Genomic DNA, 57,671 nt, shown 5'->3' with positions numbered 1-57,671 from the left:
TAGCGCTTCCCTGGAAGTCGATGCAAATTTGCGCAACCATCCACGAGTGGGAACCGCTTCGATCTTGCGTGCCAATTTACGCGCAATATCGAGATCTTCCTGGTGAGCATGCAACACCGAAAACCACTCCACTACTTTTTCCCGCTGCAAATGCAAGCGCTTTTCGTCGTCCGTAGGCTCCTCATGCCCATCACTTTTATACTCTTTAGAAAACATTTTGATCTGGCGGTCATTCAACAGCTCTTTATAGGTACCTTGCTTGATCGCTTCAGACACTCGATAGAAGGTTTGCAACGACATATCAGATGAAATCCCAAGACAAAGGTTATATTCGTCAATCGTCACAATCTTCGCATCAGGATACTGCTCCATCAGCCATCTAATCAGTCCGCCGCGGTGATGGGAAAAACCGTAAACGGCATTGATAGCCGGATTGACCCCGTCGGGCTCATCGCCCCCAGCAACACGCCGACACGACAGACTCCTTACGACGTTGCGTATGGTTTTTAGAGCACCTTTGAACTTTCCAACAATCTTGTTAGCACCTGAAGAAGGTACTGCTGTAGGAACACTTGATTCAATCTTAAAAAAAACAGGCATAACGTCTCTAATGATAGTGCCTATCTTACTCGACCGAGTTCCATCAAACAGCAACCCATCACACCTTGGGCCAAGCTCCCTGACCCAAGGTGGCACTCCGTCCACGGTTATTGCGCGACTTCCACGTCGAACGCCACGTTCCCCCAGTCCCCCGGCTGCAGCGAGCCCTTGAAGGTCCAGCGGATGAGATCGGGTTCATCGTTATCCTCGGACTCTGGCGTTTGCGCCACGCTGCAGATCAGGGGCGTTGCCTGTGCCGGCATCTTGCCGCACTTCGCGCTCTTGAAGCGGGTATAGGTCGGCACGTGCTGGAGGATTTCCAGGTCCTCCAGCGGTTCCGGAGAACGGTTGTAGAACTTGATGGTGTAGGTCATCGCCTCGCCCGGCTTGATCGTTTCCGGCGCCTGCATCTGCAACAACAACGAGCTGCCGGTATCAGGCCTGTCCTTTACATCAATATAACTGGTCGCCTGTTTTTTCCCCGCGACATTCTTGGCCTGGGCCGTGACTTTAGTGATCAGTTGCCCGGGGCCTGCCTGCTCGCTGACTCTCACCGGCACGCGGATCTTGATGCTGCCATTGGGAGACAATAGACAACCGGCCTCCAGCAAATTGCCCCGACCGTCCCAGGTCTTGTTCAACTTGGCCGACGAAGAAGTCAGCAAGGAAGGATTGCCGTTGCGCTCCAGCCCGACCGGCAGGTTGAACGTCAACCGTAGGTCCTGCAATTGCCACTCGCCGCCCTTGAGCTCGATCAGGTAGACGAACGCCGTGCCGATAGGCAATTGGCGGGTGGCGATGTCCGCCTCTTCGGTCGACAGCTTCAACGCCTCGAACGCCTCATTCGCGGGAAACCCGGCGGTCTGGATATCGATCGTATCGCTGACCGTTCGAGGCCCGGTGACGTTGCTGGCGTGTGCCTCGATGGTACTCGACAGCGCACCGGACGGCGCAGTGGAATCAATGGTCAGCACGATATCGAGCACCAACTGCTCACCGGCCTTGAGCACGGCGTTGGGTCCCAGTAACTCCGTTGTGCCGTTGGCTCCCGTCCATTTGGCGTTCAATTTCACGCCGGCGGGCAGGCTTCCCGAGGCCTTGGTCTCGCGCCATTTTTCCAGGCCTTCAGGCAACACATACTTCAGCTTCAGATCTTGCAGGTCGGCGGTTTTCGGCGCTTTCAAGGTCAATTGATAGGTCAGCGTATCTCCAGCGCTCTTACCGATCGAACCATCCAGGTCCTGCCAGTCGAGCAGTTTGAGCTGCAAACGCTCGAACGCCACCGTCGGCGGCAGTACCAAGGGTAAGGCCTGGCTTGAAGTGGAGTTGACCTCGCCCAGCAGCGATGCCTCTTTACTGTCTTTGGCCGTCACATACAACGCCGGGATCGGGCCCACGGCATCGGCTTTTACCGTGACCGGAACGCGTAGCGTAACGGCCTTGCCGGCCTCCATGTCGGCAGCGCTCACCAATAGATTGTTCGCCGCGCCGTTCCAGTCCTGCTGAAGCCGCAGCTTTACCGCACGGCTATTCGACTCGTCACTGACCGCAGTGATGTCCACTTTGTCATTACGCATCAGCTGTTTAGGTAGCGCCAGCTGCAGTTGCAGGCTCTTCGCTTCATACCGCGAATGCAGTGTCACCTCGTAGATAAAACTGTCCCCAGGGCTCAGGCCGCCGGAACGGTCCGCATCCGCCCAGTCCTTGGTCCCGGTCAATGCGCTCAGGGTGAAGGGATCGAAGGCCTGCTTGGCGGTGGGGATAACCACGATCGCCACCGTCTCCGACCACAGGCTTTCATATCCAGTACCGGGCTCATGCACTTGCACACTCAGTTCGTAGGTGCCGGTCTTCTGGCCTGGGATGTCGAAGGTGAACTCGCCGGTAGCGGTGATCACGGGTTTTTCTGCTTTAGTCGCGGTTTTGCTGTCCAACCGGTAGAGCAGTTCATAGTCGGTCGATTTGTCGAAAGTCAGCAAAGTGCCCTTGACGGTGATTTTCTGCTCGGGCCGGGCGGTCTGAATCGCGGCCAGCTTTACCGCCGCTCCCGCGGGCGTGGTGGCTTTCAGAGGGGCAGCAGCCGGCGCCACGGCCTGCATCTTGCCCCAATCTTCGCCAATCCACAGTTGGATGTCGTACTCGGTACCGTAGAGCAGATGCGCGTTACCGGACGGCTGGGTCAGCTCCACCGTGCGCTTGTCAGTATCCAGCTTGCCATAACGCTTGACCTTGGCATCTTTGTGGTACACGCCAACCCAAAGGGTTTCCGCGGCGGTTTTGCCCAGGCCTTTGATATCCAGGTCGAGCTTGAGTTTTTCGAGGGCGGTGAATTCGGCTTTTTTGGCCGTCACGCTCGGGCCACGCTTGAGCTTCACAGGTTCCGACACCTGTGCCTTGGCATCTTGCGCCTCGGCCTGTACCTCGGTACTGATCAGCTTGATCCCTTCGCCGACCACCTCGACGTCCACCGTCACTTGCAACTCGGTGTTGGCCGGCAGCGTCGTGTCGGCGTCCAGCAGGTTCTGCTTGCCGGTACTCCCATTCCAGTTACTGTTGGGCTTGACACTCGCAGGGGCGATCACCTTGGGTGCGCCTTTGGCCTTCAAGCCTTCGGGCAAGGTGAAGTTCAGCGCGAGATCTTCGAGCTTCGACCAGGTCTTGGGCAACGTCACCTGATAACTCAAGCCCGTTCCGACCGGCACCAAATCGGCGCCCGGCGTCTTGACCAGCTTCAACACGGGCTTGCCCAGTTCCGGGGTTTGCAAGGTCAACACGGCGCTCATGGTCGAATCGCGTTCGCCGTCCATGGTTTTACCTTGCGGGTTACGCGCCTTGGCTTGCAGCGCGGAAATGGCGGTCTTGGTAGCGGCCTTTACCCGCACGGGAATTTCCAGGGTCAGCTTGGCGCCTGCGGCCAGCTTGGCGCCCGTTTGGGTCAGCAGTTTTTGACTACCGCCATCCCATTTGGCGTTCAAGCCCAGCGAGTCAGAACCTTTGGCCAGGGTGACTTTACCGGCGACTTCCAACGAGGTCGGCAAGGCCAGCTCCAGTTCCAGAGGCGCTATCCCATAGACAGCCTCGAGCTCCAGGCGGTAGATGAATTCGTCCCCGGGGCTGAGGCCTTTGGAGTCATCGTTGTCCTTGAGCGCCTTATCCGTGTCGGCGACCAGGGTGAAGGTCTTGAGTGCCTGCCCGGCCGTTGGCACTAGGGTGACCGTGACGGGATCGCTACTGGCGGGCTTGCGCGCATTACTACCTTTGGCGGTGACAACGGCCTCTACTTCGCGGGCCTCGCCTTCCTGGACCTGGACCTCGATGTCCAGCTTGACCTCACTGTTGGCCGGAACGCTCGAACCCGAGGCCAGCAGGTTGCCTTTTTTACTGGTTTTCCAGTCGCTGTTCAGTTTGAGGCCGTGCTCTTTACCGGCGAACGCCAGGTTCTTGACCTCCAGGCCCTTGGGCAGCTGGAAATCCAGCTCGGCGTCTTTCAGCAGCTTGGTCATAACCGGCAGGGTGACCCGGTAGGTAAAGCTTGTACCCGCCGCCCGCACAGCCGTTTCGTCGGCCTCCAGCTTGGGTTTGGGCAGGTCTAGCTTAGCCGAGGTGATCTCGACGGTCTCTTCCGTCGACCAGTCGCTCGGAAGATCGAGGTCGATGCTTTTGACCTGCACACTGACCGTGGCCTCGCCCTCTGTGAGGTCATGCTTGACGTTGAACGAGAAGCGGCCATTTGCTTTCACCGACTGCTCACCCGCCGATATCGCTTCTCCACCGTTAAGCTTGTATTCGAACTCGAAATCATCGGCTGCATTGAAGTTGGCCAATGTCCCAGTGAGCGTCAGCTCTTCGTCTTCCTCCACACTGTCGATGGCACTCAGACTCAGGCTGAGCTTTTCAGGTGTACTCACGCTTGGCCCCTTGTCGAGCTCAATGTTGCTACTATGCCAATCATTGCCTCCGGTGAAGATTTTGATATGATCATACGTCTTACCATAAGGTAGACCAGAGAAACTGGCGCTCGCTGTTTTACTATCTATGTTGAGCTGCAAATTTGCGTAGTCTGTATACTTGTTGTCCGCATTATAAAGCCCGACAAAGACCTTATCCGTGCTGTTAAAGCCGTCGAGCTCGCCGAGCTCTAGTTTCAGATTTTTAATTGACTGAAATTCCGCTGTTTCCACTCTGAGATTTCCAGGTGTACGCACGCTCGGCCCCTTGTCGAGCCGAATATTGCTACTGTGCCAATCATTGCCGCCGGTGAAGATTTTGATATGGTCATACCTCTTACCATAAGGCAGACCAGAGAAACTGGCGGTCGCTGTTCTATTATTTACGTCGAGATCCAACTGTGCGTAGTCTGTATATTTATCGTCCGCATTATAAAGCCCGACAAAGACCTTATCCGAGCTAGTCAAATCCTTGAGCTCATTGAAGTTTAACTTCAAGATTTTAATCGACTGGAATGCCGCCGATTGAATGCTTGCGCTCATACTAGAAGCAACCACCAGATCTCGATACACTCTATCGGAACACACACTACGATTATTCTCATAACAGGCCTGCAAGCCCATTCGGTATTTTCCGGCCGAAAGACTATCACTCCTAACACTTAGGCTGGCTGAAAACTCTCCAGAAGAATTAACCGGCACTTCGTAACGAGTACCACCACCACTACCATCCACATCAAAATCCAAAACATATTTCTCGGAAAAATTTCCCGAGGAGAGCTTTCCTTTAACCGAAAAGTCCTTCAGCGGAGCTTTGAGATTGGATCCATCCACACTCCAACTCTCGAGAACGGGCTTCTCCCCCACGGTCATATATCCGAAACTCTCGACATGCTGGGCAGGTCCCCAGCTATTTTCGCTACCCGCCCAAACCTTCACAAAATATTTGCCCGTATCTAGATCTTTTATATTAGCCGACCCAGTCAGCAAGACCCCACTAGGGGAATCAAGATTAATAGGAAAATATTTATAGGCCGACTCTTGCGGATCCTTATAAAAAGCAACCCAGTAGTAGTTGGCCTGCATATCCCTTCTAGTAAAAGAGAAATCAAACATCATCACATCAGAGCCTTTAAATCTCGGATTGCTAATCACCGAGCTAGATGCAACCTTAAAGTACTTATCGGAACTATTGCTACCGCCCGAGCCCTGCCCATAAATACCGACCTTGTACTCCCCCCTTTCAAGAATTTCGAGCTCACGAGAAACTCACCTTTAAAAGTAGAAGCACTCTGACAATGCTTCCAAGTGTGACCAGCGTTGTCATCAATTGCTACAAGCTTGATACTTATATCGTTTGGACCGCTCACCCCCGCCGAGCAGAAGTCAATAGTTTCCCAAAACCCGCTAGTAGTCTGCGCAGAGAAGCGTACAGACTCACCTATCTTGTATTCTGGTTTGGGGGTATTGTTAAAAGACACCCCAGCGCAATGTCCAAAAATCGGCATGAACAATACAATCAGATAAATCAATACTCTTAACATGCGACCCATTCCATCAAAATTATTTAGAATGCACTGACATAGAAAACTAGAAGCTATTCTCATCAAACTTATAACGCATCCGCAGGTAAATCCCCTGCGCCGTCTCCGTCGTGTCGCTGAAGTCGCGATCGATAAACCCAAAAAAGTTGTAGCCCACGGACACCCACAAGTCGTCCTTGATCACGCGGCCAGCTTCCAGCCCCAGCGCGCTCTGACGGGCATTGGCACCGTCGAACATCACCGAGCCGGAGAGGCCGACATCCCACTTCTCGTTCAGGTCATGGGTCACCCGCCCGGACACCAGGTGGCCGGTGGTGCGACTGGCCAGGCCAGCGCCGCTTTCATTGACTTGCTTGAAGGCGTAGCGCCCGGAGAACGTCGTATCGGTCCAGGGCTGCACATTGGCGTGGGTGGACAGGATATGGGCATGGCGACGGTTGCTGTCGCCGGTGGCCAGATCGCCGGTTTCCAGCCGGTGTTCGTAGTAACCCAGGGCATCGAAGCCGTTGCTGGCGGTCGGCCGGTAAGCGGCGCCGAGTCGCTGGCGCATGCGCAGGCTGTCGCCGCGTGAGCGCTCGCCACGGCCATTGACCACATAGACCACGCTTTTGCCGAGCAGCGTCCAGTCCGGGTCGATCCTGTAGCCGAGGCTGAAGGTGTTGAGCACGCTCTCTTCATGGCGGGCACGGCGCAGCTCGAGGCTGGTGCTGCCCTTCCAGCGCTTGCTGCCGAGGTATTCCAACGTACCGGTCACGGCGGTGGACTCTTCGCCGGCCTTGCCGCCCAGGGCCTTGGTGCGCTCGAAGCTGGTGCTGGCGCGCAAGCCCTGATCCAGATCCCAGCCGTTACGCACCCCGTAGGCCGCTTCGGCGCCCCGGGTATCAAGACCGCCGCCCTCGCGGTATTCGCTGAAGGCGCTGCCGTCTTTCATGTATTGGCCTTCGGCACCGGCCAGCGTGCGGTAGTTGCCTTTCTGGCTGCCCAGGTCGTAGAGGCTGCCGAGGCTGGAGATCGCCTCATGACGACCATAGAGCCGACCGCCGGACTTCATCCGATAGTCGCCGCCGAACGCCAGCATGCGTTTTTCGCTGTCCCTGACGTCTTGCTCGTATTCGGTATAGGCGCTGGCACCACTCAGCTGGGGCACGGCCGTGGTGAGTTTGCCGCGGACGGTCTTGAGGTCGATCTCCTGCTTCTCGCCTTCGATGTTTTGTGCTGTGCCATGGGCAATGCGGGTGCCGACTTCGGCGCGCAGGTTTTCGTTGAGCAGACGTTCGACGCTGAGTGTGCCGCCACTACGGTCGCTGTTGAGGTCCTGTTGGCTGCTCTTGGAGTGAATCACTTCACTCTTGAGGGTGTGCTTCTGGTCGATGCGGTAGTCGGTGCGGGCACGCAGGTCGGTCTGGCCGGCGCCGACCGGGGCGCTGACGTTGTCGAAGCCGTCATCGGTCTTCACCGCGCTGACCTGCGCCTTGAGATCGCCGTCTTCGTGATTCAGTTCGACGCGGGCACCCTGCCCTTTACCGCCAATGCCACGGCTATTGCCGGTGTTATTGAGGGTGCCGGCGGTGGTCCTTTCCACTTCCGGGGCCTTGGTCTGGGCCAGCTCGGCGTTCAAGCGGGTGCCCTTGGCCAGGTCGACTTGCAGGGTCGCGCCCCGCAGTTGACGCTCGGCGTGGGGGTTGCGGTCGTCAACCGCGACGGCGCCGACCTTGACCTTCTCGGTGACTTGCACCTGGACATCGCCGCCGATCAACCAGAAGTTCTCACCCGTGCCTTTGGCTTCGTAAGTGACGCGGATCTTGCGCGGGTTGAGGGTGTCCCGATCGAGGCTGGATTGCTGCTGGGTAAAGAGCAGGTGACCGCTGACCGGCTCGATCTCGTAGTCGGCGCCACGGCTGAGGGTCTTGCTGTCGGCAATCAGCCCGGGCTGGTTGCGGTCATAGGTAATGACCTCGACCCGCTCGCTGTTCTCGATGTAGTCGCCCTCGATCACGCGGAACGGACCGGAAGTGCCGTTGGGCTGGATCCAGACCACGCGCTGGGTGAGGTTGTCGCGGCTGACGAACAGGTCGGTGCTGACCTTGCCGTGCTCCAGATGGTGCTGCAGGCCGGTGACCGAGCGGTTGTATTGGGTTAACTGGCGCAGGGTCGCGTTGGAAGAGGTCGAGAAGTCACCATAGACCAGGTACGAACGGTCTTTGTCCACGCGCAGGTAGAGCTTGCTGGTGGATTGGGCATCGAAACCACGCAACGAAGAGTCACCATAGACCGGGTAGTAACGGTCCGGCTGGATGTCGCGGAACATGCGGTCCTTGATGTCCTTGTCGCTGTCGTAGGCCGCGGTGAGCAGGTACTCGCCCTTGACCTTGCCTTTGAGGAAGAACGCGGCACGCCCGGCGGCGCTGCCTTTGCCGTCGTTCCAACTGCGGCTGAAACTGCGCAGTTCGCGCTCGAAGCCGTCCCGTGAACCGGCCGCCTGGATCGAGCCATTGCGCAGGTTGACGACGCCTTCGAGGATACCGTTGGCGATCATGTCGCGCAGTTCCGGTACCAGGCCCAGGCGCTCTTCGGTTTTCTGCTTGCCGCTGGACACGCGAATCAACACCTCGCCCGCCTCGCTGGGCGGTTGCAGGTCGAATTCGGCCACGCCGCCCTGGACCATGACTTGCGCGCCGGCGGTCAGTGTGTCGAGGTCCTCGGTCTGCCACAGGCCGGCACTGGCTTCGAGGGTCAGCGGCAGACGCGCGCCGACCGGCACGCCATCGCGATCCAGCAGGCGGACCTGGATGCGCACCGGGGTTTTGCCATCCGCCACGGCCTTTTCCGGCAGCGTCACTTCAATGCGATCGAGATCCCCCGGGGCAATCAGGGTGATGGTCTTTTCTTCGTCGCTGTCGGCCTGGCGCAAGGTCAGGACGTTCTTGCCCGGCAGCAGGTTGACGCCGATGTATTCCCAGGCCGCCAGGCCACGGGCGGCCACTTCGCTACGCTTGCCGACACGATCGAGACCCAGCACCTTGTCGTTGACCTGCAAGCGCAGGGCGCCACGGTTGCGACCCTTGACCTGGACGTTGGTCTGCCGCGACAGCAGGACATCGCCGTCCTTCAAGCCGAGAAACTCCAGTTCGTTGCTGGCCGTGGGCAGCAGTTGCTCGAACGACTGCGGCTTCTGCGCATTGGGTTTGCGCGGTTGATTACCTCCGACAGGCGTTGCATTGTTCTGACCTGCGGTGGCGCTGGAAGCCGCCACGGGCTGACCGCTGGCATTGATGATGCCGCTGGCCGGGCGACTCTTGAGGTTGCTGGTGCTGCTCAACTGGGTAATCGTCTGCTCGAGACGGATTTTCACCGCGTTTTCGAGTTCGTCCGGTAGCGCCGCATAACGCTTCTGGCGGCTTTGCACTTCACGCTTGACCGCGTCATCGACGCCGCAGGCCAGGGTGAAGTCGGCCCGACCCAGCTCACCGTTGCGCAGGTCGACGAAGCGGCTGTTGCCGTTACCGGCGTTGCGGTTGTTCAACACCAGTGGCGTGCTGCCCTTGGGCAAGGTGACGGGGTCGAGCTTGAACACGTGGGTCTGCGGCTTGAGGCCATAGAGGCTGTATTGACCGTCCACGTCGGTTTCGGCGAAGGTGCCGTCCTCCATATAAATGCGCACGCCCGGCACGCCCATTTCGCCCTCGCCCTGTTGGCCATCCTGGTCGCAGTCGAGGAACACCTTACCGACCACGAACGCATCGCTGCTGAACACCCCGGCGACGACATGCACCACCGCCGAGGCCTGGTTGGAGGTCAAGGCACCGGCGCTGGCCGAGGCCCGATTGATCGCCCGCGTGCCTTCCTTGACGGTCGCACCCACCCGCGCACGGTAGGTGATGACCGCTTCACTGTTGGCCGGCAGGGGGACGTCGCTGAAATCCAGCGTCATTGTCGACTTATCGATTACCGGGGCCTTCGCGGCCTTGGCCGGGGCGCCGGCAACGGCGATACGCAACGAGTTCGGCACATAGCTGAAGCCGCTCGGCAGGCTATCGGCGATTTTCAAGCCCGACAGCGAACCGCTGAGGCCATGCTTGACGAACAAGGTGTAGTTGACGAAATCGACCGCTTCGACCTCCGGGCGATCGACTTCCATGCGCAGGACCAGGCCTTTGCCGGCGGCCTCGTCAGGATCAAGTGCCAGGTGATTGTTGGCCAGGCGCAGGCTGCCCGGGCGACGGGCAAAGGCGTTGTAATAAATAGCCTCCGCGCCATCGGCGGCGCGCAAGCTCGAGGCGACCTTGTACACCCCGGCTTGCCCCGCTGGAATGTCCAGGTGTTTGTCCTGAGGCGGCAGCAAGCGCGAGAAACCCTGTTGATAACCGCTCGGCGCCTGTACGTCCAACTGGTAGACGCCTGCCGGTGCCTGCGGGTGGAAATCGAAGAAGTAGAAGCCGTTCTCGTCGGTCACCACCTCTTGCTCCCCTCCCGTCAGGAACTCCCGGGCCGTCAAGGCGTTCTCCACGCTCCGTAGCGTGACCTTGGCGCCGGCCACCGGCTCGCGAGTGACAGCGTTATAGAGGCGACCCGTGGGGGATACCGGCAGGTTCTGTTCAAGCAACGCCATCCCTGCCTGCAGCGCCGGGTACTCCACTACGCTTTCACTGTGCCGCAGTCGGCTCTTGGCGTCGCCATGGTCCTGTGCCAGGCCGTACCAGGCCCCCTGCGGAGAAAGGATGCGCAAGCCATAGACACGCCCCGGCACAACGCCGGTAATGCGGTAGGCGCCGTTACCATCGGTCTGCGCTTCGTTGACGATCTCATTGCCATAGAGGAGTTGGGCACGCCAGCCGGCCAGCAACGCCTCGCCACCGTCGAAGCGGCCATTGTGATCTTCGTCCAGCCAGACGCGACCGGCCACGGAGGCGCCCTGGAGAATGCGCACAGTATCGCGGACACTGTTGTTCGCCGTCAGCGTCGACGACTCACCGCCGCCCGAGACGTCGAGACGGGTTTCCAGTTCAAGCACCGCCTTGCCCTGGGGAATCGCACTGGCCGGAACCTTCACGGTCAATTGAACCGGGGTGGAATCGGCCCCCGGCGCCAGGGCCTGTTGGCTTTTGCAGCGCAGCTGCTGTCCTGCTTGACGGCACTCCCAGCCCTCCCCCTGGGAGCCCTGAACCTGCATGGCGCCGGGGAGCTGAGTGTTCATTTCCAGCACACCCTGGGTGGGCTGACCGCCCTCGTTGCGGGTCTTGAGGATGTAGGTGCCGTCCTGGTCAGCCGCGAAGTCGCCGACATGTTTGAGCAAGGGAAGCAGATCGGCACCGGCCAGTTGCCCCACGCTCAATTTCAGCGGCGCGCTGCTGATATGTCGCGGTCGGTCCGCCTGACCGTCACCGAAGTAGGCATCCAGGACACTGTTGAGGCTACCCGAGGCTTGCTCCGTGATATTCAGTTTGAATACCGCCAGTTCGGCGGGCATCTGCTTGGCCGGCAAACCTTGGGGCAAGGCAATCGCGACTTCGGCGACATTGGCTGCATCGGCGGCTGACAACTGCGTCCGGTACTCGAAAGCCGGAGCGCTGCGCAGGCGAAACAGTGTCTGCGCGCCTTGCCGTGCGCCCAACACGCGGAGGGAGCCGTCTATATAGCGCGTATGCGCCGGCAGTTGCTGACGCAGCAGGAACACCGAACGGGGTGCGCCATCGATGCGGATCGGGGTGCCGTTGGCACTGGCCACTTCACTGGCCTGGGTGGTAGCGCTCAGGTTGCCCGCGCGCAGCGTCAGGGTCACGCTGTCGCCCGGTTGAACCGCGGTTTTCGAGGCCAGCAGACTCACCTGGACATTGGCGCCCTGGGTCAGTTCGACAAAGCTTTGGGCGCTCTCCTGCACGCCGCCCTGGGTGGTGGCCTGCAGTTTGAGGTGAGCCCGGCCCGTGACCTTCTGTGCCGGCAGTCGACCGCTCAACCACAAGGTCGTCGGTGCCGGAGCATTGGCTTCCAACAGCAGCGGAAAGCCACCGCCGCTCAGCAAATCACGGCTATCGCCGTCCTGATGCAGTTGCATATCTTCCAAGGCGAAATCAGCGGCGAGGGACTCTGCACGAAAAGCGAAATTGGTCGCCACGTTGCCGGTGTTGTGCAACTGGAAGGCGATCCGCGCTTCACTGCCTGGCGTGATGTGGGTGAGTTCGGCCGCGGTCAGGGTCAGGGCTTCAACGGCCTGGACCTTGATAAAAACCGGAGCCGAAAAGACCCGGCTTGGCTTGAGCGGGTCAAGACCAATGTAGCTGGCTTCGGCATACGCCTTCAGCTCACCGGGCGGCGCCATGGCGGCTTCGACAGTGTTGCTGCAGAGCCCCGCGATACCCGCAAGACTCACCACACTCAAGATAAAGAGATGACGAACGATCGGTAAAAACATACTCACGAAACCCTGGCCCTGGAAGCGCTGCAAGTGGCCGCCCAGGAAAAATGGGCGGCACGTCAGCGGGCCGTGAGAATGCTATTTTGTCCTCCCGGGCTGTACCGGACAGGTCCGAAATTCCCGGTACAGCTAAACAATGGTTGCGAGGTAGTGAATAGTTATAACGGTAAAGGGGCCGATGGCCGGGCCAAGGGGGCGGGTCCGCCGTCGAGACACTACGGCAGACCCACCGACGGGGCTTGCGGGACTCAGCCCCGGCCGGTTAAACGCTCCGTACAATTCTTGAAGAGCCCTTGCGCCGCTTCTTCGAATTGGTCGTGGTTTCTGCGGGCATACGTTGTCGTTTCGATCAATCGCTCTTTCGTGCCCTCTGTATCCGGGGCATTCGGGTTGTAGGTAGCCGCAGCCGTCTGACGAGGGTATTTATAACCACAGTCATCCAATATTTTATCCGTCATCAATTCGATGACCCCCACCCCTAAAAACGGCTCCTCAGGAAGCTGACTGTCATAGGGGTAGATCTTCTGAAGCAAGGCCTGTATCAAGAGACGCTCCATCTCGATCGGCCTCAATCCGCTAGAGGTTTGGTAGAGGAGCGCAGGGTTTATGTAAATCCGATCACCTTGCACATCCACCGCGTAGCGCGAGGCGGGATCAAGGACAATTTTCCATTTCTGCCCATCCGAGCCCGATTGATCAAACCACTGGGTCGCTTGAGAATACAATATGGCCGAGACGATTGGATGTTCTGCAATGGAGCGATAAAAGTTCGCGATATTGGCAACGGACCATAGGCCAGTGCTCGACGGATTGAGCAAAGAAAGGTTCTGCTCAATATTTTCAAGCCAACGGGTGGGCCGAGTTGCCACCGCCTGAAGACCAGTTAACCGCTCCAGCAGCACTCTCATCGCTGCACTTTCCATCACCCGATCATATTGCTCTGGACTCAGCCCCGCCGGCCGGGCCTCACCCGCCTCTACTACCTTGGCGACAGAACGCTTACCCCAAAGTTCGAACTCATAATCCAAAAATTCCTTTTCTAACTCGGCCGCCCTTATTACTTCCTCCTTTTGACCAGCAGGAGTGTCGCTGTATGCAAATCTTGGCGGCCTTGGCTCTCCCAACAAATCCAGTATCCGCCTACTGGAAAAAACCACTGTTCCAAGGTTGTGTCCTGGCTTTTTATCGGGGTCATCTGCGCCTGCGCCGGCGTGAAGCAACTCGTGCAGGAAGATTTCTTCGGTCGTAGAATTTGCAACTCCCGTCGCAGTTGGATAGGTAATTGACGCAGACACGCTGTCTGAGGGTATGGTGATCGTCGTACCCTTGAGATCAAACTCCCCCGAGTTTCGCAACTTAGCTTGATTTTCCATTTCTGCTTGTGACCAAAACGCCCGATAAAACTACCCTCATCATTGATCAAACTTCGAAACCACAGGTTTTGCTTATAAATGCTCATCACAAAACTTGGAATGTTCAACCGGCTGAGTTCTTCGTTTTCAACGGCCAGGTTATCCGAGAACTTCCATGACGCTGAGAGATCCGGCTCAACAAGCATCCGCAGGAGCGTGTCTTTAACCGTGACTCTTTCCGTCAAGTTTTGCCCCATAACGACGACGCCCTCCGGATTGATTCCCGGCCCCCATTCGCTATACAATTTTTTTCCATCGTAAATAAGAGGCGCTGTACCAGGAAGGGCGGCTCCGGTTTCCCAGTCGGCCACGAAATAGTAATCGCCGTCCTTTACTACCGCCACCGCTCGCCCTCCTTCATTGCCTAGCAGCATGACGTCATACTCTTGCGTCGATCCCTGGCATTTGACCTCATAGCCCGCGCGCGACATGAGCGTTAAAATCTTAAACTTTGGGGGGACATTGGAATCGGTCTTTATCCAGGCGGCGTCTGGTGCAACGCGTGGCTGGAGCACGTTATCCAGCGTTGCTCCGAGCGGCCGAACTGCCACCAACAGGTCGTCCCTGTCCTCTTCGGTCCGGGGCTTTATATAAGACTTGATGGCAGACTCCAACTCTTCGGCACTTGCCGCCAAGAGGGTCTCACCAGTATCAACAAGGACAGTCCCTAAACGCTCATTAGCGTAATCGAGCAACGCTGCCGCGGTCTCTTGCGCATCCTGACCGCCGAGGATTTTTCGATCGAAGTACTGATCGACTAAACGGCGGATAAAGCTTGTCAGCGCATCCTCTTGATCCCGACCGTTCAACCATGCTCGTGCCGCTTTCTCCAGGTCGCTAGCCGTTTTCTCGCCGCCCTCTGACACCTCTATTTTATTCAGCTCCAACCACAAATTCATACGCCCATGCGCCTGCTTATCCGCTTTGGCCAGTTGAGAAAGCTCATCGCTGACCCTTCTCATTATCCAGTCAGCCCGAGGCCCTGCGACAATCTCGGCACTGTCACTGCGGACAAGATGCAGCGCGAACCAGAGGCCACTCTCAGGCTGGGACTTCAACAGCGCTTGGAAGTCCGCAATCAATTGCGCTCGATGACTGTCATCCGCGGGTAAGCTGGTGCCGGTGAATTGGTTGAGTGTCACCACCATCGAGTGCTCTGGACTGCCGATGGGATAATCGCTGTTCTCCCGCAACTGGGATATCGCCAGCTGCAGCGCTTGCCGACGATGCTCCTCATCCAACAAGGTAAAGCCTGGCACCTGTGAAAACTGCGATAATTTCAGCAATTGCTCGACAGTCATCCCGGCGGCGTTGCGCAGGGTAAAGCCATCGAATATGACGGGCTTATCGGTTTTGTTCTGATAGCATTCGCTGGCAAACAGGTTTTCAGCTATTTTTTTTACGGCCAGCTCAGTGCCCAGGGCCTTGATGAAATTCCCCTTCAAAGCCTCGAGCGAGACCTTTCCTTGATCCATCGCGGCATGCAGCATATCCCCATGGTGCACCTGGTTGTGGATCAACGCCGCTGAAATCAACAGCGCATCCTGGTTAAGTGCCGCCTGCCCGTCGATGTCGGAGCGTTTAGGCAAATCGTTCGGATTCAGAGAACGGTAGAACTCCGCCGAAACGGATAAGTCGTAATGCTGGCTCACGCGGTTCAACGCGTTGCTCGGGTGTTGCAGCTCTCTCTGCGCCTGCGGCCAGTCGACCCAATCGCGTAAGCTGCCTTTCAATTTGTAGAGGTATGCATCAACCAGATGAATGGGCGCGGGCACCTCTTGCTGATAGACCGCGAGTGCATGCACCAGCACTTCGCTGTCACTGGACGAAGGATGCGCATCGAGAAACCTGTCCACTGCCAACACAAGCCCGAGCAAACGTCGATCCTCACTGTCGATAGCTGCAAAGAATGATGTTTGATCGGTGCCCTCCTTCTCTAACAGCGAGCTCAGTTGATTCTCGAGCTTATTTAACGAAAAGGTGGCTGCCGCGCGATCAATAGTAGGCTTAACCCGCATCAAACCGTCCTCCACTAACGTTGCCAACCGGCGTTGATGGCTAAACCTGGAACCTGTGTCGTCGGTAATGAATGTTTCTGACGTTTTATTCCCAAGGGTAGGCCATTCGGTCAGCGAGTTGAGGTTGATGTCGGGCACTGTCGCACCTACACCGAACTCAGTGGATAGTTTGGATGAATTACATGGCGGAGTGCTGGTATCAAGGGGGTTATATATAAAATCGCCAGGGATGGATTTGACCACCTCAAGCTCAGCGCGCTTTACTCGCGCGTAATAATGTTCAACACCGGCCTTTACCGCGTTCCTCAGGTCGTTTTTTTTCTTGACTCTTGTGCTCTCATCCTTCGGTTTATTTCGCCCCGACATAGAAAAGGAGTTGGATAGCTCGCCGTCTTTATGCATCCGACCCCGATCAGACTTGTTGCCCGAAACGTCCTTTCGGTCGGGCGTCACCGACTGAGACAGATCTTTCACACCAGGCGTGGCCGGCGGATGAAAATGGCCTGGTGCCGGAGCATGAGTAATCGGCTTCTGAGAATTTTTTGCACCACTATTATCAGACAACCTTTTTCTAGACGACCCTTTTTTCTTATGGGCGCGCGTACGTGCACGTCTATTTATTTTGGGGGAATCTACGTTTTTTATGGCATCTCTAAAATTACCCGTTGAGACATCTCTGGACGGAAAATGTATCTGGGGCATGGTGGCATTACTTGACCCGACAATAGCATTTCCAATGATCGTTCGACCAACGCCTGAAGATTGATTTACATCATTTACATGCGAAGAGGCATTATGAAAAAGATTCACTGCTGCAATCAACGTCATATAAAACTCCAGAATTGAAAGTTACTCACGAATGAATACACCGTCACATGCACCGATTAATTTTCCGGCAGGCCTCCAGCCTCGCCGAGACTCCCATTTGCCACCCTTGAGCGAACCACCCATATAGGACTTGTCCGAAACAACAGCCTTGACTGATCACGAAATCCTGTTATCTGGCTATCGATAAATAGCCCCCAACAAAAGCGTTACTTGCAAGCAGAATAACCAAACGCAAGCATGCTTGATGCTGTTCACCTACCCAGGTGTTTTTAATCAGCCATCCTTCGGCAACGCTCTGTGCAATACGCTGCGGAGCATTGAGATAACGCGTTTCAATCAGGGGATAACACTCTATGCCTTTTAAAACCATCAGCGGCCAGCCTCTTTATTATAGGGATGAAGGCAAAGGATTTCCTGTCCTGCTGGGCCATAGCTATTTGTGGAACTCGAGCATGTGGGAGCCGCAGATTACAGTCCTGTCGAAGAAATACCGAGTTATCGCCCCGGATCTTTGGGGGCACGGGAGGTCGGGCAAATTGCCCAACGACAGCTGGGCCCTGTCGGACATCGCACACCATATGTTACGGCTGCTCGATGAGCTGGATATCCAGCAATGCGCCATGGTCGGATTGTCTGTCGGCGGAATGTGGGGCGCTGAACTGGCTCTGATGGCGCCGGAGCGCATCAGATGCCTGGTCCTGATGGACACCTATCTAGGCGCGGAGCCACCCCTGGCGCGAATCGGCTACTTCAAAATGCTCGAACAGATCTATGATGCCGGAGCAATATCGTCGATATTGCTCGACAGGATCGTTCCACTGTTTTTCCATCCCGAGATCAACCTTGACTCAGCTCTCCCTTCGGTCTTCCGCTCGGAACTCGCCCAGTTCTCCGCCAAGCAATTGCGCGAAAACATCGTGCCGCTGGGACAGATGACATTTGGGCGAAAGAATAAACTCCAGAGCCTACGGGAGCTTGACTCGCAGAGCACGCTATTGATGTGTGGTCAGCATGATATTCCCCGCCCTCCCGCGGAAACCCTGGAGATGGCTCAGAGAATCGGCTGCGAGTACAAACTCATACCGAAAGCCGGTCATATCTCCAACCTGGAAAATCCGAATTTCGTCAATGAGGCACTGCTTGCCTTTATTCGCAAGCACGCCCTCTCTCCCTCCTGCACTACCCCCAGCTAAACCTCCACACAGAAACAGCCCGGCATCGCCTGCCGGGCTGTTTGTTTTCAGCGAATGAATCTATTTCTTCAACAGTTCATCAATAAAAAATGAGGGTTTGGGTGGTGGTTCGGGCGGCGATTTGAATACCAGCGGCCCCATGGTCGCCACATCACCAATATGCACAGCAAATTTTTCAAGACTTTCCTTACATTCATCTTCAACTGCTTTTTTGAGAAGAGTGATAGCCTCCGAGAGCAAGAGATCGTCCTCTGGAGTATCATAGTCATATTGTCCAGAAAGGCATCTTAGCCAGCCTTTAACCATATCTTTCGACTCCGACTTTAATCTCGCCAGCGAGATATCCTGAGATTTGGGTAAATTTCCGAACGTTACACAGACAGACTCCCCGCCTGCGCAAGGAAAATACATCAAGCCTACTTTAGCTCTGGCAAACGGCTCGTCCAGCTTTTCATTAATGAGCCCCCGTAGACGCGCCCGAGTTATCAGGCCATCGAATCGACTACCGAGATCATTGTGTCTTTCTCGTTCCAGCCCCTCAAGCATTTCCATGGGTTTACCAAGAATAGAAAAAAAGCATTTCAACTGATCCTGTTTAGCGTGCTGCATTCCTTGCAATCTAGAGTTCAGGATCGCTTGAGGCCATTCCAACTCAGCCGTTGTTCGGGGTTTGCTGGTGGCAGTCCATTTCAAGGACGTCGCATCAGAGTCGGAGCCTGGCGGATCATTGACCACCAACACCTTAAGCAAGGACGAAGAATTGTCACTCGATGAGGCCCCTGCTGAAAAACCGCTAAAGCCCTCCTTAAAAGCAGAAGTCCCCGGGCAAACAATCACGGATGCCTGGGGTGGCTCTTGAGTCACTGTAGAGGCACTCCCATGACCCACACCCACATTACACACCCCACAGATGCTTGTGGATGGGATACTAGCTGTCTCGGTAACCGTGACTTGCTCCGAGGGATCGATAGACGACGTTCCTTTAATCATTGAAACTCCTTTATGCTGACTAGTGCCTTGCTATAAACATATTTTTACTCCACAAAAACCACAAGCAAAAATAAGACGTGTCCCAATAGCATCTCACCCCTATAGCGTTAAATTTAAAAATGATGAAATTCAACCTTTCTTATTTGGCCCCTTCAATTCATGGACATACAATCCTATGCTAGAAAATCCCTCCCCCATTCACCACCACCCAAATAATTGGACGTATGAATTGCTTGTGAGTCGCACCGACCGCGATACGAATATACAACCAAGTGAAACTCATGGAATGCCCTTACTGGTAGGCCAGCTAGAATCTAGCGGACCCGACGCACATCCGGAACCGAACACGATACTGGAGAATCTGGGTAATGGCTTTTCCGGACAATACACTTCCAAAATAAGTGGAGAGCTTCAGCGAGTTTTCACTTGATTTTTTAGCGAAATGATATTTTGGGGCACCAAGAAAAAACTGAGGCCTTTTTGGCGTTACCCGATGGCAGTTGAAAATATGCTGATACGGCAGGAGGAGCAGAATGATTTAAAGGGTTTGCGGAAGGTGCCCTATAGGGCTTAATTTCCTTACGAATGCGCCCCCTCCACCGAGCTCTGAGAGTCAGTGCCCAAGTTCATTTGCTTACGTTTTTGCTTGGCTTCAACAGCCAGTTCTTTTCCTCGGTTTCTCCTCGGATCTACTTTCTTCCGTGTGCCCCCTCCTTTCCGGCCCCTCCCAACTTGCTTTCCAATAAAATACGACATATGAAGTTCTCGTTTCTTCTCTTCCCAAGTATACTGCTTTGCTAAATTAAAAAATATGACACCCACAACAGCATCGCTTTGTTCGCCTAGCCGAGTAGGCCCAGCACTTTCATCCCGTAATATTTTAGCCTGCCGAATGTAATCCATTACCTTTTTTTCATATAAAGATTGAATATAACGCCGATAGGCGCGATCCTCCGCACCAGTGAAAGACAAGGTATCCCAATAATAATCCTCATCATCAGCTGAGTATCGAACACATCCCTCATATTGCTTACAATTACCGCCGGGGATGGGAACCACCTCACCACCTGTAATTTTATCTGTATGCCTGGAGCAGTCCGGACCTCTATCTAGGTCAATTTCAAAAGGTTTGAGGTGCAGCAGGCTGGCGAGTACCTCCTTCACCTCGGGAGACATGTCATCATCCATGACCAGCCAGTCGAGTAATTTTTTCGCGGCACGGTAATCTGCGCAATCCTTAGTAGGATAACGTTTACCCAGCACTTTATGAAAGTAGTCCAGCTTTCTTTTGGAATGACTATCCAGCCTATTACAGGCCGCCTTATATAGAGTTTTACCATTCAATGGCCGAGGGCAGTTCAGCTGGAAATCCAGGATCATTCCGCCCTTGCACACCGAGTAATCCAACCAGTGTTGCCTGGCCCAGCATCTGAAATCATCGAGAGATGGCCAGTGACAAGGTTTAACCCGATTGTCATATGTTGCTGGAATTTCATTGAGCAGAGCGCTATAGAGGGCTTCCACCGACTCGGCGGTCTCGACATGAAATGTTAGAATCCTTTTTTTTACATCGTCGAAGAACCCCTCTTTCCACTCCACCACACCTCCCGTCGATTCGGAATAATGCAGCCCGCATTCCCAGAGCCGGTTAAGGCACTCTTCTTCCGAAACGATAAGCGGCTTACCGCGCGCCGCGAGCGCCGAATTGGCGGTCTCTAGAAACACACTCAGGTTGACCTTGGGCTTTTTTTCTCCCAACGGCGCATCCGCCCCTGACGCTTTGCTGATAAAGTCAGGATGATAAAGCTCCAGCATTTCAGAAAGCCGATAAACAGCCACCAGGCTCTGCAGCAATCGTCGCTGCTCGTACTTGGCGCACGAATACAAAACGGCGCTTTGTGCAGGTCCTTCGCTTAGCCCATCGATCTCTTGGTCGAGGTACGTTTTCTTATCATCCGACAGAGCCCCCATTGCGCGCTCAAGCGACGCTCTTGCCTTCAGCAGGTGTTCAGAAAGCACCGCTGTATCCCTGACAGCAGCGGCCAGACCTTCCAACACAGCAAGAGCCTGCTGCAAAAGATCGGACCTTATTTGAATGTTAGTCTTCTCCAGCAAGTCCGCACTCTTGAGAAGTGCTAGAGCACGACGATGGCACGCCTTGTTTTTATTATTCGCACTATCCATCAGCTGCTGTTGGTGATCAGATCGTGATTTTATCAGCTCTGACAATAGACTCACTGTTGCCTTATCCAACCCACCTGCAGAGACTCTGACGATTTCAATCAATGTATCAATGAGATCATCGACATCCCCAAAAGCCAACACGCCTTCATGCAGAGAAGAACACTGTGAAATGTTGTCAAAATCTATGCGGACATTCTGGTTACTATCGCAACCTTCAGGATAAACATCGCCACTTACCGTCTTAATACTGCCATGACTATTAGAACAAAATATATTTCCATTCCAGATACCTCCTTGGCTACCAACAATGGGCGCTGGGCCAGGAATATGATCTTCACCCCCCCCACAAGAAGGACTAATGGAGGTGTACTCTGCAGAGTCGATAGATCCAAGCATCACTTTATCCTTATGGCCCAACAGTCCTATAGATTTGTGCGGTTTGCAAAACCATCAGTGTGCCCCACCCGCCATCCGCCGGAATAGGTCGTGTCTGATCGGCACGAAGACAGTGCTGCTATAGTCTCTCACTCACGTTTCAGGCCGGCGGCAAGTGCAGCGCCAAGGCTTGTACATCGATTTTCATGAGTGTGTCCCTCTATCGGGATAAGGAGCTTAATATGCATTGGTTATTCTTACTTGCAGCAATTGCCTCTGAGATTCTGGGCGTCATGGCGATGAAATACGCGTCGATCGACATGCCCCTGATCGGCTATACCCTGATGTCAGCTGCCATCGCGCTCTCGTTCTTCTTCCTGGCCATGGCGGTTAAAGTCATCCCGGTGGCTGTTGCCTATGCCGCCTGGGAGGGCGTTGGACTCATCGCCGTCGCGGTACTGAGTGTCGCGCTCTTCGGTGAGACGATCAATCTGCAGAAAATCATCGGTCTGCTCACGGTTTTCCTGGGCGTTTTGATGATGGAGCGTGGTGTTGAAGACAGCCATCCCGAGCCCGCCACCGCCAAACTTATTTAACGACTCCATCACTGGGTGACTTGCTATGTTAGAAAATTTCACATGGGTCCATATGGCCTGGATGGCCGCGGCGGTGGTGCTCGAAGTCGTCGCGAACCTGTTCATCAAGGCCTCCAAGGGCTTTACTCGACGCACGCTCGGACTGGCAGGGATACTGTCCGCGGTTTTCTCTTTCGTCTGTTTGTCCATGGCGGTCCAGGGAATCGCCCTTTCGGTTGCCTATGCGATCTGGGGAGGCTGTGGTGTCGTCGCCACCGCGGTACTGGGTTATACATTATTCAAACAACGAGTGAAGTTGATCGGCTGGATCGGTATCGCCACCATCGTGGCGGGAATGGCTACCCTCAAGCTTTCCTGATCGCCGGACCGACAAAGCACTGCTCGCCCCTGGCGAGCAGTGTGATACAGGGCTGCCTCGCTCAAGCACTCATATAATATTCCCAAAATCTCCACCATTTTTTTCTATAGTCTTTTTCCATATGCGCAGCCTGCATAGCGTAAGGTTGCAGCCCCGCCAAAATCCGCTGTCCTCCAGGGGTATTGATCTGTTCCTCGAGAAGCCACAACGAAGATTTTATTTTTCCCTGCTCATATTGATCGGGCCCACCGTGAAGCCCCCAGCCCTTCTCCACATACCCGCCCGCAACGATCTTATTTCTGCAGTACGCCAGGGCACCTTGATTCGTCCTGGCCAGATCCTTAGGCAATGAATCGACACCCGCCGCCTCAAGAACACCCAGCAGAAACTTGTCTTGCACGCCCGTTTTCCGGATACCGGCGGCACTGATATGCGCCATACCTTCCTCTAACAAATATAACGTCCTGGTTTCCTTGTTTACCCCCGAAGTCACGTGCCCCTGCTGCTGGGCCAGTTGTTTATTCAAGACAATTTTCCAAGGGTTTGCCCCAGACTCAAGTCCTGTCGTGGTGATATCTGCGAATAGAGGATCTTTTGAAAAATGCTCGAAAAAGCGCTCCAGCGTTTGAAGGTCTTCAGCCGCATTTCCAACACCGGACGCTCCACCTTCAGCCAGCTCAAAATTTTTATGAAACAGCTCTTTACAGGTCATGTCAGGACCCAGCCTTTTATCCGAAAGCCTGGCGAAAAGCGACATGAGTTGTTTGTTCGTCTCTCGCTCGCAGACTTTCGTTCCGTCAATCAGCGTGTCCGCGGTAATCGGCAGCCTATCAAGGATCTCCGAAGTGCAGGCCATCAACAAACCGCTTTGCTTCCTCGCAGCATCCAAGTCGACATTTTGATATTGCGGACCGAGGCGCTTCAACTCAAACCAACGCGTTGATGAGATCTCAGCACTTGAGATGGGCGCCGGGTTGCCACTGGTCATCTGGTTAAGTATCGCCTGAGTCCAGATGGTACGGGGATCAACCCCGGAGCCAACCGCTTCAACCGGGGCTAGCTTATCGATCGCGCCGAGAAAAGCTTCTATTGTTCTCTGTTCTTCAGTTTTCTCTACCATGCCGGTTTGACTCCAGTAACCCCGGGGTAAAGAGTTACGTTGTGGAAATATCATTCCCGGTCTGCCCGTCAGGCTCGGCAGGGCATTCTCTACACCTGCAGACAATTTTTTTGCCCCGTCACCGCGCTGCTGTTTGATGAGCCAGTTGGCACAGCCGCGAAATATCTCACTATTCTTGAATGCCTTGTTAAGGACATCAAATGCATTCGTACTCTGTAGAGAGTCACTGGAAATCGTTATCTGTCTAAGCAGGTTTGAAAAGTCTTCTTCGGACAGGTTGAAGTCCAATTTTTTTACACGCACTGACGTTTGCTGATAGATCTTATTGTTTGAGATATATTTACCCAGCTTCCGCCCGAATTTTCTTTGAAGACTGCCCCCTCTTAAAGCATTCGCGCTCGTATAATACACATGCTCGCCTTGCTCATTGACATCCCTCCAGACCAATGGTGCATAAGGCTTGCGCCCGGCAGCGTCCCACTGATAATAATAAATACCGCTTTTCTTCAATAGCGCCGGTTCACCATTCGCCAACTGCACGACCGGCATTCCTTCCCAGTAAAGGCCCTTTTCGCCTCGTTTGGCGCGCGCCATGAGTTGGACGACTTCGTCGGGGTAGTTTTCACGAACCTTCTCTCCCAGTCTCAAGGGACTCACCTGGATAACATCGAGATCTTGCACATCCGCCAGGGAGAGACGGTGCGCGTGCATGCTATGTGCCATCGAAGCGACCTGTTGAGCCGTATCCCGCGGAACACCTGTGGTACGTATCATGTCCTGGACATCGGCGGTTCCGGTTTTGAGGCTATCCAACATATCTCCCAATAAGTCCAGCGCTTCGGGCGACAAGAATGTGACGGCATTGAAAAGCACCGTCGGATCGCCCCGGCTGAGTCCCTCTACGATCAAGAAGGAGGTAATAAGCGGGTTGGTACTGAACCCAGCCAGAAACTCGGCATTTCCCTCCAGTTTTTCGAAAGCGCTCTGGCGATGCGAAGCTCCGCGCATGTGCGTATATAACTCTTTCGCTGCACATTCGCTCTCATACTTTATGACACTGGGAATTTCCCAAAATCCTTTTTGTCGGGCACGCTCCAGACCTTGAGCCACTCCCCAGGCGCTGGCGGATTGCCCTAAATAAAAATCTTTCAGCGCCTCTTCCATTTGTGTATCAAGAAGCACGACCTTGCCATAAGGTAATTTCAGCAGACGCGAGGTCAACCCTCCGGCCTCGAATCCATCGATCGTCTGCTCAATCAAAGTACCATTGCGCCGTTCCTCAAGCCCTCCATAGTCGCTGGGACGACTGTACTCGCTCACCGTCTCCATCTCGTCCTCCGTTACACCATGGGAACGAAGAAAATCGGCAGCAAAGGCTCGGGCATCGAAAAATGGGGTCGGCTCGATCTGTGCGAGCCGTCGTTCTTGTGCGTATTCAAAGGGCTCTTGGATAGGGTCCCCAAGCTGCATTCGTTTCAATGCCGCAGTGAATGGTTCCAGAAAAATCTCCAGTGGTTTTGCGGCGTGCTGTTGCAGGGCAGCCTGCAACACCGAACCACCGCTTCCCGTCGCGGACTCTCTAATGAGCTTGTCGACTAAAACCTGCTTGAAGTCGAGCAACATCCGCTTTACCGCGCCCGCAGCAGGCTCACCGCGTTCTATCAGTTGCCTCCATTTAAGTCGAACACTGGATTTAACCTCATCAGGCGCATCCGCCAGCGCGGTTTTTATTTCTTGCCAGAGTGTCTCTTGCTCTACTGCACCCATGAATTGCACACCACTTGACCTGGCCAAATGCAGTTCCAGCGTTCCAGGCAAGATACTTCGCTCCGTATTCGTACCGTTCATCAGCGTTTGATAAGCCTTGTCCGCTTCTGCGACACTGGTAAATGTCGGTATGGGTTCGAAACGCTGGCCTGCATCCCGAATCAATAAAGTCTTAACACTTTGCTCATAGGTGCCGATCATCGACGTTGCTTCGAGATGGCGATTGAAAATCAACACCACATATCGAGTCAGTCGCTCGTCATCATAATTTTCAAATTCAGGATAGAGGTGAATGCAATCTTTTATTTTTTCTACAGCCTTCTCCACCGTCATGCCATTGACGTCGACAAAAGAAAGCCCATCATGCCGCAACCTCGCCATCTCGGCAAGCCGATCCAATTTGGCGTTGTGCGCGAGTATCTTGTCGAACCAAAGACTGAACTCACTCATTAATGTTTCAACGCTGAGCGCTTCATCGTGGTAGTTGTAACTACGCCAAAAAATATCCTCCGTCAAATAAAAATAGATCATTGCCGCTTTGGTCAGCTCGTCTTCGTAGCCCATGGCACGTAGCTTGGTCAATAACGAAGGCAAATTATCTTTCTGCCAGAGCGCAGGTGGTACGACAGGTGCTCCAACCCGAGAGAAGACCACTTTAAGTGCTTGGAGCGGATCATTATCCACAACACTTGAAAGTAACGTCTTATCGTATCTTTGCAGTACCACCATTCCCGTCAGGAGAAGATTAAACTCATCCAGTTTGATATCGATCGTCTCGGAGAAATTTAAGATCTTCTGTGCCTCAGTGCCAAGCTCCGAGAGAAACGACTCATCGATGGGCTGAGAATGATCGGAGAGACTTCTAAGTGTAGATATAATAGCAGCCACATAAAATTTTAATTCGGGGTTGTGCATTGTATCTACAAAATATCTAGCACGCTCTGCAGATGGAAGCAGTGCGACACGATACAGATCATCATACACACCATTCAACTTGTCCCGTATCTGGGCCGGTGTGGCTCCAGTCGTATTCGTAACCGCCTGCAGCAGAACACTGTCCACCACCTGCAAATAACCGCTCTCTTCAATCGCCTTGAACTCGCTTTCAACCCCACTCGGCAATTTGGTCTCTGCCGCAGAAGCCGTTGTTTCCTCGACAGCACTATTTTCAACATCGCGCTTTACGCGCGCAGCCGACTCCATGAAAAGACGGCTCAGCTCCCCTCCCTTGAACGAGTCAATGACATCGGGCTTTTCTTTTGTTTTTGAGACCTCACCCTCTTGAAGGCGGAAGGGTAACAGCTCGGAATTTTTATATTTTTCTTCTATGTCAAGAATGATGGTGCAAGGTCTTGCCGCCTCCAGCACCAACGAATAGGGGCCAATTACATTCAGTTCTCCAGCCCCCCCATTGACATTGGCGATGTTTTTTAAAGTCCGCTTTATGGCTCCTTGTGAATCATCACCTATGGATCCTTGTACCGGGCCGAGGGAAAGGCCTGACGACGAAGTCCACAAAAATAAATCAGATAATTTCATCTGAAACACCTCGCGTCACGATCACTGAAAGCTGAATTTTGCGAAGGCTCCGGTAGGACCGCCAACCGCCTGCTGAGCGCGAGGAGTTCACGCCTGTTGTTGGACTGATAACAGGTAATCATGTGGGCTTTATACAGAATGGTTTGCAATTCAGGATCGGCTCCAAACCGCTCATAGAGATCGCTCCAAACGCCGTGGCTGCCCCAGCGTGTAAAGCGCTTGTAGATCGTGTTTGCGCGTCCGTATTCCTTGGGGACCAGCTTCCATTGCGACCCGGTGAATAGCACCCAGAATACCGCGCGGACAAATTGGCGACAGGCTTCTTGATTGCCAATATAGACCCGACCATTGGCCTTCAGTATCGGAAACAGCCTCTCCCATTGTGAATCTTCCAGTATTTCCCTATCGTCACACATATCCACCTCCCTGAGGACATCAAAACTTTCCGGATGACAATAGCTGTCTATTAAAATCAAGAGCCATGACAGCTGCCCTCCTGAAAGCGCTTAGCGATCTCCATTGCATAAGCCTTATTACGCAGACTAGCGTTACTGCAGCATGGAAACTTTTAAAAAGCGCTTTTCGACAGCGTACCTTCTCTGCCATTTTTGGAGGCATATAAAAAGGCCCGCACAAGGCGGGCCAAAAAAACTTAACGGATGGGCTGCATCAAAAGCTTAATTATTATTAACTTTCACCTTATACGTCATCTCTTTAAATTCGTTAGCGTTCAGCTCAGCAATGACGGCGTTGACCGCACGCCCATTCACGGCCTTTACCTTAATGCCTGGGCTAACCGTTACCTCGGTTGCCTTGGGCGGTTCAACAAAAGCCGGGAAATAATCATCAATCTCAATATCACTGATTTTTCCTGCCCCGATGTTGGTCACCTTCAGCTTATACCAGACACATTGCCCGGGTTTGATATCTTGAGCATTCGTTGCAAAGGCGCCAGGTGCTTCAGTCGCACACGCATCATCAACAACTTGTGACTTTTCCATCTTAAGCAAAGCGTCTGCCATGGAAACCATATCACTCACGCTATCCAGAGTAGTTCCATTATGACTCAGCGTAATTTTTATCTGATTGGGTCTGCCCAGCTGGGTTTTATTCTCCGGAATCGTCACTACCACCAGAATATCAACCTGCGCGCCAACATCCAGAGTATCGGGCAGCTTCCCGTCCTTGAGCAGGTTCCCGGGCTTTACCTCCTTGTTACCGTTATCCAGGTAAAGGTTGGTAAGCCATAACTCCGAATCAGCCTGAAGCGACAGCTCACCCGCCGCAAACTCGTTCCCGCCAGTATTGATCACCGAGCGCGAGTAAACAAACTGCGTGCCAGGCATTCCGCTTAACTCCATCGACGTTTGAGGGCCGATGACTGCACTGGTTTTAGCATTAAGCACGAGCGTTTCGCTCCCGGTTGCCCCGGTTTTTCTCGACAAAGCACTAAACTCAACCTGGCCGCCTGCATTAACAGTCGCTTTGGCTTCTACTTTGGCACAAAACGTCTGGGACTCTTCGCCTCTCAACTGCCGCGTCACCGGGAGCGCTGCTGCTCCAGTGGCCACACACACGCCCCCCGTATCGGCAACGAATGTTACCTTGACCCCAGGACTTGCTTCTGCAGTCAGGTTGTAGCTGTCTGTAAAGCCCTTGGCTGCATCGGTGGCATTTTTGAGTGTTACTTTAATAAGCTCAGGTACTCCAGCGACAAGATTGATGGATGCTTTATCAAGCGTTACCTCAAGCTCTGGCTTTATCGCCGTAAGCCCGAGTGTGGCGCTATCCTCGGTTAATGGACTGGACACCGATACGGCTGTCACTTCAAGCTCAAATGACTCCTCGATATCGGCAAACGGCGTTATCTCCAGGTCCAACTCGACCGCCTTCCCAGGCTCAATAATACCGGTGCCCCATGATCCATCGAGGTTTCTGGTGACTCCGGGGATGTTATGCTGCCCCTTGAAGTCGGTTACCTTCAAGGCGAATGAATCACTGATGGTGCTATTGTTTGTGACCGTCAGCTTCAAAATACTCTTGGAACCGACAACGACATCCGGACCACCCGTCAGCTCCACCTTCAGATCATGGCTATTCTCAAACAGAATTTCGAGATCTTTAGCCTTGAGCGTAACACCCCCCAGATCCAGCGAGGCTTTATCATCCCCACCCACGTCGACACGCTTGTAGATTACAGAGTTGACCGCATTCAGATTTTTTGGATTTTTCAGTTTAGCTTTGAAAACGACCTTGGTGCGCTCTTTGGCCTCGAGATGGAATGCCAAGGAAAATTCATCGTCACTCACCTGGCTATTGAATTTGCGGGTCTCAGGCAGGCTGGTCGGCGCGGCACCATTGATTCTGATGGAGTCCTCAACAAGCTCCAACTCCTTAAGGCTGTCCTTAAGCGCGACCATCCCTTCATGAGCGCTACCGTTAACCACATTCAGGGTGATCTCTACGTCTTCACTCGGCACCCCAGGCTTACTGCTCTGTGATTGGCTGATGGAGAAGGTCGCCTCTTCGACGACTTCGATATTATCTGTAACCGCTTCAGATACGCCACTCTCATACTCTGACGTTGCAGTAAGCTCCAGTTTTGCCATGCCCGACGCCGTTGAAGACATATGCACGACAATGTTGAAATCCGTGAATTCTTCGCTTGCCAACCCTCGCAGCTTGAAGTTGTCTCCGGACGTCAATACCTCGGGTGCGCCTTCCACGGAACCGTTGGTCGGTACTAACTGAACCCTACTGATCTGCGTGCTATCCCAGCTCCCCGTCAACGTGAACTTATCATTGCCGTTACCTGTGTTGGTCAGGCGATGCTGAATGATCACATCTCCACCGGCCGTTGCTTTCACATCCTGACCGACGCCCAGATCAAGCCCTGCCACCTGCTGGACTGTCGTTTTGACCGTATTCGACTTGGCGTAACCCAAACCATCCGGTGCACTGCTGTCTCTATATTTCGCCGTTGCAAAACTCTCGAGCGAATAGTTCGCCGCCGGCATGCTCGACGCGTTTACCGACTGCGCCAGAACCATCACAATCAGCAATAGGCATCCAAGCAGCATCGCGCTCGGAATGCGCGCCATGGCGCGCGTATTCGTGTGTCTATACATGTTCAAATCCATAGTTATCACCACGCAAGCCCTTATGGATTTGCGGCCGCGGTTTCAGTTTTTTCAGCGCCGTTGTGTACCTTGACCCTGACCGCCACAGTCTTGCTGGTTTTCGCTGGCAACGTCCCCAGGTCCCAGCTCAGTTCACGGTAATTGCTGTAGGGAACCAGCACTTCGCGAGACGACCCTTGCGGATCAGTCACCTGCGCTTTCAGGGGAATGGGTGCGAACTCGCGCTGTGCGGCGGTACGAGCAAGGGCCTTTTCGGGTTTTTCGCTGTCCCCCAGGTATTGGGTGCCCTTGGGAATCGGCAGCACGGCCTGCACGCCCTCGACGGGGTGCTTGCTGATATTGCTATAAACAGCCTGATACTCGATGGTATCCCCCGGCTTGACGGCACTGACCGCGGTCAGTGACTCCTTGCCGGCTTTGTCGCGCTGTACCTTCAGCGCCTTGAGCTTCACGGTAATGGGTTCTACCGCCTTGGCCTTCGCCTTGACCTGACCAGCTTCGCTGCCTTGGACGATATCCACGGCAGACTGGGAAAAAGCCATGGGGGAAAAGAGGAAAACCGCCGCTATCACCGGGGCACTCAAATGAGGCAGTACACTCCGCCTTTTCAGAGAGTCGAACATGATTTCACCTACAAATTAGGTTGTATACGTCATCCGAATGCATGCCCAAGCTCAGCTTCGATCTACATTCACCAGCGCCCATCATGGGCATACAGGGTGCGCGCCCCCATTAGACGCGTCCGAATACGGCCGCTGCGGGCCATACCAGGCTCCCCCTAGAGGGCAAGGCACAGGCACCATGCAGCGGCTAGGCAATGCAGAGCCTGTCAGGAAAGGTCTGAAAGCAACTTCAGTCACATGCGACCGAACAAAGACAGGAAAGAATCGATAGAAACGAGCGTAAAATTAAAGTTCAGCAGACATTCTATTCGAGGCGTTTTTACAGCGATTTTTGCAAGCAGGTATTCGCTGGCAAACCTATATTTTCTTCCTTACATACAACACAGACATGTCATTTGCCTCTTAAGATTGCGAATCACTCAATGCTTCAGTCGCGCAAAAAGCCAATCCATCTTAAAACATAAAAACCAAAGAGAATACCATGATAGTTTTAACGCTAAAAACAAAAGCAACCCTATATTTTGATGACAATATTTCTTTAACAATTCTCTCCACTCACAGAGGCGCAATTAAATTTGGAGTCGTCGCCCCTAGGGAAACTTCAGTGCATCGAGGTGAGATTTATTCGCGCATTCAAAAAAACAATAAACCTCATTCAAAAGCAGACAGTGAAAAGAAAAATAAATTTCCTTCAATCCTGTCCATCAAGGAAATCACTTAACACCTGTCAGGCCCCGTGCCTATCGGACTCACCGGCGGACTTCAATGTCTCCCAAAGTAACTGATTTGTTTGTAGCCTTTTTTCTGAGCATGTCTATATTCAGAGAATGTTATAGGCTCTCGAACCGAGGTCGCTTGGGTTTTTCCTCCCTTTTTTGCGTGCTTGTATGTTTTCCGAGAAACTTCCGCACCAAAAGGCGTTGTCTGCAGACCTTTTTCCGTAAATGTTGCATGGCCTAAAACAAACAACACGGGGTTGCCAATTTCAGCCGCCCAATCCAACGCAAGCTTTGAAGTCTTTCTAAAAAAAGCACCGCTTATCGTGCTTAAAACCAGCATCTGCGGATAATCTTTGCTCTCCTTCATGTAAGTATCCGGCCCCTTATAAACAGCTTGTGCAAGAACGGAGTACCCTTTGAAGTCATGTTCCACGCCATAATTCTTCCTTATTATCTTCTTCAATCCTTCTTTAAATGAATCCGACGGCTTTCCATTTTTCTTGAGCGCTGCACTCCCGCCGTACTTTCGCTTCCAAGACTCAATAACATCAACCTGTTCAACGTTGTTTCTCAAAAAATCACTCCAACTCTGCAAAAGTGCTCTGACACCACTACCATTGAGGTCTTTTAACCCCATCGCTTCTGACACGACATAATTAATTGATCGGTCGGTTACGGGCACTCCCATCTTAATACGATTTATTATTTTAGAATAATTCGCTGCTACGTTTGCATCGCCACCACTACTGTCCATGCTAATGCCCAATGCGTCATTAAGCATATCAATGGTGATATAAGTCTTTTCCGGCCCTTCAGACTCCCACGCCAGGAAGGCCTGACGTGACTCGTGCATGCCATACAAAATCGTTGCCGCGCAACCGTCAGGATCGATGAAGCTGACAGGATTGTTCCTCACCATGGCATAAAGGTTGAGCCCATCGACGGTGCCCGCCGGATCGGCACTGATCCAGCGCTGCAACCAAGGGGCATAATAGCGGTAACCGTAGTCATACAGCCCGGTGGCATCCCGTTCCTTTCCCGAATAGCGAATCGTCTTGTAACTCGCCTCCAGTTGATCGCGCCCGGCCCAGAAGGCCGTGCCACCGAATGGGTAATACTCTTCATGACTGAGCAGGTTACCTTCGCCGTCCAACTCCAGGGCACTGGAACCCAGGTGGTCGTCCAGGGTGTAACGATAGGGGTCGACGCCCAGGGCCTCGGGGCGGCCCTGGGTCCACTGCAGCCAACGAACGTTGCCGTCGTTGATGACCTGGCGTTGCTCGGTGAGTCGGTCCGGCCCTCCACTCAGTGGACGTTGGTGGGTCTGATGCAGCTCCAGGCCCGGCAGGTAGAGGGTCTGGCTCAGGTGCTGTTGGCTGCCACTGGTAGCGGTGCGAACTTTGCGCACGCGTCGGCCGCCCCCGTCATAGGCATAGCATTCATCGTCGTGCGCGGCATCGCTGCGGTTGATCTGGACCACACGCTTGAGTTGGTTGCGCCTGCCCCACTGCAGCGGCTGCCCGGCGTCGAGCTGACGAAGGTTGCCGTTGCCATCGAAGCCGCCGTCCACATCCTGTTCGGTCAGCCCCGTTTGGCTGGGCAGCGCATGGTTGGAGGCGAGGGCCACCTGCATATCCTGGCGATAACCCCGGGCACCTTGATGCTGGACGCCGAGCAGATTACCGGCCGCGTCATAAGAATAGTGGCGGCGGTAATTGACCACTTGGCTGGCATCGTCCAAGGGCAGCAACGCTGGCAGGGTTGCCCCGGCTTGCCCGGCCTGGGCCGACTCCCGGCCTGTCGCCTCGATCAGTTGGTAGAGGCTGTCATAGGCGTAGGTGTTGACCGGGTCGATACGCTGATTACGGAAATAGCGGGTCGTCTGGCTGGCGTCTTCAATGCGCAGGACATTGCCCACCGGATCATAGCTATAGCGCAGGTCTTGCAGCACCACATTATCCCGTGGGCGCCGTGCGCTCAGGTGATTCAGGCGCTGGGTTGCCGGGTCGAATACGCGGGTGATGCGCACGCCATTGCCGGCCGTCTCGGCTTCAACCTGGCCAGCGGCGCTGTACACGAGATCCTGTTGCAGCAGCGTTTCGGGTTGGTCCTTGGGCTTGAGCCAGCGGCGAGCCAGCTGGCCGGCACGGTTGAACGCCAGACGCCGTCGATGGCCCGCGGCATCGGTCTGGGTATGCCATTCGCCGAGGGCGTCGTAGCGCCAGTGGGTGGTGGAGACCTCGGCTTGCAGCAGGGCTTCGCTCTCGCGATCCGTGGCTGGCCAATCCGGCTCGTCTGGCGCCTGCAGGAAACGCCAGTGTTCGTTGAGCGGCAAACCCGTCAGGCTATAGCTCATGCATTGCCGCTCGCCGGCGGTGTGCCGGTGGCGACAGAGCTGGCCACGCAGGTTATGTGCCGCGGCGTCGGGCAGGCTTTCACCGTAGCTGAAGCGCTCACTGCAGACCTGCGCCTGACCCGCCGTCTGCTCGAAGACCGCCAGGAGACGGTTCAACGCATCATATTGTCGACGGCACTGCTGGCCTTGGCCGTCAGAACTCCACAGCAATCGACCGGCGACATCTGCCAGGCCCAGACGCAGGCCGTTGTCTACCCCCACCACCCGCTGGGCTTGACCGCCCAGGCTGGCCTGATAGCCGAAGTTCGGGGCCACGGTTTCACCCAGCTGCGCCTTGGCGAACAAGCGCGGGTCGATTTCACTGAGCAACTGTCCTCGTGGGTCGAAGCACTGCCGGGTCACCCGCGCCACCGCGGGGTCGTCCACTTGCGCACGGTGGTAGGCCACCGTGCGGACCTCAAGGCTCCGGTTGTCGCGCACCTTGATCGTCGGTGTGCTCTGACACAAGTTGACGCTGCTGGTGGTGTTCATCAGTGCCGATCCTTTTCTCCAAGGCCGCGACGGGCGCAGCATCCTTCCAAGTGTCGAGCCCAGCGCTCAAGACTGTTCCGCTTCCATGTCGTTTTCATCCTCATAACTGTCGAACCACACGCCATAACGGGTACGGCGCCGGTAACCGGCGGCGGTAATGACTTCGGTGTTGCGACCCAGCGGGTCATAGAAGAAGGTATCGTGACAACCATACAGGCGCAGCGAAGCGTCATTGGCGTAGTGATGACTATCGAGAAAATACGGTTGGTAGGTACGTACCGGCAGCCCCTTGTTGTTGTATTCGATGCGTTCCGACACCACCCAACGCGGATCGGATGGCCGGCTGATCAGTTGGTTATTATCAACGGCCAATCCACCATCGGCCCCCAGCATGTAAGCCTCACCGGGTTCAACCCGCAGCTTGCTCTGCAGGCTGCGGCCAAAGCCATCGGCAAATACCAGCGCACAGCGAATCTGGCGCTCCGGGTCGTCCGGATAGCGGTCATGGGTCAGTACGGCGCTATGGACTGGCGTCGGCTTCACACTGGCCAATAGCTCAAGCACGGACTGCTGTTGTTCAGGGCTCAACCCGATTATCTCGGGCAACCGTTTCGACCAACGCTGCCGGGCTCGCAGATGGCCATCACGGGTGAGCCAATGACTGGCGCGCAAGCGGCCGCGCAGTGATGCTATCTGGTCGCTCTTCAAGCCTGGCGAATCGGCGAGCTTGTCAAGGTCAGGTGTCCCCATCCAACTGAAGGCCTCGTAGAAATACACCTGCGCCGCTCGTTGGATGGCCTCTTCAGGATCCAGGATGGCTTGTTCAAGAGTTTTCACTTTGCGGGTGTAACTCGCGATCGGCGCAAAGCCAACAGCGTTACCCTCCTCCGTACCATAAAAGGACGACACGCAGCGCCGACCCAGTGGGTCATAGGCCACTTCCTCGACGTTTTCGTTGGGGTCGGTCATACGCCAGGGTTGCAACACGCGATAGTCATACTCCGCCTGAACGACATTGCCGAGTGCATCGGTGAGGTGGCTTACGCCCCAGTAATCGCGGTCGTAGTCGATCCCGGTTGCAGCACCGAAGGGATCGGTCTGGCCCTTTACGCGGAAAAACCCACTCAACGGCCAGTAGTGGCTTTGCGCACTGGGTTTCCAATAATGGCCCTCAGCTAATAGATAGCCTCCCGCCTGTAGCGTATCCCCCAAGTCATCGCCGTCCAGAAAACCGGTGAACAGCTCAGCCAAAGCTGCTGAAGCCTCTTCAACCTGATGGACGTGACTGGGGAGCGCCTCGATCGTCGCCTGCCCCAATGGCAGGGCTTCATCCTGGGCGATCGCACGGTAGTACTGACGCGTCCAGCCAGTCAGTACCCGGGGATGGGTCTCGCGCAGCGGGCCGTCCACCGCGCTCAGTCGTTCGAAGTCCAACAAACCCTGCGGCGCCTGCGCGGCCGGCCAGTGCAAGACATGGCTTTTGTCCTCGCAGGATAAACCGAGCCGCCAGACCGCCCCTTGGTCCAGGTGGATATAGCGTGTTTGGCTCTCGTTGATATAAAGCAGCGTCTGCTGTTCATCGTTGCACTCATCGGGCGAACGCGGGTTGGGACGGCGGGGATAGTTGACGGTTGCGTTACGCACCGCTTGGCCATAACGATCAACTTCCAACACCACCTGATGCGCGCAGAGAGGGTCGCTCGGATCTCGCTCGTACTGCCAGGCGATGGACTCCAGTGGCAGGGCGAGCCATACCCGATGCTCTCCCCCCTGCACCTGGTGCACCTGATAGCGGAACTCCGTCACCGTGTAAGGATGCAGCGCCTGCTCGCTGGCATCCGCACCGAACACCTCCTCACGTCGCACACGACCGCGCAAGGCTCGCCGCGCCTCGTGCAACTCGTCAGCCGCCAGGGATGCCAGCGCCTCGCCATGGAGATCGGTGTAGCGCGTCTGGCCAAGCGGCCAGGCTTGGCTGTCAGCGGTGTTATAACCCTCGCGCAGGTCGTCACCTTCAGTACCGACGCGATACCAGGTACGTGTCAACACGGGGGCCGTCAGCGTCGTGTCGTCGCCGCTGCCGAGCGTCTCGGCGTCGAGATGACTGACCAGGCCGAAGCCGCGGAATTCACGCGCCTGGCCATCGTAATAACCCTGTCGGTAATGGTAACGCTGGGTGCAGGTATTGCCACTGATCTCATCCAGGCTGAGCTGGCGTGAGAGCACCTGCAGCGCAAACGGCAGGCGACTGACAGCCGCCGGGTTTGCCTGTTTCTCGTCGAGCCATTCCTGGGCGGAACTGCGATAAACCAGGCGTTGCTCCAGGCCCCGATTATTGTTCAGGCGCTCCAGCAAATAGGGCTTGCCGGCCGGAGTGAACTCGCACAGCCAGTGCTTCAAGGTCATATGCGGTTGGGTCAGAACCAGACTGGCGCAGCCACTGCCCTTGACGTCGGCGAAGCTCACCTGGCACAGATTGTCGTAATACACGCCCTCCGGGAACAACAACTCCACCGGCTCGGCCAAGGCATTTCCGCTGTGGTTGCGAAAAATCCGCAGGCGGTCATGCTCGACGTAGATCAGGTCCGCCGCGCCTTTGCCATCCAGGTCGGCGAGAAAGACTCGAGCGGGATCGAAGTGCATGGCCTCGAACGGCAGGCTGGCCAACTGAATCGATGCGCCAAAGCGACCATGGCCAAGATTGGGCCAACAGGTCAGGCTGTCGTGCCGCACCCGGACCAGATGGCTCTGCCCGCTGGCGAGCATATCGGCAAAAGCGACCAGCTCGGTATGACCCGAGTCGCCTATCGGGAGCGCATCCGGCACGCTGTGCTCCACCTCGACAGGGGCGCAGAAACCCTCGGCACGGCGGTTGGCATAGAGGCGAACACTCTTGGGGCCAATCAACACCAAGTCAGCCAACCCTCTCCCTAGCACATCAGCCAACTGCGCTGAAGGCGCCAAGAACTCCGTCGGGAAGGCGCTGAATGGCACGAAACCCTGCCATTGACCGTCCGCGCTCAAGGAAAAGAACCCCGCCAGGCCCGGCTGGCTGATAACCCAGTCCAGGCGACCGTCGCCGGTCAGGTCCAGAAGCGCGCGATGCCCCCACGGCGGCAAACCACCCGAGGGTAACTGGGGTAACGGCTGCCAGGGGGCGTAGGCAATGGCGTCCTCGTCGTCCGGGTCGTCGGCACGGCAGGGGGCACGGTACAGGTAACTGCTGCCATCGCGCCAAAGCACCCCCGCAAGCCCTTCGCCGTAGAGATCGACCATTTGGCAAAACACACCATCGTTCAGGCCGGTCAGGGCTTCGAATGGGGCGAAGCGGGCCTGTTCAAGGTCGAACCCGGTAAAACCGAACTCCAGTGGCGGGGTATCGACCTGGATAAGCTGTCGGCTAACGGGCTCCAGGCCATAGCCGGTGCCATAGGCGGCGCGTAGCTGAGTGACCAGCGCCGATTCGTCGTACTCCAAGGCGAGTCGACTGACCAGGGTCGGGGCGAGATCCGGGGCCAACGCCTCAAAGCGGTGAAACATCAGCACCTGCCGGCACAAACGATGGGTGCGCACCTCGAAGCCACCGGAATAGCTTGAGAACGCATCGGCACGGGCCGGCCAGGGTTGCCGCTCGGTATGGTCCGGCAGATCGTCGAGGGTGACGGCATGTTCACCATAGTCGAACAGCAACTCGAACAACCAGTCGGTGTCCTTCGGCGGCGGGCTGCTGTCGTCCAGCAGATACAAGCCCTGCGCAGCCGCGCGATTAGCGTAACGCACGCGCTTCAGGTAGCGCTGCGCACGGCGCTCGCGCCGAACCTCGGCAGGCAATCGGGTATCGACACCCTCGGCGTCTTCAGGCTTATAGCCATAGAGCACATGTTCCCCGTTTACCGATACGCTTTCTTCCAGCAACCAGTCGAGAATCCGTCGCGGGTCATCCGGGTCGCTGATGCGCGCCTCGGCGCTTTTGCCGAATAACTGTTGGCTGCCGTCGGCGCAACGTATCCTCCAGAACGGCGCCTGCTTATCGCCTTGCCAATACTCAAGGCGGTCAAAACCACCTTCCACACAGGGTAAATAGCGGGTCACGCGGTAGTGCTCGGCGCCTATGCGCTCCTTTGTGCCCAGCGGTTGGCCATGACTGTCTGTCTCGACTACCAGTATTTCGCCATTGGGGTCGAGAAATTCATCCGTGTCGGCATACAGGGGAACCCCCTGGGAAGTACGCCGGCTCAGCCTGGGCAGGCCGAGGCCAAAGCCCAAACCGAAGGCGCCGTTGCCACCCGCGCTGCTATACTGCAACGCCAGCCCCGGCGTCAGCCCCCGCCCCGGGGACAAGGGCAATGGCAGGCTCAGGGACGCGCCCCCACTCATCCCCCCGCCCTTCAAAGATTCTCCCATGCCCTGGATAGCACCGCCGCCTTTGGGTAGCGAAAGCTCGGGAATCCTGACCTGATGTTTCTTGTCCATCCTGGCGCTCCAGCCTTTTCGAAGCGTGACATAGCGAGAACCGGCACAGCGAGCCTGCGGCCGGGCCCTAAGTGGCTTTAACCTCAGGTGCCGTGGGCAAACTGGCCTTGACCTCCTTGGCAAAAACCGCCCCGCCATCACGTGCGGTATAGCGAATGCGCAGAATCACGTCGCGAAGCGTTTCCAGCATCGCGCGTTGTTCCGGGTGCTTGGGGTTGGGAAACTCCAGTTGCCAGCTGGATACCGCGCCCGTGCCCTCGAACGGCAAGTAACGCTCATCGGCGAAATTGAGCACGAACATCCCGCTGTCATCGATCCCCGTAGATAAGGCAATTTGCTGGTTGGCCCGTAGATTGGCTTGCACGCAATCCGCCGAACCGCCATCGCCTTTCAGGTACTTCACCGCTTCCATCCGGGGCTGCGTGGCAAACAGGCTGCGGGTTTGCGTGAGCATCGCGCGAATATCCTGATAAGGTCCGACCACCGCGGGCAATGACACCGACAGTGTCACGATCTGGCGCAGATAGTGGCCGGGGTAGCGCTCATCGAAATGATCCTGGGTCAGATCGAACGCAAGCTTGCCTTCGCTCTTCAGCTTTTTCAGCTCCTCTAGCCAGTCTGTACCCAGCAACTTCTTGAGGGACAGGGTATGAACGATTTCGAGCTTGCGCTCATTGCGCAGCAGGTACGCCTGATCCATGCGTTGCAAACCGTGTTTGAGCGCCTCGCCGGCCAACAGGCCACGGTATAGATCACTCCACGCCCCAGGCTGGATAAAGCGCGGACGGTCGAAAATACCCGTTTCATATTGCCAGGCCGCCTCGGTCGCCAGGCATAACGACATCACGCCGTCGTAGGCCTGAAAGTACAACGGGGCCAGCTTGCTCACCATCCATTGGTAGAGCGGCTCGTTGCTGAAGCGCGTGGAGAGAAAATCCAGCTGCGCGCGATTGTGCCGTTGCTGCGTGTGCAGCTGCTCCAATTGCGTTTGCAATAGCTGACCTTGTTCCTCCTCCAGCTCGATTTGCGCCGTGACCTGGCGCACCTCGATCTCGGCCTGGTTGCGCAGCAATTGCCACTCCTGCGCCCGCCGCCGATATTGCTCGGTCGTCTCCATCATGAGGGCTGACTGCATCGCCGCGTCGGCGATGCTCAGCACCGCTTCTCCCGCCGCTTGCATCGGCGAGCTGTAACGCATACCGCCATTGGAGAAACCGAACACATTGGGCGCCAGGTCAGCGAAGCCACCGGCGATTCGCAGCGCATTGCCGGCATGCGCGGCGACCATGGCCCCACCGCGAACGCCCAGCGCCGCGACCTCGAGATCGGAAAGTCCTTCCTTGAGCAACTCGTCATAGTGCTTGAGCCGCGCCTCGGCCGCCGACTTGCTGTATTCGAGCATGGCCTTGTTGGCGTCGCCCATCTTGATCGACTGCAGCTGCATGTCGAGGGTGAACGCCAGTAACTCGCCCTGTTGCAAATGCTGCAAGCGTTCCAGCTGCGCACCGTCTTTACGCTCCAGCGCCAGCAGTAGCGTCGAGCCGAACTGCATCAAGGTTTCGACGGCCGCATAGGCTTTGTTGATCATCTGAGAGTAACGATAAGGTGGAACCTGCAGCGGTCCACCCTGCCCCCCACCACTCTGCACCGCCCCCGCCGCTCGCGCCGCCAGCAACTCACTGGGATTACGCGGTTTGTTGAACAAGGGCAGCGACAAGGGTTTGCCATCCAAGGTCAAACTGTGGCGCAGGTTATACAGGCGGGTTTCCAGGTCGGTCCAATACTCGTTCAAGGTGTGATTGATGGGCAAGGTGAAAATCCCCGTCACCCCTTTGACCGACTTCTCGATCGCGCCTTGGCGCCGGGCCGCCTGATTCTGCTTCATACCTTCGTCCAGGCGCACCGGTTCCCAACGCCGGACCAGCTTTACTTGTGGCCGATCGCCGATCAAGGTCAGCGCCAACTTGTACCACTGCTTGGCTTGCGCCAGACCATCGCGGCTCAACTCCCTATAACAGGCATCGCCTCGATCCATCAGATTTTTCAGGTATTTGAAAAAGACAGCTTTTTGATAGCGCACCGGCGCCACCATCGCGAGAGCGTCAGGGTCCGTTTCACCGTCATCGGCCAAGGGTGTCGGCGCCCCCGCATTCAAACCTTGCAGTGGACGAACCTTCCAATACTCTCCGCGCTCCGCAGCCGGGTAAAACAGGAAGTGCAGCCAATGGGTGGCCTCATCGAAGCGTTGTTCGACATTGAGCCGGTGTGCCACGAGAAAGGGGGTGTGAAAAAACAACTCCCAAAAATAGAGACTATTGGCACCGGCAAAGTCGATCGGCACCTCGGCATCATTGGCCTTGAACGCCGGCTCCGAAATCCACTGGGTTTCCGTCAACACCCGCTCGACACCTGCATTCGCCTGTTTGATCAGGCTTTTGGCGAACAAGGTATTCAACCGCAGCGGGGAATGCAGCGACTCACGTGACTCGGGCTTCTTGGCTTCTTTCATCGATCCATGCAGGGTCAGAAACTGTGCGCCGGTTTTCCCGTCGGTATGGACACGGGTCTGATGCAGGTTCTGCGTTTTGGTCAGGGTGATCACATCCTTGGCCCAACAACCTCGTTGCCGGCCATCCAACTGAAACTCCATGCCATGCCGAATCCACAGCGTTCGAACATCTTGTTCGGAAAGCAGTTTGGAGAGCGCTACCTGGCTGTACTGGCGACTGCCGTGATGCTGAAAATCGCTGACCTGTTTCGCTTGCTCCTTGAGAATATCCTGCCCTTGAATCTCGAACACATGCTGCAGCTTGGGATCCTGCCCCAGCACACGCTCGAAGCCTTCCGGGAAGCAACCTGGGCTGACTTCCGAAGTGAAGGCGAGCTTGTCGCCGTCAATTTTTACATTGAACACGATCTCGGTATTCTGATTGGCACCCACCCGAACGATATCTTCGCGAGCGCCCACCACCACCTGATACACACCCTCCTTGTAGGGATGCTGTACCACATCAGGGGCCGAAAAGGACGTGTACAGCTCCTTGAGTGTTGCACTCTCCTCGCCACTGCCCCCGTCAATGATATTCATCAACGGGTCACAGATAAAACGCAGCTTCTGCTCGGACTGCCCCTTGGCAACGGCATACAGGCATAAGTACTCAATACCCGAGGTACCGTCTACCACGGCAATGAGGTGGTCCGGTTCCTGGTCTTTTTCGATTTCCCGGTTGTAGACATTATGCGGTTCCGACCAGCTGTCGTTGAAACGCTTGTGCGCCAGCTTGAAGGTCACCTCGACGCGACTCACACTGCCCTTCTCATCCTTCTCCTCGCGTGACTCACACCACGCCACGTAGAGCCGACCGTTCATGAACACCGGCCTTACAGTGGAAGGGATGGCGCCGTCCAGGCTGGTTTCGATTTTCTTCCATTCCGACCAGGCGGTCGGGTACAGCTGATCGTCTTTATAGCGCCGGCGCATATTCAAGCTGCGCCAGTAATACTGATAAGGCGACATCTTGGTTCGCCCGATAAAATAAAAGGTGTCGACAAGAGGCTTCAGGCCATCTTCATAGCAAGCAATGATCTGCAGATTACTGATTTCCTCAAAGCCATTCAGGTAGTCCAGAATGGCTTCCTGTACCAGGTCGTTATTGATTCGCCCCTGGCTGAGCCTGGACTCCAACGCCTTGAATAACTCGGTCTTGGACACCCTTAGCGGCGGATCGATATAGTTTTCCGGGTAGGCCCGCAACTGCTGGAGCCCGGCCCATACAGCATATCGGTTTTCGCCATCCTGCCAACGCGCGACCTCCATGGCCGACGCCACCACCCTGGGTTCACGCCCCTGAACCACGCGATTGATGTACTGTTGCGTGCTGGCGATGGCTTCGCCAAGCTCGCTCGTCATCACCTGGCTGCCCACCAGCGGATCGATCAGCAGATAATCATAGAGATCTTCGGCCGTGCGCACCTGCTGCTTCAGGGTGTCGACATTGGCGATCACCTGCCCCAGGTAGTAACTCACCAAGGCATCGCGCTTGGCGGTATTGAGTGCGTGAACGAGCTCCTTATTCATCTCGGCTCCAAGAACCCTTGCGGGCTCGACAGTGAGGGTTGGCGGCCTGATCGGGTTTGTATCGCTTATTCTCTTCAGAGACTGCGGCGATGATCTCCTCGCCCACCGCACGCCAATCATTGAACGGTGCGTTCGCCGACAGCCGCGCCGCGCGGCAGAGTGCCGTGGTGGACAGCCCGGTTTGCCGGCCCAGCTCACGAACCCGGATCAACCAGTCGATTTCAGGAATGTCCCGGGCGGACTTCAGTTGAATCGGCTGGTCATTTTGTGGGGTGACCCAGTCGATAATCGGTGCGGTCCGGTCGATATAGAACTCCTGTACCGGCGACTCCGCCTGGCTTTCGCTATCGCCAGCCGCCAGTACGAATTTGACTTGATGTGGGTTATCCGCCTCGGTCTCGTCCCAACTGTCGCTGGCGTTCAATTCCAGGGTAAAGGTTCCCGTTACATCGACCTTGATCGCCGCGGAGAGGGTTTCCCATTTGTCCTCGGCGGATTGACGACGCTTATGGAGGGCCTGGACCTTTCTTGCTGCACCGCGGTTGGTTAGTCCGTCTACCGTGAACGCCTTGTCATGCCATGTGCCAGAGCTACTGCCCTGACCCCAAGCCACGGACGGCCCCTGATCCAGAAGCAAGACATGGGTATTGGATTGGCAATTGAGTACGACTTGCGGGTCATAGGTGTAAGCCCGCACAGCACACTGAACCTTTCGCTCCAGCGTCGTGATCACTTTCACTGGAATTTCTAGGGTGAAGGTTTGGCCTTTCATCAGTTTCAACGGGTGTTTGCCCTGGGCGAACAGTGCTTTTTCCTTCTTGCCATCCCAGTTCTTATTCAAACAGTTTTGTGGACGGTTTTCATCCTCTCGTGGCTCGCTGGCTGTGGGCACCCTCGGCATACCGGCTTTTTCCAACCCCTCCGGTAGTCCGAAATCAAACCCCGCGCCCTCAAGGTCTCGCTTGGCTTCGACGGTGACCTGATAGGTAAAAGTAATACCCTTGCCCACTCGATTGAAATCACTCCCGCTGCCCGCGGTTAAGTTGAGTACCTTGAACACCTCATCTTGGTTGAGGTAGGTAATAGGTTTGGCAGGTGTCTTCGCCGCACGCTTGCCAAGGTAGATATTTGTGGTATTCCAAGTCTTGCCAATCAAGACCTGAAGCATGTAGTCCGTTTCATAGTCAAGACCAGTAAAACCCGTGACCTTATCCTGGCCAAAAGCACCATGGGTAATTGCATAGCCTCCCCCCGAGCTTTTATAGACGCCAATCCAGATATTGTCCCTGACATTGCGTGCATCCAAGGTGATGCTGAGCTCAGTCGTACTGATAAAGGTGGCCGAGGTGATTTCAACTTCAGGTGGTAGATAAGGCGTTTTCAGCCCTGCCGGCACTCCAGCGGATACTTCGGCCTTTTCCATAGACGCGCCGATATAGAGGTAAACGCCGTATTGGGTATCTTCGGCCAAGGCCTGGTCCAGATGAGCGACACCTTTTTCCAGATCGAATACTGCTTGCGCGATAACGGCACCGCCCACGTTTTGCCGGATGGCAACTTGAATGGTCTTGCCTTCCGTATTTTTGGTGGTGACCACAAGTTTCAGGTCTTGTACCGAGGTGAACTCACCGCTTTCGATGGTGATCTGCGCGGGTTCCTTCGGTGTCTTGAGCTCATAGGGTTCTGTCGTGACGGCATTCTGAGACGTATCCCAGTCAGGACCACCGGTCCAAACTTTCAATGTGTAGGTGGTATCCCAATTTACGGCTTTGTCCAGTTGTATCAGTGGTATTTTTTCATAATCTTCTTCATAAGGATCGAGAAGAGCCTCAGCTTCAATCTTGCCATGAGCAATAGCACCACCGTTGCCTTGATAGACACCTACAAAATGACTTCCAACATACGCTCGCCCGTAAGATTCAGAAAACAACTTCAACTCTTTATTACTTATAAAATTCGCGCTTTTTATTTGCAATACCTCAGCATCAAGCACCTTGAAGGTCAACTCTTTTCTATCAACATATTCGCTTGTATCATTTTCTGCCATCACTGAAACCTTGATGGCGTAATACTCCGGATTTACTTCCAACATGCTAACCGAATATGAAAGCGAATCAGGCTCCATATTTTCAAGCGAGTACACTATTCTGAACAGTCCATCACTACTCGTATCAAACAAGAAAGCGCCCAAATAAGCCTTGCTAAACACCCCAGAATCTGATGTAAGCCACAAGCGCCAGCTGCCCGCTCGCGACATTTTCCCTAAAATTTCTACATAGCGGACTGGATAAATATAGGCGGACTGACCAAACTTGCACCATTCCAACTTCGTACCACCCTCTGCATACGCTACTTCTTTTCTATCCTTCACCTGTTGAGGCTCGTCCTCCCCCAATGTATTGGGCACACTAAACCTCCTTGTCGCTTGCACACGCTTACCGACCTTGTCCTGTGCCGTGATCGACACTTCATACTCATAACCCGGCTGCGGCTCGACAATCAGGTAGCTAAAGTGATGCTCATCGCCTTTGGAGGTCCATAGCGGATGGATCTCGGCGCTCCAGCTACTGCCACAGATCCGGTATTGCAGGGTAATACGCTGCAAACTCTTGTCCTTGATCGTTCCGGACACTTCCACCTGGTTGCCGGGCAACAGGCTGACCAGGCTGCGCAGCTCGTCGGACTCCCACTGAATCAACTCCGCCAGTTTTCGCGTGCTTTCACCCAGGACGGAAATCGTCGCTTCGTTGGTCAAGGCCAAGTAGTGCAACACCTTGTCTTCGCTGGTCTGGGAGCGGGTCACCAGGTGGGCATAGCGACTCAGGGCATACAACGCACTCAAGGACAACTCCGTTTGTCCTGGCTCGCTCCCAAACCACTCGGGATGGGCCAGCCAGGTCGTCAATGCCTGGGCACTCAACCCCAGGTGCCGGATAACCGTGGCATGACGCATGAGCTGGTAGACCAGGTCGATATAACTCGCCGGTACGTCAGTGGCCTTGAGCGCCTGCCCGACGTTGGGTGCGGGCAATTGCGCGACTTGCCGAAGGATCTGATAGGTCGACGTACCACTCCAACGAATCAACTGCGGAGCCAGGTTCAAGGGGATGTCACAGGCTTGGGTGACAGCACTGATCGCCACCCCTTCCTGTTCCGCGCGTACCCGCTGCACGATATCGACCAACTGGTTCAGTTGCTGTGGCCCCTGTCGGGGGTAGTCCGGGTCATTCCAGAACGCTTGATCGCAGATAGCCGTGAGGCGTTCGCGCAGTACCTGGTTTTCATCGCGCCCGGATAATGGCCGGATCAAGCCACTGTCGTCGACCAACGGCTGGAGAAGGGTTGACCACTCGATTCGCCTTTGGGGTTTCAGGTCAAGCGGTAGTTCCGACTGGCAAAATTGCTCGACACTGAAGTTATTGCGCTTTATCCAGCTGGTGGTCGTTTCCAGCAGCAGGATGACATCCAGGATGTCCCAACCCTGCGGATCACTTTTAAGCACAGGGGCACTGGCAAGGAGCTCGATATAGCCCGTCTTGCTCTTGGTCTGCTGAGTGAGATACGCCAGCAGGGTTATCCCCTCCTCCGGGGTAATCCCCAACATTCGAGGGATAGCCACTAATCGATACAAGGCGGAGAAGACCGACAGCCTGGAGTAAATCTGAGGATCTATCAGACCCTGCGACTTCGATACTGACTCGGCTATTTTTTCGAAGAAGGCAAATTCTATATGGAGTGCGGTGCACAGCTTCTTGATCGTTTCATTGCTCTTGACGCGATAGTCGTATTGCGCTTTCCAGTCGACAATCAAGGGCTCTTTCACGGAAGCTTCGTCAGCGTTGAAGACACGATCAAAAAAAGGTGTTTCTTCACCGCAGGCGAATGGCGAGATATCCTGAAAAAAGGCGGCAAAGGCTTCCGGCTCCAAGGTGTAACGGTCGCGCAAATGACAGAACAAGCCCAACACACGGAATGTGTTCTGATTGATCTGGATGCCGAGGTTTCGCTCGCCTTCCGCGCGTGCGCTGGACGCAATCAGCCAGTCCAGTTTGTCGTAAGGTATTTCCACCATTTTTTGCAGCGTGATCATGCGCCGAACACGCTCCAGATTATAGGCGCTGCAGCGAATGTCATAGCCGGCGATATAGATATCGTGCGGACCGCCACCATGGATATAAGCTACACCGTAGTGCCAGGAAGAGGGAAACAGTGTGCTCGCCAACGTGCTCGCGGTCCCTGGCAGCAAAATTTCATTGATCGCTTTGCAATTTTCCGACGCCCGTGCTTTGAAATCTTGCACACACAGTAAGTGCTTGACTTGCCAACTCAGCAGTCCGCTGGCCGCACAGAACTTTTCCAAGTCAACCGTGGTATGGTCATAGGCCGTGTCCACGCGCAACGCGTTATAGCGCTCAATGTCGGGGTTCAAGGTCATCAGCGAGGCCATCGACGAGGGCGAGCCGTCGCTGGGATAAATCTCAATGGAAAACTGCCATTCGGTGAACCCGGGACCGCTCGGTGACACCGAAGGGCGCACCGTCAATACACCGGCGTAACAGCTGACCGACTTGTCGAACTTCACATTTTCGGCTTGATAGGACAGCTCGAATATATTTCTTGGCCACGATGCCTGGGACACACTGTTGTCACTCTCGGCATAGGAGTCGCTTTTGGGCACGTGTACCGATCGCGCCTGCAGCTTGATCTCCACCCCCTCTTGGGAGTGATTGGACGAATCTGACTTTCCGCCTCTTGGAAAACAGACGATGCTGACGGATTCATAGCCTTCGGCACTTCCCTCATCTACCTTTACATGCTCTTGCGGCGGGATCACATACGCATGTTTTGTCGTCGTCAACCACGGGGGGAGCGTTGAGCTATCATCCCCGTGCACTTTACCCGCCAACTCACCTTTTTCATTCTTGGCGATGACCAGCAGGATTTGCGGATAAGGGTTGCTCGATGTCAGTCCCTGGCGTTCTTGCGCCGAGAGCCTTATCGCCCCGAGCATACGTTGCTCGAGTGGCCGCAAATCGAGCTGCAGCACATCGGTGTATTCCGCCTTGACCCCCGCGGCCATAAAGTGTTGGGGGCTCAACATGACTTGTGCCAGCGGTTGACGGATCATTTCCGCGAACTGGGTGAGCGGGGTCGTGTCGGTCAGCGGGGGGACCGTTGCGCTGACCAACTGCGCCAACGCCGATACGGACAAATGGATGTCCTTCAACCAGCGCACGGCGGACTCCAGGGCGAAGATGACATCGACGGTGTCCGGCGCGACGGGCGCGTCATCCTGCGCGCCGATGACCGCGCTATTGGCCAAGACTTCAATCGCCGCTCTGGCGCCTATCAGGTTCAGCAGCAGCAGTCCCTCTTCAGGTTTGAGGCCAAATAACCGGGGGATCCTGGCCAGGCGGTATAGGCTGGCGTAATCGTCTGCCGACTGCCTGAGCTGATGCGGTTCATAGCCACGGATCTGGGTAATCGTGCTGGCCAGACGAATAAAGGTTTCCTGATTGATGCCCACGCCGGCGCAAAGACGGTTCATCAAGCCGGCCCCAGGACTGCCCACCGGTGCGTTGTAGTCGAAAAACGCTTTGGGGTCGTGTTCTACTCGGGCTTGAATACGACCAATGGGGTTGAACAACTGATCGAAGAACGGCAGCTGTGTACCTACCGCGCCTCTTGGCAAGCTGCCCAGGAACGACGCGAACATTTGCGGTTCGACCTGGTAATGCTGTTGCAAATAGCGAAACAGACCGATTGCCCGCAGCGAATGCTCGGTAATGGCGATTTCCTTGTCCCAGCTGGCGCCCAACCCTTGGGCCTCGGCGCATTTGACAATGAGGGTGTCGACCTGATCGAAAGGTAAATCGAGCCAGCGTTTCAGACGGATGATGCGGCTGATGCAACCGAAGGTTTGCACACTGCACTTCAGTACGCCGCGCTCATCCAGGTGTACCGGCTCCGCCGTCGCGCCGCGGTAGTTGATGTAGCGACAGCCGTACCACGGTTCGCCGACAACGGCGTACTCGGCACGGCACAGCAACTGGTCGAGTTCGACGCGCAGCAAGCCCGCAGCGCGACAGAACTCTTCAGCGTTGACTTCGATGTTATTGGCCGAGAGCTGGACCTTGAGTGCACCGTAGTGCCGTGCGGTGTCGATAGTGCCTCGCTCGAGCAGCAGGCTTTGCTGCTCGGGGCTGAAGCCGAGATAGCCGAACAGTGCCTTGCGCCCATCGCGGATGCTGTCCTCACTCAGGAAATGCGGGTAGGTATGGTCCAGCTGGCGGATCACCTCCCCAAGGGAAGTGTTCTTTTCTTTCAGGGCGAGGGTGATCTGCGTCAAGGGTAGATGGAACGGCAGCGACGCCGGGTAACGGGTATCGGCCAGGGCTTCATAGAAAGCCTCATGACTCTGTTCCTTCCCGGCTTCGACAATGGCCTTTTCGACAATCCGGTTGACCAACTCAAGCGTAGGAACTTCGGCCCCCGCACTGACATCGCTCAACATCAACGCTTGCAGGTCCGAACGCCGCTTGCCGAGCTCCCAGATCGCCGCCTGGGCCTCGCTGGCTTCTGCTTTGGTGCCAAAACGCTCGATCATGCCCAGCAGGTGCAGCCAATAGGCTATGGGGGAGTCCCACGACTCGATGGCGCCGGGCACGCAGCGTTCTTCCCAGGCTTCGCCAAATAGCTGGCGGTACAACGGCAGTTGTTCTTGCGCAACACCAACGCTGAGCTGGGCGAGCCATGCCGCGTCGCCATCAGCGGTCGGTGCAAAGGCTGCAGACAACGTACTGGGCGCGGGGTGAATCGCCGACTCAATCAACTGCCAGGCCGCCTGGACAGTCTCCCGCCGCGCGGCGCCGTGGATGTCTCCCGCCCAGCCACCAAAGACTTCACCGTAGCGTTGCAGAAACCGGTCTCGCTCGTAGTCAGCGATCTCAAAAACAGAGGTGAGGTCGGACTGCAACAGCTTTTCCTGCAGGAGGTCAGTGGCATGCACCTCCAACCCGAGGGAAGCAACCAACACCTCAAACGCATTCTTGTCCTGCAGCAATTCTTGAGTGGTCATGGGACATCCCTTTCAGGTGATCATGCCTGGTGCACGCTTAAGACGGTGCGTGTCGTGAGGGGGAGCGCGCTGGCTGTTTCTGAACAGCCATGCGCAGGAGCGAGCGTGGAGTCTTTGGCGGTGACCGATCTACTTCACAAGATCTGGAAAAAAAGCGTAGCCCTCGACTCTTGGTTTTCAAGCGAAATTTGCAAACTATTTTTGTGGCCTTGTGATATCAGCCTTACAATCTAAGATGAGCCCACTCAATCTCATTAGGCCACTATTCTTCGTTTTGCGTTGGTGTCAGAGGCTCTATTTCCTACATGTAGACCCACTCAAACCGAACTATGGATTGAGTCTCCCTCGTAGTTAGAGTTGGAGTATCCTTGTGCTTTAATCCGACGACCGGTCATATATCAAGAAAAAATATTACTACAGCTTATTCCGACATGAGCAGTAACCTGCCATAACTCTGACGAATGAAAGGAGCCAATCATGTATATGAGAAGGATTTTCACTGGCTTTTTGATCTGTGGCGCCCTCTGCTTGGGTAGTCTGCGGCGCATGCGGATGATCTTGGCCGCACGATAATGGACGATATCAACGTGCTTAGTGATGTACTGAGTCATGATTTGGATCTGATTGTTGTTCCTTAACAAAAAACTGCCGTTCCAGCTAGATTCGGTCGAGGGCATCAGTATCAGCAAGATGGAGATAGGCCTTTATAAAGTCCGCAGCTTGATGCGGACCAACGGCCTACGCTCGGCTTGGAAGCGCAAATTTGTGCACACAACTGATAGCAATCACGATTTACCAATCGCCGAAATTTTCTGAGTCGCCAGTTCGAGCCCGAGGAGGTGAACAAAGCGAGGGTGGCGGATGTGACGATGTTAAAAATATTCTGTTACGCTTTTTTGAAAATTCATGGATGGGGTAGATGGACAGTTTTCCTATATGAGCTAGGTTAAAAATTCTCCCTGAGTTGGAGAAGTTTCTATCAAAGGAGTGAGAAAAATGAACAAGCCGTTGTCGAATCCTGTACTTAAACATGGTCGTGTGGTGTCACCTTCCAGCCGCGGGTTGGTGGCCGTGGAACTGGGGCTTCTCGGTACCTGGCAGGTCAATGAAATGGAAGGCGGAAAAAACTTTCCGTCGCTCATCGCGGGGCCTTTCCCCAAGCCGTTCGAAACCGATGACCAGAGTGTCATCCCACCCGCTGACGGTTACATTCTCAGCGGCGGGAAAACCGACGCCCGCGACTGCATCAACTTCACCGACGAGGAATTGAGCAAGAAGCTCAATCGCCCTTATGTCTGGCCTCTGTTGAGCGTCAACCCGGGGCAGACCTTTCATGTACAGTGGGAATACACCGCTGCCCACGTTACCCGGGGCTATCGCTGGTTCATCACCAAGGACGGCTGGGATCCGAAACAACGCATCAGCCGCGCGCAACTCGAGGCCAAGCCGTTTTACGAGGACTTCTACCCGCAAGTTCCCTACTACCAGCACGCCGATGAGTTGAAGGCCAAGGTGAAGCACGAGGTGAAACTGCCGACGGGCAAGAAAGACCGTCACGTCATCGTCCTGTTGTGGATCGTCGCCAATACCGGCAACGCGTTCTACCAGGCATTTGACGTGGACTTCAAATGACTTCATCACGGGGATGAAAAACAAAACCCGGCGACTGCGCCGGGTTTTACCTTATATCTGTTTAAGCACTAGGTGTGCGGTCCCGGAATGAGGTAGTGCAGATTAATCTTGAAGCGTTCTGGAGTCAGAGTCCAGGCTTCGCAGATCACCCTGGAGGGCATTCGCCATCTCAGCGCCTTCAGATGTCTGGCAAAGTTGTAGGCCGTAATAAAGGCCCGTGTATGGGCTTTCAGTGCGTCCCAATCTGGATAGTGAAAAGCCTTGATCGTAGCCTCTTTTATCGTGCGATTCATGCGCTCGACTTGGCCGTTAGTCCACGGGTGGTAGGGCTTGGTCAGTCGGTGCTTGATACCGTGCTCATGGCAGACACGATCAAAGATATGCCCGCCGAAACGGTGAGTCGCCCCGTTTCGGTACCTGGGCTGTTCAGTAAACGCAGCTCCGTTATCAGTCAGCACCGTATGAATTTTGTACAGAAAGGCATCCACGACTTCCCGCAAAAAAGCGGCGCCATTGCGTTTCGTCGCGGCATCGAAAAAAGCCACATAGGTGAATTTGGTGACTCGATCGATAGCGACGAACAGATGCCGTTTGCCATGCTCCAGGCGCAGTTCGGAACTATCGATGTGCAGATAACCCATCTCAACCGGTGAAAACTTTCCACGCTTGGTTGCGTTGGTACTGCTGGGCCGCTGGCTGATGCCATGACGAACCAGGCACCGGTGTAGAGCGCTGCGACTCAGTTGGGGAAGGCTCTCGTGGAGATGCCCCAGCATGTCGTCCAACGGCAGCATCGTGCGACGGCGGAAGTCGACCACCATTGCCTCTTCCGACACGCTGAGGCACGCACTACTGGGTTTGGCAGGCCCCATTCGTGAGTCTTGGGTTGTTGAGCGAGCTCGCCACTTGGCAACAGTTTCACATTCAATCTGTAGCGAGTGACAAGCTTTCGATTCGACGCTTGGAGCTCGGCTCTAATTCGCGGCGTCGTTCGGGCTGAGCCATGGACACGTCCTTCCAAAATGCATCCTCCTCCTGAGGGGTTAACGATGCACCATGACTTTCTGGGACTGAACACCTAGGCATCGACGCTGATGTGCGTTTTCATTCCGAGAATACATACTTCCTTGACTGAAAGAACCAATAACGCTTTATAAAAGCACACAATCTCTCTTCGAGTAATGGACAAATTATAGAGGACGTGCCGGTATGGAGAATTGAGACCAGTCTGAAATCGCTCAGAAAAACACAAATAAAAAATATTTAATATTGACGAAAACTCGATTAGAATCACTATTAAATATTTCCCCTTAAAGAGGAAATATCATGGACTGCCGCTATTCCAGCGCTCGCATTATCAGCAGTGATAACTGCAGCCAAGTGAAAACTCCTAGAATCCGGACATACTGCCCGCCCGAACCACCCGAGAAGCCTTATGCCGCGTCGCTTATTCAAACGCTACATGCCGGACCCGACCCGCATCAGGGAACACAAACACTTACGCTTTTTCGGTCCCCTGCTCCACGATCCGAACCTCTGGCACCTCAATCGCCACTCGGTGGCGCGGGCCATGGCGGTGGGCTTGTTCGCGGCCTTGATGCCGATGCCCTTGCAGATGCTGCTGGCGGCTTTCCTGGCGATCCTCGTGCGCGGCAATATGCCGATTGCCGTCAGCCTGGTGTGGCTGACCAATCCGCTGACGATTCCGCCGGTTTTCTATTGCGCCTACCAGCTCGGGGCCTGGCTGCTGCACGTGCCGCCACGCAGCCTGCCGGACGAGCTTGGCTGGGAATGGATCAGCGAACAGCTGTCGACGCTCTGGCAACCGTTGTTGCTGGGTTCGCTGGTGCTGGGAGTGGTGCTGGGCGCCCTGGGTTATTACCTGACCATGAGCTACTGGCGCTGGTGGGTGGCCAGGCAATGGAAACGGCGCCAGGCACGGCGCCGTCATCCATGAAACACTTTACTGGCGCATGCCGCGGCCGCTGACCAGCAGCCACGCGCAGCTGATGTACAATGATGGCCGAGCTGATCTGCCCAAGCGGTCGTGCGAATCCGATTCAGACAAGTCCTACAGTCTTGCGCTGCCTATCTATGCATATATTGTTCTACTACGTTGACAACGACGTGTAACGATTTGCATTGCGTCGCTACCCACCAGAATAAATGGCGACCGAGCCATGCGCCCCCGAGCCGCACCCTCTGCCTCGTTATTTGCTCCCCGCGGAGGGACCCCGCTCAACAAAGGAACCTGAATTTATGTCTTACCCTCCACCTATCCGAGCACGCTTTACGGCGATCCTGATGGCTGTACTCCCTTTGCTGGCAGGCACCCTGCACATCCCGACGGCCGTAGCGGCCGAGCCTCAAGTCGAGGTGACGCAGTTGCTGAAAACAACACACTCCTGGGACGGCGTTCAATATCCCGCGTATCCAGATGGCCAGCCCGAGGTATCGGTGTTGCGCTACAAGATCCCGGCACATAGCGCACTGCCGTGGCATAGCCATCCGGTAATCAATGTCGGTTATGTACTTTCCGGCCAGCTAACGCTCATTAGAAAGAGTGACGGAAAGACAAAGGTAATCGGTCCGGGAGACGTGTTACCGGAGATGGTCAATGCATCGCATCGCGGCCAAAGTGGCGATGGGGCGGTTGAGCTGATTGTGTTCTATGCTGGAACCCCAGGGACTCCATTGACGGTCAAGTCCGAATCGGACTAATCGCAACCTGTAAAGCATCAAAAGGTAGGTACACCCGACTGAAGTGCTCCGGTGTACGCTACTGGACTTGCCCCTATAAATCTATGGTCCCCCCATTTTTGCAATGCTGACTAACGGGTGAAGCGGTTGGCGTGCTTAAATCTATCTGACTCCTGTATGAGTTATGCCCCGTGCCATGATGAGAGTCGCGCCTGGCAATCCTGAAAACCGGAGCGACCTCTAAATCCGTTTCATGACGGAAAGCAAAATACGGAGCATCACAAATCCGTGAGTTGTCGTACATAGCAAGATTGAAGGCTGCTCGCCTTCAGAAGCTAATCGGCTAATCTGAGCCCTTCAGATCTGCAGGCGAATGTTGCTCCCTAATCTCACGCCGACATTTTACCGAAAGGGTCAGATGTTGTACCCAGCTTTTGCAATAGTCTTCTATTTGAGTTTAGGACATGTCCTAACTACTTCCCTCACAACATCGCTCAATAATCGTTGCGCCTCGTAGAGTTGGATGTAGATGGCTCAACATGTTGGCCCCCGGCCTTGCCTTCCCCATCGGCAAGGCCGGTTTTTTTATTTTTGAGGGTGTTCCATACCCTCTCCCTCATAAAATCCAACCATAGCGTCTGAGCTTTTATTTTACAATTTTTTATGGCACCACAACTATTACCCCAACCTTCTTGTCTTGAGCTTTTTTTCAACGATCACTTTTTTCTGATGATTATGAATATTCCCTTCCGCTAAGCGCACAGGGATGACTGGAACCTGTTGAATCTTTCCTTGAGAAACCACTTTAAACTGACAGGAGCCTTGGCCCATGCCATCATTTCTCACTGCATATTGAACCGATTCCCCATAAACAGCGGCAGCGGCAGCGGCAGCGGCAGCGGCAGCGGCAGCGGCAGCGGCAGCGGCAGCGGCAGCGGCAGCGGCAGCGGCAGCGGCAGCGGCAGCGGCAGCGGCAGCGGCAGCGGCAGCTTTAAAAGGCATCCCGCATGCCACTAGAAAATCAATCTTAGATTGAGTGTTTTTGATTTCCCCATCTCGTTCTTCTGGCTTGACACTCACATGATCAAGGCAGATATTGATACTGAAGGGGCACACTGGAATGAGATCATTATAAAATACAGGGCCATAATGGTCGAGTGAATTATGTTCCGCCATCGTTACGCTGTATTTTTTACCCTAATCTTTAAAAACACGCTTAATTTAAAAAACCAGAAATTATCACGATCCTGCTCCCACCAATCAGGCAGTCTCGATCGATCAAAATCGTTCAAATTAACCGTGCCAAAATCGATAGGAGATACATTTCGTTTTGGCCACAACAACACTTCCGGCTCACCATCCCCCACCTTCTTAAAATTGCTTGTTGTCAGATTGTAGTTGATCGCATCATAATAGGGGTCACTGTTATTTAACACCCAAGCCAGCGTCGCAACGGTTCCGGCCAGAACAACGACTTTCCCGTACTTATCAATCGATAGATCTCGTACTAATTCACGTACTACGCCTGACAAAGAGGTAAGATAAAATTCTGTTAGCGACCAGATTTCAGGCTCGTCTTTTACTTCATCCCAGGGTACATTCCAAAAAAACTCAGGCAATGTGAAAAACCAATACTCACCTTTTATTTCTTGCCTATTTCTATTTTCAGCGGCATCGATGATTCTTGCTTTTACATATTGAGATCTATGCCCTACCTCGCGCCTCGCGCAGTCAGTAATGGACTGATTAGACTCGCGCGGAAGTGAAAGTCCAGAAAGTACTGATTACTGTAAGGACACAATATCCAATAGCATAAATCACCCCTTTAAATTTAAAATAGCACAAACCCCAAGTCAAACCATACCCCTAGCCGTTTCTGTCAAAAAGCCCCCGGCTCTCGATCACCAAAATTTTTGAATCACTGATTACCTCGACCTGCTCACCTGAAGTACCGAGAGCACAGAATTACTCGTTTCACTCTTCCTTGTTAGTACAATTTATTTTTAGAATACGCCCCTCTTGTTTTTTCCAGCACGCAACTGCTCAGCCGTATTGCTGAACGGCCAGTACCGCAGTCGGCTACAAAAAGCACACAGGTTTTGTTGGAGGAATAATCGCAGAGCGGTGACGGAGGATGTTCGCCTGATTCACCTGGATCACCTTGATCACCTTGATCACCTTGATCAGTTGGAGACAGAGCTTTCCAGTTTGCTGCCGGACGCCCCCGCCCAGGCACAGACTCTCTTTCAGGAAAACCTGACGACCGAAGCGGCTGCCGAAATCAGCCAAGCCCACCAAGACGTGGTGGAAGCCTGGAGCCTCGGCGTCACCAAAATGCCAGCCGTTGTCGTTGACCAGCGTTACGTCGTCTACGGCGATCCGAACCTTGAGCGAGCGCTCGCGAAGATTGAACAGTTCAGGAGGTTCCCAGCCATGAGCCGTCGTACGCCGCGTCGACGTGTGAATCGTGGGTGCCGATACTGCTGGCCCTTCCCTACTCGACCCTGAGCCTCACACTGGGCACTGCCACCATCGTCCCTTCGGTGTCGTCTCCGAGCTGCCTGGAGTACTAGGGCACAAAGCCAGACTGGATAACGACGAGGTCTGAGGGGTCAGCCAAAGCAATGGGCCGGCAACCAGGACAGCGGGATTGAAGCTGGCAAGTACCTCTCAGTTCAAGGCAACTGGCCTGTCAGTAGCCAGCCTCTCGCTGATGCCGGAACGCCAGTACATACACGACTTCTTCCGCGGGAACAAAACGGTAAAGCGCGACATAGCCAGCTTCACCAAAGGCAATGACCAGCTCTCGCAACTCAGGTAATTCAGAAAAAGGTCGACCGATGTGCGGATCGACTTCCAGGCGCGCTAGCTGCTGCTCAATAGTCTGAGCAGCCCTGCGCGCCACCTGCGGGTCCTTCTCCAACAGGAAACGACGGCAACGCTCTAGCCCTTCACCAGCACCCGCGGTGACAATCAGTCGTGGCACTTGGGAAGCTCCGACTCTTCCTCGGTGCCCCAGGTTTTAAGCCAGTCACGGGTTTCGGTCGCGGTCAAATGCTGGCCCGTTTCCTGGTAGGCTTTCCATGAAGCGAGCGCCTCTTGCTTGAAGCTTTCCCTGGCCTCTTCACGTTCCACATACTGAGAGAGGGCTTCACGCATGATCCAGTGAGCCGAACGTTGCCGGGCACCCGCCAACTGCTGGATACGGTGTTTCAAGTCCTCATCGATTTTGATCGATGTCGCCATACTGGCCTCTCCGATATTCATAGGTATTACCTTTGAATAAGGTAGCAAGCACATTGAGACCTGTCTATTCGGAGGAATGCCTTGGAATGGGTGTCCGGACGGTATCTGACGGATGGTCAGGGCGTCGAGAAAGCCTGAATTTTCTCCACGCTGACCAAAGCCAGTGTCTTCAAGACACCTGCAGCAGTACCAGGCACGGCTGCTTGATGACC

At 55.0% G+C, this 57,671-nt stretch carries 27 protein-coding genes and 1 pseudogene (1 of these 28 running past the window's edge); 8 read left to right on the top strand and 20 right to left on the bottom strand.

Going from position 1 to position 57,671, the window contains the following annotated elements; all coding sequences use genetic code 11:
* The 5 genes from NUH87_RS30870 to NUH87_RS30850 all read right to left on the bottom strand — a co-directional run.
* Positions 1-600: the 5' portion of a hypothetical protein gene (locus tag NUH87_RS30870; RefSeq protein WP_338524046.1), read on the bottom strand. 447 nt of this gene lie to the left of the window's left edge; only the first 600 of its 1,047 coding nucleotides appear in the window; the start codon lies at positions 598-600; its stop codon lies beyond the left edge, outside the window.
* Between the two features lie 107 nt (positions 601-707).
* Positions 708-5,633: a hypothetical protein gene (locus tag NUH87_RS30865; protein ID WP_338524045.1), complete on the bottom strand. Its 4,926-nt coding sequence runs from the start codon at positions 5,631-5,633 to the stop codon at positions 708-710.
* 504 nt (positions 5,634-6,137) lie between these two features.
* A complete protein-coding gene (locus tag NUH87_RS30860; protein ID WP_338524044.1) occupies positions 6,138-12,407 on the bottom strand; it encodes a hypothetical protein in 6,270 nt (2,089 codons plus the stop codon).
* A gap of 344 nt (positions 12,408-12,751) precedes the next feature.
* Positions 12,752-13,531 carry a hypothetical protein gene (locus NUH87_RS30855; RefSeq protein WP_338524043.1) on the bottom strand — a complete coding sequence of 260 codons (780 nt, stop codon included), beginning with the start codon at positions 13,529-13,531 and terminating at the stop codon, positions 12,752-12,754.
* A gap of 29 nt (positions 13,532-13,560) precedes the next feature.
* On the bottom strand, positions 13,561-16,761 hold the full coding sequence (locus NUH87_RS30850) for a hypothetical protein (RefSeq protein WP_338524042.1): 3,201 nt from the start codon (positions 16,759-16,761) through the stop codon (positions 13,561-13,563).
* Positions 16,762-17,114: 353 nt separating this feature from the next.
* Between NUH87_RS30850 and NUH87_RS30845 the strand changes: the two genes are divergently transcribed.
* Positions 17,115-17,954: an alpha/beta hydrolase gene (locus NUH87_RS30845; RefSeq protein ID WP_338524041.1), complete on the top strand. Its 840-nt coding sequence runs from the start codon at positions 17,115-17,117 to the stop codon at positions 17,952-17,954.
* Between the two features lie 60 nt (positions 17,955-18,014).
* On the opposite strand, the gene NUH87_RS30840 is transcribed toward NUH87_RS30845, so the two are convergent.
* Positions 18,015-18,944 (bottom strand): hypothetical protein, encoded by a 930-nt coding sequence (locus tag NUH87_RS30840; protein ID WP_338524040.1) that lies wholly within the window; start codon positions 18,942-18,944, stop codon positions 18,015-18,017.
* Positions 18,945-19,523: 579 nt separating this feature from the next.
* Positions 19,524-21,524, bottom strand: coding sequence for a hypothetical protein (locus NUH87_RS30835; protein ID WP_338524039.1), 2,001 nt, complete (start codon positions 21,522-21,524; stop codon positions 19,524-19,526).
* Positions 21,525-21,745: 221 nt separating this feature from the next.
* On the opposite strand from NUH87_RS30835, the gene NUH87_RS30830 reads away from it, so the two are divergent.
* Positions 21,746-22,099: a multidrug efflux SMR transporter gene (locus tag NUH87_RS30830; protein WP_338524038.1), complete on the top strand. Its 354-nt coding sequence runs from the start codon at positions 21,746-21,748 to the stop codon at positions 22,097-22,099.
* Between the two features lie 25 nt (positions 22,100-22,124).
* A complete protein-coding gene (mdtI, locus tag NUH87_RS30825) occupies positions 22,125-22,457 on the top strand; it encodes a multidrug/spermidine efflux SMR transporter subunit MdtI (RefSeq protein ID WP_338524037.1) in 333 nt (110 codons plus the stop codon).
* Between the two features lie 61 nt (positions 22,458-22,518).
* On the opposite strand, the gene NUH87_RS30820 is transcribed toward mdtI, so the two are convergent.
* The 4 genes from NUH87_RS30820 to NUH87_RS30805 all read right to left on the bottom strand — a co-directional run bounded on the left by NUH87_RS30820 (position 22,519) and on the right by NUH87_RS30805 (position 30,646).
* Complete coding sequence (locus NUH87_RS30820; protein ID WP_338524036.1) at positions 22,519-26,883, bottom strand: hypothetical protein; 4,365 nt, start codon at positions 26,881-26,883, stop codon at positions 22,519-22,521.
* The gene (locus NUH87_RS30815; protein WP_338524035.1) at positions 26,880-27,299 is read right to left on the bottom strand and encodes a transposase; all 420 of its coding nucleotides are present in this window, start codon (positions 27,297-27,299) and stop codon (positions 26,880-26,882) included. The genes NUH87_RS30820 and NUH87_RS30815 overlap by 4 nt, the downstream gene beginning before the upstream one ends.
* A 261-nt stretch (positions 27,300-27,560) precedes the next feature.
* The gene (locus tag NUH87_RS30810) at positions 27,561-30,023 is read right to left on the bottom strand and encodes a hypothetical protein (RefSeq protein WP_338524034.1); all 2,463 of its coding nucleotides are present in this window, start codon (positions 30,021-30,023) and stop codon (positions 27,561-27,563) included.
* Between the two features lie 20 nt (positions 30,024-30,043).
* Complete coding sequence (locus NUH87_RS30805; RefSeq protein WP_338524033.1) at positions 30,044-30,646, bottom strand: hypothetical protein; 603 nt, start codon at positions 30,644-30,646, stop codon at positions 30,044-30,046.
* A gap of 481 nt (positions 30,647-31,127) precedes the next feature.
* Here NUH87_RS30805 and NUH87_RS30800 point away from each other — a divergent pair, with 481 nt between their 5' ends.
* Entirely contained in the window at positions 31,128-31,367 is a 240-nt protein-coding gene (locus tag NUH87_RS30800) for a carbon storage regulator (protein ID WP_338524032.1), read from the top strand.
* A gap of 41 nt (positions 31,368-31,408) precedes the next feature.
* On the opposite strand, the gene NUH87_RS30795 is transcribed toward NUH87_RS30800, so the two are convergent.
* The 4 genes from NUH87_RS30795 to NUH87_RS30780 all read right to left on the bottom strand — a co-directional run bounded on the left by NUH87_RS30795 (position 31,409) and on the right by NUH87_RS30780 (position 49,881).
* On the bottom strand, positions 31,409-34,252 hold the full coding sequence (locus NUH87_RS30795) for an RHS repeat-associated core domain-containing protein (protein WP_338524031.1): 2,844 nt from the start codon (positions 34,250-34,252) through the stop codon (positions 31,409-31,411).
* A 66-nt stretch (positions 34,253-34,318) separates the two neighbouring features.
* Complete coding sequence (locus NUH87_RS30790; RefSeq protein WP_338524030.1) at positions 34,319-38,725, bottom strand: SpvB/TcaC N-terminal domain-containing protein; 4,407 nt, start codon at positions 38,723-38,725, stop codon at positions 34,319-34,321.
* A 67-nt stretch (positions 38,726-38,792) separates the two neighbouring features.
* Complete coding sequence (locus tag NUH87_RS30785; RefSeq protein ID WP_338527017.1) at positions 38,793-42,914, bottom strand: neuraminidase-like domain-containing protein; 4,122 nt, start codon at positions 42,912-42,914, stop codon at positions 38,793-38,795.
* Positions 42,796-49,881 carry a Tc toxin subunit A gene (locus NUH87_RS30780; protein ID WP_338524029.1) on the bottom strand — a complete coding sequence of 2,362 codons (7,086 nt, stop codon included), beginning with the start codon at positions 49,879-49,881 and terminating at the stop codon, positions 42,796-42,798. Before NUH87_RS30780 ends, NUH87_RS30785 begins: the two co-directional genes overlap by 119 nt.
* A 996-nt stretch (positions 49,882-50,877) precedes the next feature.
* Here NUH87_RS30780 and NUH87_RS30775 point away from each other — a divergent pair.
* Positions 50,878-51,513 (top strand): lytic polysaccharide monooxygenase auxiliary activity family 9 protein, encoded by a 636-nt coding sequence (locus tag NUH87_RS30775; RefSeq protein WP_338524028.1) that lies wholly within the window; start codon positions 50,878-50,880, stop codon positions 51,511-51,513.
* Between the two features lie 68 nt (positions 51,514-51,581).
* Here NUH87_RS30775 and NUH87_RS30770 read toward each other — a convergent pair.
* Positions 51,582-52,534 (bottom strand): annotated as a pseudogene (locus NUH87_RS30770) (IS481 family transposase).
* Positions 52,535-52,948: 414 nt separating this feature from the next.
* Between NUH87_RS30770 and NUH87_RS30765 the strand changes: the two are divergent.
* Both NUH87_RS30765 and NUH87_RS30760 read left to right on the top strand, forming a co-directional pair.
* Complete coding sequence (locus tag NUH87_RS30765) at positions 52,949-53,470, top strand: DUF2062 domain-containing protein (RefSeq protein ID WP_338524027.1); 522 nt, start codon at positions 52,949-52,951, stop codon at positions 53,468-53,470.
* A gap of 347 nt (positions 53,471-53,817) precedes the next feature.
* The gene (locus NUH87_RS30760) at positions 53,818-54,234 is read left to right on the top strand and encodes a cupin domain-containing protein (RefSeq protein WP_338524026.1); all 417 of its coding nucleotides are present in this window, start codon (positions 53,818-53,820) and stop codon (positions 54,232-54,234) included.
* A gap of 657 nt (positions 54,235-54,891) precedes the next feature.
* Here NUH87_RS30760 and NUH87_RS30755 read toward each other — a convergent pair.
* Entirely contained in the window at positions 54,892-55,389 is a 498-nt protein-coding gene (locus tag NUH87_RS30755; RefSeq protein ID WP_338524025.1) for a hypothetical protein, read from the bottom strand.
* A gap of 2 nt (positions 55,390-55,391) precedes the next feature.
* Positions 55,392-55,832: a hypothetical protein gene (locus NUH87_RS30750; protein ID WP_338524024.1), complete on the bottom strand. Its 441-nt coding sequence runs from the start codon at positions 55,830-55,832 to the stop codon at positions 55,392-55,394.
* Between the two features lie 505 nt (positions 55,833-56,337).
* Here NUH87_RS30750 and NUH87_RS30745 point away from each other — a divergent pair.
* Positions 56,338-56,721, top strand: coding sequence for a TIGR03757 family integrating conjugative element protein (locus tag NUH87_RS30745; protein WP_338524023.1), 384 nt, complete (start codon positions 56,338-56,340; stop codon positions 56,719-56,721).
* A gap of 184 nt (positions 56,722-56,905) precedes the next feature.
* Here the strand turns inward: NUH87_RS30745 and NUH87_RS30740 are convergent, their stop codons facing one another.
* Positions 56,906-57,199, bottom strand: coding sequence for a type II toxin-antitoxin system RelE/ParE family toxin (locus NUH87_RS30740; RefSeq protein WP_338524022.1), 294 nt, complete (start codon positions 57,197-57,199; stop codon positions 56,906-56,908).
* A complete protein-coding gene (locus NUH87_RS30735) occupies positions 57,187-57,459 on the bottom strand; it encodes a CopG family ribbon-helix-helix protein (RefSeq protein WP_338527015.1) in 273 nt (90 codons plus the stop codon). Before NUH87_RS30735 ends, NUH87_RS30740 begins: the two co-directional genes overlap by 13 nt.
* Between the last annotated feature and the right edge of the window lie 212 nt (positions 57,460-57,671).

Source organism: Pseudomonas batumici (assembly GCF_036585405.1).
GTDB classification, from domain to species: Bacteria; Pseudomonadota; Gammaproteobacteria; order Pseudomonadales; family Pseudomonadaceae; genus Aquipseudomonas; species Aquipseudomonas batumici.
The sequence above is the reverse complement of the archived record's forward strand: the minus strand, read 5'-3'. Positions and strand labels throughout refer to the sequence as shown.

What these genes read in the sequence shown, in the direction of transcription:
- NUH87_RS30830 (WP_338524038.1), top strand. Translation starts at nt 21,746, where the DNA reads ATGCATTGGTTATTCTTACTTGCAGCAATTGCCTCTGAGATTCTGGGC.
- NUH87_RS30755 (WP_338524025.1), bottom strand. Translation starts at nt 55,389, where the DNA reads ATGGCGGAACATAATTCACTCGACCATTATGGCCCTGTATTTTATAAT.
- NUH87_RS30845 (WP_338524041.1), top strand. Translation starts at nt 17,115, where the DNA reads ATGCCTTTTAAAACCATCAGCGGCCAGCCTCTTTATTATAGGGATGAA.
- NUH87_RS30820 (WP_338524036.1), bottom strand. Translation starts at nt 26,883, where the DNA reads ATGAAATTATCTGATTTATTTTTGTGGACTTCGTCGTCAGGCCTTTCC.
- NUH87_RS30860 (WP_338524044.1), bottom strand. Translation starts at nt 12,407, where the DNA reads ATGGCGCCGCCCGGTGAGCTGAAGGCGTATGCCGAAGCCAGCTACATT.
- NUH87_RS30835 (WP_338524039.1), bottom strand. Translation starts at nt 21,524, where the DNA reads ATGCTTGGATCTATCGACTCTGCAGAGTACACCTCCATTAGTCCTTCT.
- NUH87_RS30800 (WP_338524032.1), top strand. Translation starts at nt 31,128, where the DNA reads ATGATAGTTTTAACGCTAAAAACAAAAGCAACCCTATATTTTGATGAC.
- NUH87_RS30790 (WP_338524030.1), bottom strand. Translation starts at nt 38,725, where the DNA reads ATGGACAAGAAACATCAGGTCAGGATTCCCGAGCTTTCGCTACCCAAA.
- NUH87_RS30810 (WP_338524034.1), bottom strand. Translation starts at nt 30,023, where the DNA reads ATGGATTTGAACATGTATAGACACACGAATACGCGCGCCATGGCGCGC.
- NUH87_RS30765 (WP_338524027.1), top strand. Translation starts at nt 52,949, where the DNA reads ATGCCGCGTCGCTTATTCAAACGCTACATGCCGGACCCGACCCGCATC.
- NUH87_RS30805 (WP_338524033.1), bottom strand. Translation starts at nt 30,646, where the DNA reads ATGTTCGACTCTCTGAAAAGGCGGAGTGTACTGCCTCATTTGAGTGCC.
- NUH87_RS30815 (WP_338524035.1), bottom strand. Translation starts at nt 27,299, where the DNA reads ATGTGTGACGATAGGGAAATACTGGAAGATTCACAATGGGAGAGGCTG.
- NUH87_RS30775 (WP_338524028.1), top strand. Translation starts at nt 50,878, where the DNA reads ATGAACAAGCCGTTGTCGAATCCTGTACTTAAACATGGTCGTGTGGTG.
- NUH87_RS30795 (WP_338524031.1), bottom strand. Translation starts at nt 34,252, where the DNA reads ATGAACACCACCAGCAGCGTCAACTTGTGTCAGAGCACACCGACGATC.
- mdtI (WP_338524037.1), top strand. Translation starts at nt 22,125, where the DNA reads ATGTTAGAAAATTTCACATGGGTCCATATGGCCTGGATGGCCGCGGCG.
- NUH87_RS30780 (WP_338524029.1), bottom strand. Translation starts at nt 49,881, where the DNA reads ATGACCACTCAAGAATTGCTGCAGGACAAGAATGCGTTTGAGGTGTTG.
- NUH87_RS30850 (WP_338524042.1), bottom strand. Translation starts at nt 16,761, where the DNA reads ATGACGTTGATTGCAGCAGTGAATCTTTTTCATAATGCCTCTTCGCAT.
- NUH87_RS30735 (WP_338527015.1), bottom strand. Translation starts at nt 57,459, where the DNA reads ATGGCGACATCGATCAAAATCGATGAGGACTTGAAACACCGTATCCAG.
- NUH87_RS30865 (WP_338524045.1), bottom strand. Translation starts at nt 5,633, where the DNA reads ATGCAGGCCAACTACTACTGGGTTGCTTTTTATAAGGATCCGCAAGAG.
- NUH87_RS30840 (WP_338524040.1), bottom strand. Translation starts at nt 18,944, where the DNA reads ATGATTAAAGGAACGTCGTCTATCGATCCCTCGGAGCAAGTCACGGTT.
- NUH87_RS30760 (WP_338524026.1), top strand. Translation starts at nt 53,818, where the DNA reads ATGGCTGTACTCCCTTTGCTGGCAGGCACCCTGCACATCCCGACGGCC.